At 65.8% G+C, this 57,671-nt stretch carries 47 protein-coding genes (1 of these 47 running past the window's edge); 24 read left to right on the forward strand and 23 right to left on the reverse strand.

The window, feature by feature from the left end:
* From QMX85_RS09895 to QMX85_RS09935, 9 genes are all read right to left on the reverse strand, one after another.
* Positions 1–1,439, reverse strand: a 1,439-nt coding sequence (locus tag QMX85_RS09895; protein ID WP_282340439.1) for an aromatic amino acid ammonia-lyase, incomplete at its 3' end; no start/stop codon positions are given.
* Positions 1,429–2,361: a glycosyl transferase gene (locus QMX85_RS09900; RefSeq protein WP_282340441.1), complete on the reverse strand. Its 933-nt coding sequence runs from the start codon at positions 2,359–2,361 to the stop codon at positions 1,429–1,431. The genes QMX85_RS09895 and QMX85_RS09900, both read right to left, overlap by 11 nt.
* Entirely contained in the window at positions 2,358–3,092 is a 735-nt protein-coding gene (locus QMX85_RS09905; RefSeq protein ID WP_090225714.1) for a glycosyltransferase family 2 protein, read from the reverse strand. The genes QMX85_RS09900 and QMX85_RS09905 overlap by 4 nt, the downstream gene beginning before the upstream one ends.
* The gene (locus QMX85_RS09910) at positions 3,085–4,767 is read right to left on the reverse strand and encodes an acyl-CoA synthetase family protein (protein ID WP_282340445.1); all 1,683 of its coding nucleotides are present in this window, start codon (positions 4,765–4,767) and stop codon (positions 3,085–3,087) included. Before QMX85_RS09910 ends, QMX85_RS09905 begins: the two co-directional genes overlap by 8 nt.
* Positions 4,764–5,309, reverse strand: a complete 546-nt coding sequence (locus QMX85_RS09915; protein ID WP_282340447.1) for a hypothetical protein — start codon at positions 5,307–5,309, stop codon at positions 4,764–4,766. The genes QMX85_RS09910 and QMX85_RS09915 overlap by 4 nt, the downstream gene beginning before the upstream one ends.
* On the reverse strand, positions 5,306–5,557 hold the full coding sequence (locus tag QMX85_RS09920; protein WP_090225720.1) for an acyl carrier protein: 252 nt from the start codon (positions 5,555–5,557) through the stop codon (positions 5,306–5,308). The genes QMX85_RS09915 and QMX85_RS09920 overlap by 4 nt, the downstream gene beginning before the upstream one ends.
* A gap of 11 nt (positions 5,558–5,568) precedes the next feature.
* The gene (locus QMX85_RS09925; RefSeq protein WP_090225722.1) at positions 5,569–5,829 is read right to left on the reverse strand and encodes a phosphopantetheine-binding protein; all 261 of its coding nucleotides are present in this window, start codon (positions 5,827–5,829) and stop codon (positions 5,569–5,571) included.
* Entirely contained in the window at positions 5,810–6,619 is an 810-nt protein-coding gene (locus QMX85_RS09930; protein WP_282340451.1) for a lysophospholipid acyltransferase family protein, read from the reverse strand. The genes QMX85_RS09925 and QMX85_RS09930 overlap by 20 nt, the downstream gene beginning before the upstream one ends.
* Complete coding sequence (locus QMX85_RS09935) at positions 6,595–7,353, reverse strand: beta-ketoacyl synthase chain length factor (protein ID WP_282340453.1); 759 nt, start codon at positions 7,351–7,353, stop codon at positions 6,595–6,597. Before QMX85_RS09935 ends, QMX85_RS09930 begins: the two co-directional genes overlap by 25 nt.
* 286 nt (positions 7,354–7,639) lie before the next feature.
* On the opposite strand from QMX85_RS09935, the gene QMX85_RS09940 reads away from it, so the two are divergent.
* Positions 7,640–8,413, forward strand: a complete 774-nt coding sequence (locus QMX85_RS09940) for a ParA family protein (RefSeq protein ID WP_282340455.1) — start codon at positions 7,640–7,642, stop codon at positions 8,411–8,413.
* Between the two features lie 5 nt (positions 8,414–8,418).
* Here QMX85_RS09940 and QMX85_RS09945 read toward each other — a convergent pair whose 3' ends face one another.
* From QMX85_RS09945 to QMX85_RS09980, 8 genes are all read right to left on the reverse strand, one after another.
* The gene (locus QMX85_RS09945; protein WP_282340456.1) at positions 8,419–8,868 is read right to left on the reverse strand and encodes a YiiD C-terminal domain-containing protein; all 450 of its coding nucleotides are present in this window, start codon (positions 8,866–8,868) and stop codon (positions 8,419–8,421) included.
* Positions 8,869–8,955: 87 nt separating this feature from the next.
* Complete coding sequence (trxC, locus tag QMX85_RS09950) at positions 8,956–9,390, reverse strand: thioredoxin TrxC (protein WP_282340457.1); 435 nt, start codon at positions 9,388–9,390, stop codon at positions 8,956–8,958.
* A 67-nt stretch (positions 9,391–9,457) separates the two neighbouring features.
* Complete coding sequence (locus QMX85_RS09955; RefSeq protein ID WP_282340459.1) at positions 9,458–10,735, reverse strand: bifunctional O-acetylhomoserine aminocarboxypropyltransferase/cysteine synthase; 1,278 nt, start codon at positions 10,733–10,735, stop codon at positions 9,458–9,460.
* A 116-nt stretch (positions 10,736–10,851) separates the two neighbouring features.
* Positions 10,852–11,829 (reverse strand): sulfite exporter TauE/SafE family protein, encoded by a 978-nt coding sequence (locus QMX85_RS09960; protein WP_090225731.1) that lies wholly within the window; start codon positions 11,827–11,829, stop codon positions 10,852–10,854.
* A gap of 140 nt (positions 11,830–11,969) precedes the next feature.
* Positions 11,970–13,430 carry a protein adenylyltransferase SelO gene (selO, locus tag QMX85_RS09965; protein ID WP_282340464.1) on the reverse strand — a complete coding sequence of 487 codons (1,461 nt, stop codon included), beginning with the start codon at positions 13,428–13,430 and terminating at the stop codon, positions 11,970–11,972.
* 108 nt (positions 13,431–13,538) lie between these two features.
* Entirely contained in the window at positions 13,539–16,871 is a 3,333-nt protein-coding gene (gene mscK / locus QMX85_RS09970) for a mechanosensitive channel MscK (RefSeq protein WP_282340466.1), read from the reverse strand.
* Between the two features lie 94 nt (positions 16,872–16,965).
* Positions 16,966–18,711 carry a potassium/proton antiporter gene (locus tag QMX85_RS09975; RefSeq protein ID WP_282340468.1) on the reverse strand — a complete coding sequence of 582 codons (1,746 nt, stop codon included), beginning with the start codon at positions 18,709–18,711 and terminating at the stop codon, positions 16,966–16,968.
* A gap of 222 nt (positions 18,712–18,933) precedes the next feature.
* Positions 18,934–20,736 carry an acyl-CoA dehydrogenase gene (locus QMX85_RS09980; protein ID WP_282340470.1) on the reverse strand — a complete coding sequence of 601 codons (1,803 nt, stop codon included), beginning with the start codon at positions 20,734–20,736 and terminating at the stop codon, positions 18,934–18,936.
* 132 nt (positions 20,737–20,868) lie between these two features.
* Here QMX85_RS09980 and rlmJ point away from each other — a divergent pair, with 132 nt between their 5' ends.
* Positions 20,869–21,702, forward strand: coding sequence for a 23S rRNA (adenine(2030)-N(6))-methyltransferase RlmJ (rlmJ, locus tag QMX85_RS09985; protein WP_282340471.1), 834 nt, complete (start codon positions 20,869–20,871; stop codon positions 21,700–21,702).
* A gap of 9 nt (positions 21,703–21,711) precedes the next feature.
* Here rlmJ and QMX85_RS09990 read toward each other — a convergent pair whose 3' ends face one another.
* From QMX85_RS09990 to aceE, 5 genes are all read right to left on the reverse strand, one after another.
* Positions 21,712–22,959, reverse strand: coding sequence for an HD-GYP domain-containing protein (locus QMX85_RS09990; protein ID WP_282340472.1), 1,248 nt, complete (start codon positions 22,957–22,959; stop codon positions 21,712–21,714).
* 107 nt (positions 22,960–23,066) lie between these two features.
* A complete protein-coding gene (gene msrA, locus QMX85_RS09995; protein ID WP_273229848.1) occupies positions 23,067–23,714 on the reverse strand; it encodes a peptide-methionine (S)-S-oxide reductase MsrA in 648 nt (215 codons plus the stop codon).
* Between the two features lie 132 nt (positions 23,715–23,846).
* The gene (locus QMX85_RS10000) at positions 23,847–26,540 is read right to left on the reverse strand and encodes an EAL domain-containing protein (protein ID WP_282340476.1); all 2,694 of its coding nucleotides are present in this window, start codon (positions 26,538–26,540) and stop codon (positions 23,847–23,849) included.
* Between the two features lie 269 nt (positions 26,541–26,809).
* A complete protein-coding gene (gene aceF, locus QMX85_RS10005; RefSeq protein ID WP_282340478.1) occupies positions 26,810–28,804 on the reverse strand; it encodes a dihydrolipoyllysine-residue acetyltransferase in 1,995 nt (664 codons plus the stop codon).
* Between the two features lie 27 nt (positions 28,805–28,831).
* Positions 28,832–31,477, reverse strand: a complete 2,646-nt coding sequence (gene aceE, locus QMX85_RS10010; RefSeq protein ID WP_090225748.1) for a pyruvate dehydrogenase (acetyl-transferring), homodimeric type — start codon at positions 31,475–31,477, stop codon at positions 28,832–28,834.
* 271 nt (positions 31,478–31,748) lie between these two features.
* Here aceE and glnE point away from each other — a divergent pair, with 271 nt between their 5' ends.
* The 19 genes from glnE to QMX85_RS10105 all read left to right on the forward strand — a co-directional run bounded on the left by glnE (position 31,749) and on the right by QMX85_RS10105 (position 53,535).
* A complete protein-coding gene (gene glnE, locus QMX85_RS10015; RefSeq protein WP_282340480.1) occupies positions 31,749–34,694 on the forward strand; it encodes a bifunctional [glutamate--ammonia ligase]-adenylyl-L-tyrosine phosphorylase/[glutamate--ammonia-ligase] adenylyltransferase in 2,946 nt (981 codons plus the stop codon).
* 61 nt (positions 34,695–34,755) lie between these two features.
* A complete protein-coding gene (locus QMX85_RS10020) occupies positions 34,756–35,679 on the forward strand; it encodes a branched-chain amino acid transaminase (protein WP_282340482.1) in 924 nt (307 codons plus the stop codon).
* A gap of 87 nt (positions 35,680–35,766) precedes the next feature.
* Positions 35,767–36,801, forward strand: a complete 1,035-nt coding sequence (waaF, locus tag QMX85_RS10025) for a lipopolysaccharide heptosyltransferase II (RefSeq protein WP_282340484.1) — start codon at positions 35,767–35,769, stop codon at positions 36,799–36,801.
* Positions 36,802–36,803: 2 nt separating this feature from the next.
* Complete coding sequence (waaC, locus tag QMX85_RS10030) at positions 36,804–37,820, forward strand: lipopolysaccharide heptosyltransferase I (RefSeq protein WP_282340486.1); 1,017 nt, start codon at positions 36,804–36,806, stop codon at positions 37,818–37,820.
* Positions 37,820–38,941, forward strand: a complete 1,122-nt coding sequence (locus QMX85_RS10035; RefSeq protein WP_282340488.1) for a glycosyltransferase family 4 protein — start codon at positions 37,820–37,822, stop codon at positions 38,939–38,941. The genes waaC and QMX85_RS10035 overlap by 1 nt, the downstream gene beginning before the upstream one ends.
* Positions 38,938–39,756 (forward strand): lipopolysaccharide core heptose(I) kinase RfaP, encoded by an 819-nt coding sequence (rfaP, locus tag QMX85_RS10040; protein ID WP_282340490.1) that lies wholly within the window; start codon positions 38,938–38,940, stop codon positions 39,754–39,756. The genes QMX85_RS10035 and rfaP overlap by 4 nt, the downstream gene beginning before the upstream one ends.
* Before the next feature lie 25 nt (positions 39,757–39,781).
* A complete protein-coding gene (locus QMX85_RS10045) occupies positions 39,782–40,738 on the forward strand; it encodes a glycosyltransferase family 9 protein (RefSeq protein WP_282340492.1) in 957 nt (318 codons plus the stop codon).
* Entirely contained in the window at positions 40,738–41,472 is a 735-nt protein-coding gene (locus tag QMX85_RS10050; protein WP_282340495.1) for a lipopolysaccharide kinase InaA family protein, read from the forward strand. Before QMX85_RS10045 ends, QMX85_RS10050 begins: the two co-directional genes overlap by 1 nt.
* Positions 41,469–42,221, forward strand: coding sequence for a lipopolysaccharide kinase InaA family protein (locus tag QMX85_RS10055; protein ID WP_282340497.1), 753 nt, complete (start codon positions 41,469–41,471; stop codon positions 42,219–42,221). The genes QMX85_RS10050 and QMX85_RS10055 overlap by 4 nt, the downstream gene beginning before the upstream one ends.
* Positions 42,218–43,669 (forward strand): lipopolysaccharide kinase InaA family protein, encoded by a 1,452-nt coding sequence (locus tag QMX85_RS10060; RefSeq protein WP_282340499.1) that lies wholly within the window; start codon positions 42,218–42,220, stop codon positions 43,667–43,669. The genes QMX85_RS10055 and QMX85_RS10060 overlap by 4 nt, the downstream gene beginning before the upstream one ends.
* Complete coding sequence (locus QMX85_RS10065; RefSeq protein WP_282340501.1) at positions 43,669–44,616, forward strand: glycosyltransferase family 2 protein; 948 nt, start codon at positions 43,669–43,671, stop codon at positions 44,614–44,616. Before QMX85_RS10060 ends, QMX85_RS10065 begins: the two co-directional genes overlap by 1 nt.
* Positions 44,617–44,633: 17 nt before the next feature.
* Complete coding sequence (locus QMX85_RS10070; protein ID WP_282340503.1) at positions 44,634–45,791, forward strand: hypothetical protein; 1,158 nt, start codon at positions 44,634–44,636, stop codon at positions 45,789–45,791.
* Positions 45,788–46,705 (forward strand): polysaccharide pyruvyl transferase family protein, encoded by a 918-nt coding sequence (locus tag QMX85_RS10075; protein WP_282340505.1) that lies wholly within the window; start codon positions 45,788–45,790, stop codon positions 46,703–46,705. The genes QMX85_RS10070 and QMX85_RS10075 overlap by 4 nt, the downstream gene beginning before the upstream one ends.
* Complete coding sequence (locus QMX85_RS10080; protein WP_282340507.1) at positions 46,702–47,883, forward strand: hypothetical protein; 1,182 nt, start codon at positions 46,702–46,704, stop codon at positions 47,881–47,883. The genes QMX85_RS10075 and QMX85_RS10080 overlap by 4 nt, the downstream gene beginning before the upstream one ends.
* Before the next feature lie 160 nt (positions 47,884–48,043).
* Positions 48,044–49,801 carry a carbamoyltransferase gene (locus QMX85_RS10085; RefSeq protein WP_282340509.1) on the forward strand — a complete coding sequence of 586 codons (1,758 nt, stop codon included), beginning with the start codon at positions 48,044–48,046 and terminating at the stop codon, positions 49,799–49,801.
* Positions 49,785–50,918: a glycosyltransferase gene (locus QMX85_RS10090; protein WP_282340511.1), complete on the forward strand. Its 1,134-nt coding sequence runs from the start codon at positions 49,785–49,787 to the stop codon at positions 50,916–50,918. The genes QMX85_RS10085 and QMX85_RS10090 overlap by 17 nt, the downstream gene beginning before the upstream one ends.
* The gene (locus QMX85_RS10095; protein ID WP_282340513.1) at positions 50,915–51,835 is read left to right on the forward strand and encodes a glycosyltransferase family A protein; all 921 of its coding nucleotides are present in this window, start codon (positions 50,915–50,917) and stop codon (positions 51,833–51,835) included. Before QMX85_RS10090 ends, QMX85_RS10095 begins: the two co-directional genes overlap by 4 nt.
* 33 nt (positions 51,836–51,868) lie before the next feature.
* On the forward strand, positions 51,869–52,630 hold the full coding sequence (locus QMX85_RS10100) for a hypothetical protein (RefSeq protein WP_282340515.1): 762 nt from the start codon (positions 51,869–51,871) through the stop codon (positions 52,628–52,630).
* Between the two features lie 11 nt (positions 52,631–52,641).
* Positions 52,642–53,535, forward strand: coding sequence for a glycosyltransferase family 2 protein (locus tag QMX85_RS10105; RefSeq protein ID WP_282340517.1), 894 nt, complete (start codon positions 52,642–52,644; stop codon positions 53,533–53,535).
* Between the two features lie 4 nt (positions 53,536–53,539).
* Here QMX85_RS10105 and QMX85_RS10110 read toward each other — a convergent pair whose 3' ends face one another.
* Complete coding sequence (locus QMX85_RS10110) at positions 53,540–54,169, reverse strand: phosphotransferase (protein WP_282340519.1); 630 nt, start codon at positions 54,167–54,169, stop codon at positions 53,540–53,542.
* A gap of 130 nt (positions 54,170–54,299) precedes the next feature.
* On the opposite strand from QMX85_RS10110, the gene msbA reads away from it, so the two are divergent.
* From msbA to QMX85_RS10125, 3 genes are all read left to right on the forward strand, one after another.
* Positions 54,300–56,078: a lipid A export permease/ATP-binding protein MsbA gene (gene msbA / locus QMX85_RS10115; protein WP_282340542.1), complete on the forward strand. Its 1,779-nt coding sequence runs from the start codon at positions 54,300–54,302 to the stop codon at positions 56,076–56,078.
* A gap of 78 nt (positions 56,079–56,156) precedes the next feature.
* Entirely contained in the window at positions 56,157–56,948 is a 792-nt protein-coding gene (locus tag QMX85_RS10120; protein WP_282340521.1) for a glycosyltransferase family 2 protein, read from the forward strand.
* 11 nt (positions 56,949–56,959) lie between these two features.
* Positions 56,960–57,671 carry the 5' portion of an O-antigen ligase family protein gene (locus QMX85_RS10125; RefSeq protein WP_282340524.1) on the forward strand. 554 nt of this gene lie beyond the right edge of the window, so the window shows 712 of its 1,266 coding nt (coding positions 1–712); its start codon is at positions 56,960–56,962; its stop codon lies beyond the right edge, outside the window.

Raw genomic sequence — 57,671 nt, forward strand, 5'->3', positions numbered from 1 at the left:
CTGGCGAGCTGCTCGCGCATGCTCGCCAGCGCCGCCGGCAGCGGGCGTGAGTCGGCCTGGCCGGTGCGCAGCCAGACGCCTTGGTTGGCGGCGAGCAGCGCCGCGGCGGCGACCTGCTCGCTCAGCTCCAGGCTGCGCAGGGCGTCGCGGGCGGCGATGGTGCCCATGCTGACCTTGTCCTGGTTGTGGCATTCGGTGGAGCGCGAGAACAGGCTCGCCGGCATGCCGTTCTTCAGCGCTTCGGCGGTCCAGGCGCTGGCGCCGATCTGCACCGCCTTGAAGCCGTGGTTGATCATCGCGGTGTGCGCCGGCGCGCCGGAGAGGTTGCTAGGCAGGCCGTGGTTGTAGCGGGTGTCCACCAGCAGCGCGAGCTGGCGGTCGAGCAGGTCGGCGACGTTGGCGACGAGGTTCTTCAGGCTGTCCATGGCGAAGGCGATATGGCCGCCGTAGAAATGCCCGCCGTGCAACACGCGCTCCTCTTCGGCGTCGATGATCGGGTTGTCGTTGGCGCTGTTCAGCTCGGTCTCGATGAACTGGCGCAGCCAGCCCAGGCTGTCGGCGAGCACGCCGAGCACGTGCGGCGCGCAGCGGATGGAGTAGCGATCCTGCAGCCTATGCAGCGGCGGCGTCGGGCCGTCGATGGCCAGGTCGTCGCGCAGCCAGGCGGCGACCTGGGCCTGGCCGGGGTGCGGCTTGGCGGCGAACAGGCGCTCGTCGAAGTGTTCCGGGTTGCCCTGCAGGGCGATCACGTTGAGCGCGGTGATGCGCGTGGCCAGGCGCAACAGGTAGTCGGCGCGGACGAACGCCTGGCAGGCCAGGCCGGTCATCACCGCGGTGCCGTTCATCAGCGCCAGGGCTTCCTTGGGCCGCAGCACCAGCGGCGTCCAGCCGAGTTCGCGATGGACCTCGGCGGCGCTGCGGCGGGCGCCGCGCCAGAGCACGTCGCGTTCGCCGGCGAGGGCGGCGGCGACGTAGGACAGCGGCGTGAGATCGCCGCTGGCGCCCACCGAGCCTTCTTCGGGAATCAGCGGCAGCACGTCCTCGGCGAGGAACGCCTGCAGCCGTTCGAGCAATTCCAGGCGCACGCCGGACATGCCGTGGGTCAGCGAACGCAGGCGCGCGGCGAGCACGGCGCGGGTGGCCTGGGCGTCGAGCAGCTTGCCCAGGCCACAGCCGTGGAAGGTGAACAGGTGCTGCGGCAGCGCCTCGACGTGCTGCAGCGGCACGGCCACCACGCAGGAGTCGCCGTAGCCGGTGGTGACGCCGTAGATGACCCCTTCGCGGTCGAGGAGAGTGTCGAGGAACTGAGCCCCGCGAGCGATCCGCTCACGGAAGGCGGCGTCGTCCTGCAGGCGCGTCGGTGCGCGGCGCTCGGCCACGGCGACCAGTGCTTCGATGGAAAGATGGCTTTCGCCGAACACCACGGGATCAGTCGTCATGCGATTTCCAGAACGGATAGAAGTTGAACCATTGCAGCGGCGCCTGGGCGCAGTGCTCACCGAGGCGCAGGGCGTAGCGCTGCGTCCACTCGCGGATCACCTGCTGACGGTCGTTGCGCCGCCAGTGGATGCGTTCGGCGAAGGGCTCCAGGTGAATCCGGTAGCGCCCGCGCTGCTTGATGCAGAACAGCAGGCTCGCCGGGCATTGCAGCAGCCCGGCGAGCAGCCACGGGCCCTGCGGAAAATCGGCCGGCTTGCCGAGGAAGTCGACCCGGCTGCGGCGGCCGCCGTGCAACGGCACGCGGTCGCCAGCGATGGCCAGCCATTCGCCGTTGTCCAGCCGCTCCGACAGCTGCAGCATGATCGCCGGGTCCAGCTCGCTGACCTGAATCAGGCGCAGGCGGCTGGCACCGGCGTCACCGAGCAGGCGGTTGAAGCGCTCGGCGTGGCGGGTGTGCACCAGCACGTTCATGCGCACCTGTTCGCCCAGTTCGGCCAGCGCGCGGCATACCTCGAGGTTGCCCAGGTGGGCGCCGACCAGCAGCTGGCCGCGCTGGCCCGAAGAAGTCTTCTGCCGCAGGCCGGCCGGGTCCAGCAGTTCGATGTCGCGCATGTCCAGCTTGCCGTTCCAGACGTCGAGCTTGTCGAGCAGGCTGTCGGCGAAGGCGAGGAACTGGCGGAACACCGAGCGCGTGTTTGGCCGCAGCCCGGCTTTTCCGCTCCACTGGGCGAGGTTGTCCTGGTATTCGCGGGCACTGCGACGCGCCCGGCGGCCGAACAGGAAGAAATAGAAAACGATGCCGTACAGCAGCGGCGCGATCAGCCGGCGGCCCAGGGTGCGCGCGGCCCAGGCGGTGAAGCGCATCAGCAGTAAGCTGCCGCGTTCGCCCTGCGCGGCCCAGTGCTGGCCGGCGTCATTCATGCCCGCCACCGCCGCCAGAGGATAAGCGGCGCGCGGCCGAGCATGCCGAAGAACAGCTTGGCGTGCATTTTCGAGATCAGCGCGTTGTCCTGCCACAGGCGGAAATGCGACAGGCCGTCGAGCGGGTAGTGCACGCGGGTCGGCAGCCAGCGCATCGGCTGGTTGCGCCAGGCCAGGCGCACGAGGATCTCCGGGTCGAAATCCATCCGCCTGCCCAGCCGCGCCGAGTCGATCAGCGCCAGGGTCGGCTCCAGCGGGTATACGCGGAAGCCGCACATGCCGTCGCGGATGCGCAGCGAGAGGCTGTTGATCCAAACCCAGACATGGGTCAGATAGCGCGCGTAGAGGCGGCTCTTCGGCACGCTCGCGTCGTACTGCGGGTAGCCGCAGATCAGCGCCTGCGGCGCCTGCTCCGCGGCGGCGAGGAAGGCGGCGACGTCGCCGAGGTCGTGCTGGCCATCGGCATCCACCTGCAGCGCATGGCTGAAGCCCAGGCGACGGGCCTCGCGCAGGCCGGCCATCACGGCGCCGCCCTTGCCTTGGTTGGTCGCCAGGCGCACCAGGTGGACCTGCTCGGCGTCGGCCAGACGATCCATCGCCGCGGCGCAGGCCGCGCTGGAGGCGTCGTCGACGATCACGCAGGCCAGCCCGGCCTCGCGCAGCGCCTGCAACACCAGCGGCAGGGCGTGTTCGTGGTTGTACACCGGGATCACTGCGCAGGGCCTAAACATGGCCAGGCCCGAGGAGGATGCGCCCGGAGGAGCAGGGCGCATCGCCGTTGCGGTAGGCGAAGTGCAGCTTGCCGCGCTCGGCATCGAAGCGCAGCGTCAGCTGCAGTCGATCGCCGGGACGCGCGAGTTGCTGGAACTTCAGCACCTCCATGCCGCAGAAGCGCGGGGGCAGCTCGAGCAGCTCGCGGGCCAGGCTAAGCGCCCAGTCGATCTGCACCACGCCGGGGAGCACCGGGGTGCGCGGGAAATGCCCGCTGAAGTGCGCCAGGTCCGGCGGCACGTCCAGCAGCAGTCGCCACTCGCCGTCCACTTCGTGTTCCTCGACCCGTTCCGGCTGCCGGGTGCGCGGCGCCTGCAGCAGAGCATCGACCTGCGCCTGCGGCAGCTTGCCCTGCGCGGTCAGCGGCAGTTGCCGCAACAACCGCCAGCGACGCGGCAGCGCCAGCGCCTCGCAATGATCGCCGAGGTGGACACGCAGCGCCTGGGTCAGCGCGCGACGGCCCTCGTTGCGCAAGACGTGCAGCCCGGCATCGCTGAGGGCGACCAGGGCGCCCAGATAGGCGCGGTTTTCGCTGATCACGCCGAGGCGGCAATCGGCGACCCAGGCGTGGCTGGCCAGCGCCCCTTCGAGCATCGGCAGGGAGATGCGTTTTTCTTCCAGCTTGACGATGCGATCGAGGCGACCGAGCAGCTCGAAGCCACCGCTGGCGTCGAGCCTGACGGCATCCGCCGACTGTTCGATATGGCCGGCCGGCAAGTAACGGGAGGCGATGCGCAACGCGCCGCTGTCATCCTGGCTCAGTTCGACTCCGGCGAAGGGCTGCCACAGGCCCTCGCCCTGACGCCAGGCGATGCCGCCGGTTTCCGAGCTGCCGTAGATTTCCGTCGGCCACTGGCCGAGACGCCGTTGCAACTCCTGGGCGGCTTCGGCCGGCAGCGCGCCGCCGGAGGAAAACACCTTGCTGACGCGGCCCAGCGCGGGCCAGTCGAGGTTGTCGCCCATGCGCTTGAGCAGCGCCGGGCTGGCGACCCAGGCGAACCCGCTGGCGTCGGCGAGGCCCAGGCTGGCGAGCTGGATGTCTTCGGGAAATGGCAGCGCGCGGCGCAGGAAGGTGCGCCCCGCGGCCAGCGGCCAGAGCACGCGGAACAGCAGCCCGTAGATGTGTTGCGCGGCGACGCTGCCGATCAGCGTGGCGGCGCCCAGCTCGGCGCCCCACAGCGCTTCGAGCGCGTCGACTTCGTTGGCCAACTGGCGCAGCGACTTGCTGATCAGCTTGGGTTTGCCGCTGGAACCGGAGGTGCTCAGCGTCAGGCGGCAGGCGTCCAGGTCCAGTTCCGCGGCGGCCAGCGGCTCGTCCTGCGGCGCGTCGAGGCGCGTGTCGCCAGGCTGGTCGGTCAGCCGGAGGTCGACCTTCGGCGCCAGGCGCTGGCGATTGCCCGGTTGCAGGTCGGCGGGCAGGACCACCTCGACACCGGCGCGCCAGGCGCCGAACAGCGCGATGGCCAGCTCGGCGGCGTCTTCCAGGTGCAGGGCCAGGCGGCGCACGCCGCGGCGTTGCAGGGCGGCCGCCAGGCACAGGGCGCGCTGGCGGAATTCGGCGTGCTCGAGGGCCGGCGCCAGGCTCAGCGCGCGCGGGCCGGGCGATTCCAGCAACAGGCGGTGCAACGGTGTCATGCGTTCGCCCTCACGCGTTGGCGCAACAGCCATTCGCCGATGAACAGCAGGCCCATGAGCAGGTAGGAGAGCAGCCCGTTGTAGAGCGTCCACCAGCTCAGCGGCGCCCACAGCGTCAGCGCGGCGGCGAGCAGCCCGTTGCAGAGGAAGAAGATCGCCCAGACCACGGTGACCTGGCGCGTGTAGCGGATCGCCACGGCTGGCAGTTCCGGCTCGCGCAGGCGTGCCAGGCGCTCGACCAGCGGCGGGCCGTACCTGAGGCTCAGGCCGAACAGCGCCAGCAGCATCAGGCTGATCAGCACCGGGTACCAGCGCAGTAGGTGCGCGTCGCCGACTACGCCGAGCAGCACGCAGAAGGCCAGCGCGCCAAGCGCCAGCCAGCGGTTGCCCGGGCGTTCGGCGCCGCACAGCATGCGCGCCAGCCAGAGGCTGCCGAGCAGGATGGCGAAGAACTGCGGTGACAGATGCCCGAGGCCGTAATAGACGGCGAACGGATAGGCCAACCCGGCCAGCAGCAATCCCAGCGCGATCAGTCGACTCAAGCGGCGTCCTGCATCTTGTGCATCGCCTCGACCACGTCGGCCACTGTGCGCACCGCCTTGAAGTCCTCGGCGGCAATCTTCTTGCCGGTCTGCCGCTTCAGGTGGTCGATCAGGTCGACCGCATCGATGCTGTCGATTTCCAGGTCCTGATAGAGGTTGGCCTCCGGCGTGATCCGCTCGGGTTCCAGCTCGAACAGCTCGACCAACGCGTCGCGCAGGGTGGCAAAGATTTCATCGCGATTCTGCATGGGTCGTTCCTTCAGGCCGCTTTGCTCGCGCTGACGTAAGCCGCCAGGCGGGCCACGTTGGCGAAATGCGTGCGGGTGTCCTTGGCTTCGGCGTCGATCTTGATGCCGAAACGCTTCTGGATGGCCAGGCCCAGTTCCAGGGCGTCCACCGAGTCGAGGCCGAGGCCGTCGCCGAACAGCGGTTGTTCGCTGTCGATGTCGTCCGGGCCCATGTCTTCGAGGCCAAGGGCCTCGATGATCAGGTTTTTGATGTCAGTTTCCAGTTGGCTCATCTTCGGCGAGCTCCTTCATGAAGTAGTGATGCAGATGATCGTTGAGTTTGCGCGAAGCGATGGGCGCGGAGTCCTGTTCGGCGAAGCGTTGCGGATCGATGTCCGCGCCGACGTGCAGGCGGAAGTGGAAGCGCCGCGAGGGAATGCTGTACCAGGGCTCGGCCTTGGTCAGGGTCGTCGGCGTGACGCTGATCACCACGGGCGTGACGATGCGGGCACCGCGCAGGGCGATCGCCGCGGCGCCACGGTGGAACTCCGGGGCACGACCGGGTGTGGTGCGGGTGCCTTCGGGGAAGACGATCAGCGTCTGACCCGAGCGCAGCGCCCCGGCCGCCTCGTCGAGCATGTCCATGCTGCCGCTGTTGCTGATGTAGCCCGCGGCGCGCACCGGACCGCGGGTGAACGGGTTGTTCCACAGGCTCTGCTTGACGACGCAGTTCGCATCGCGGATGCAGGCGATCAGTACCACCACGTCGATCAGCGACGGGTGATTGGCGATGATCAACTGGCCGGGCTGGCCGAGGCGCTGCACGCCTTCGATCTCGTAGGTGAGCACGCCGCTGCGGTACATGAACTGGACGAACAGCCAGAACAGCCGGCTGACGGTGGCGCGTGCCCGCTGGCGGCGCCGGGCCGCGTCGCCGGGAAGCAGGCTCAGCAGCGGGAAGATCACCAGCCGCAGGCACAGCCCGCCGACTCCGAACAGCACGAAGCTCAGTCCCGTGGCGATCAGCCGCCAGGCATAGGGCGCGCTGCCGTGCGCCTTCACGGATTGCGTCGCCAGGTCCATGCGCGGCTCTTCCAGTGGTTGCTGCACAGGCTTTTGCCTTGCAGCAGGGTGAGCAGGACATTCAGCGCATGCGGCCACCGGCAGGCGGTTGCGTCGGCGCTGGGCGTTTCGCAGGTAAGCGTCCACTGCGCGCCGCGGCGCAGCCTCAGGGCCACGGCATAGGGGAAGGGCACGTCGTCGATCCAAGGGGCGTAGGCCTCCGGCGGGCGGTCCTCGGCGATCACCAGCAGCACCTGCGGCTCGCCCTCGGCAAGCAGCCCGGCGGCTTCGAGCAGGGCATGCTCCAGGCCGTCGCCTTCGGCGGCGATGGCGGTCATCTCGCTGTCGTCGCCGCGCAGGATCGACCACAGGCCGATGATCGCGTTGTGCACCGAGAGGCTGAACTGGGTGGGGGACAGCGGCTGCCGCTCGGCGAGTTCGCTGAGCAGGGCGAAGGTGCGCGGCGTCTCGCCATGCCGGGAGGCGAACACCATCGGCATCGGCGCCTGGCCTTCGGCCAGCGGCCAGGCTACCTGGAAGGTCATTCGCGCCAGCCGGCTCATGCGCCGACGCTGCATCGCGGGCAGGAAATCGACCGCAGGCACGGCCGCCGGGTCGCCGCCGACACAGCCGGGGGCCAGGCTCCAGCGCGTCCAGGCGTCCGCGTCATCCAGGCCGGGGCCCCATGCTCTCCATTGATCGATGCTGAATTGAATCACGTCAAAGCGCTCGTTCCCGCCTGTACGGGTGTCCATTGCGAGGTGCGTCTTCCTGAAACGGGTTGGTGTGAAACTGTCCAGACCACGCGCGGGCGGATTATCCCGGCGCCATCCGCTACAGGCAAACATTGTTACAGAGTCGAATGTGACGCTGCGCAACCTTCCGGGTCACCGGCGTTCTAATCGATCCTTTATACAAAAGGCGGGCGGTAGAGTGATCGCCGCTCATCGAAACGCGGCGATCCGCGGCCCGCGCGCTGTCGTCTTATCGTCATCTTCGCGGCGTAGAGTGGGCGGCGGGTTCCATTTCCGGAGGTTTCGCATGCGGCGCGTGGTGTTCAATCAGAAGGGCGGGGTAGGCAAGTCGAGCATCGCCTGCAACCTGGCGGCGGTCGCCGCGGCCGAGGGTTATCGCACGTTGCTGGTGGACCTCGACACCCAGGGCAACTCCAGCCATTACCTCACCGGGCTGGCCGGCGACGAGATTCCGCTGGGGATCGCCGACTTCTTCACGCAGATCCTCTCGTCCGGGCCGATCGCCAAGAACAGCAAGGTGGACATCTACGAGACGCCGTTCGACAACCTGCACGTGATCACCGCCACCGCGGAGCTTGCCGACCTGCAGCCCAAGCTGGAGGCGAAACACAAGATCAACAAGCTGCGCAAGCTGCTCGATTCACTCGACGAGGACTACGAGCGGATCTACCTGGATACGCCGCCGGCGCTGAATTTCTACACGGTGTCCGCGCTGATCGCCGCCGAGCGCTGCCTGATCCCCTTCGACTGCGACAGCTTCTCGCGCCAGGCGCTGTACGGGTTGCTGCGCGAGATCGAAGAGATTCGCGACGACCACAACCCCGGCCTGACGGTGGAAGGCATCGTGGTCAACCAGTTCCAGGCGCGGGCGGCGCTGCCGCAGCGGGTGCTCGACGAGATGATCGGCGAAGGTCTGCCGGTGCTGCCGGTCTATCTCGGTGCCTCGGTGAAGATGCGCGAGTCGCACGAGGCCTGTACGCCGCTGATCCATCTCGACCCCACGCACAAGCTGACCCGGCAGTTCGTCGAGCTGCACCAGTTGCTCGAAGCCGGCGGCTGAGCGGGTCAGCGCGAGTGGGCGCGCAACTGGTAGAGCGCGCTGCTCTCGGCCACCACGGCGCCCGAGGCGTCGGTGAGCTGCAGCTCCAGCCGGTACTCGGCCTTGCCGGCGCGCGTCGCCTCTTCCTGGATGCGCTGGATCTCGGCGGCGTCCAGACGCGCCTCCACGCGGATGTCGCCGGTGGCCGGGCGGCGGAAACGCAGGTTCATCTCCTTCACCACCGGGTAGAAGCGCTGGCTGTCGAAGCTGGTGAGGAAGAGTGCGCCGCCGGGCATTTCGGCGAGGGTGAAGAGGGCACCGGCGTACAGGCTGCCGATGTGGTTCTGGTTGCCGGCCAGCGGCGCCAGCAGGCGCACGAAGCCGGGCTCCAGCACCTCGGCCTTGAGGCCCATGCGCTGGACGAAGGCGATCTTTTCCTCGGTGAGCTGGCGGGCGATCTCGGCGGGCACGGGCATGGCGGACTCCTTCGGTAAGGTCCCCAGCCTAGCCGGCGGCGCTGACGCGGCAATGATCGCCGCGCTCGGCGCCACTGACCGATGCGCTCAGAGTGCCTGGCCGTTCAGCCAGGCGAGCAGTTGCGGCAGCGGCATGGCGCCGCTCTGGCGCGCGCTCTCGCGGCCGTCGCGGTAGAGGATCAGGCTGGGGATCGAACGGATGCCCAGGCGCGCCGACAGCTCGCGGTTGGCTTCGCTGTCCAGCTTGCCCAGCCGGCAACGCCCACGCAGTTGCGCGGCGGCCTGCTGGAACACCGGGGCGAAGGCCTTGCACGGCCCGCACCAGTCGGCCCAGACGTCCACCAGCAAGGGCAAATCGCCCTTGGTCTGCCGGTCGAAATTGGCCTGGTTCAGTTCGAAGGGGGTGGCGCTGAGCACCTCGGCCTTGCAGTGGCCGCACTTCGGCGTCTCGCCCAGGCGCGCTGCCGGTATGCGGTTGAGCCCGGCGCAGTGCGCGCAGGGAACGAGAAGGGCGTCGGACATGCCGCGGCTCCGTCGAAGGATGGTGATCCTAATGTGGAGCCGCGGGCCGGGAAGTCAAGGCGGCCGGTCAGCCGCGCGCCGCAGCCAGCGCCTGCCCGATGTCGGCGAGGATGTCGTCGATGTGCTCGATGCCGATCGACAGTCGGATCATGTCGCGCGGCACGCCGGCCTTCTCCAGTTCGGCGTCGTCGAGTTGGCGGTGGGTGGTGGACGCGGGGTGGCAGGCCAGCGACTTGGCGTCGCCGATGTTCACCAGGCGCACCACCAGTTGCAGCGCGTCGATGAAGCGCGCGCCGGCGGCCTGGCCGCCCTCGATGCCGAAGGACAGGATGCCCGCCGGTTTGCCTGCGACGTAGCGTTGCGCCAGTTCGTGCTCCGGGTGATCCGCCAGGCCGGCGTACTTCACCCAGCGCACCTGTGGATGATCGCGCAGGTATTCGGCGACCTTCAGCGCGTTCGCGGTGTGCCGTTCCATGCGCAGGCCCAGGGTTTCCAGGCCCTGCAGGATGAGGAAAGCGTTGAACGGCGACAGCGCGGCGCCGGTGTTGCGCAGCGGCACCACGCGGCAACGGCCGATGAAGGCGGCGGGGCCGAAGGCCTCGGTGTAGGTGACGCCGTGGTAGGACGGATCGGGCGTATTGAGCAGCGGGAAACGCTCGCTGTTCTGCGCCCAGGGGAATTTGCCGGAGTCGACGACGATGCCGCCGATGGAGTTGCCATGGCCGCCGATGTACTTGGTCAGCGAGTGCACGACGATGTCGGCGCCGTGCTCGAACGGCCGGCAGAGCACCGGCGTGGCGACGGTGTTGTCGACGATCAGCGGCACGCCATGGCGATGCGCGGCATCGGCCAGTGCCTGCAGGTCGACGATGTTGCCGGCCGGGTTGCCGATGGATTCGCAGAACACCGCCTTGGTGCGCCCGTCGATCAGCGCTTCCAGGGCGGCGATGTCGTCGTGCGGCGCGAAGCGGGTCTCGATGCCGAAACGCGGCAGGGTATGGGCGAACAGGTTGTAGGTGCCGCCATACAGCTTGGCCACCGAGACGATGTTGTCGCCGACCTCGGCGAGGGTCTGGATCGCGTAGGTGATGGCCGCCGCGCCGGACGCCACGGCCAGCGCGCCGACACCGCCCTCCAGCGCCGCCACGCGCTTTTCCAGCACGTCGCTGGTGGGGTTCATGATCCGCGTGTAGATGTTGCCGGCGACCTTCAGGTCGAACAGGTCGGCGCCGTGCTGCGTGTCGTCGAAGGCGTAGGAGCTGGTCTGGTAGATCGGCACGGCCACCGCCTTGGTGGTCGGGTCGGGGCTGTAGCCGGCGTGAATGGCGAGGGTTTCCAGTTTCATGTGCGAGGCGTTCCATCGTGGCAGGGAAGGCCCTGAGCATGTCGACTGGAACGGCGGCGGGTCAATGCGTCCCGCCGCGCCCGGCTAAACCGTTTGCGCCTAAGGTTATGCCGCGATCAACCAACCAGCGCGTTGTAGATGTTGTAGGCGCTGATCAGGGTGATCAGGCTGCCGATCAGCATCAGCAGGGTCTTCGCCGGCAGGCTTTTGCACAGCAGCGCGGCGAAGGGCGCGGCGAACAGGCCGCCGAAGACCAGGCCGGCGACCAGCAGCCAGGTGCTCGGCTGCCCGGCGAGCAGGATGAAGGAGGTGGCGCTGGCGATGGTCAGGAAGAATTCGGCGAAGTTGACCGAGCCGATGGTGGTGCGCGGGTCGCTGCCGGAGCCGATCAGGGTGGTGGTCACCACCGGGCCCCAGCCGCCGCCGCCCGCCGCGTCGACGAAACCGCCGAACAGCGCCAGCTTGGCGATGTGCTTCGGCTGGCGCTTCTGCAGCACGTGGCGGAACGCCTTGGCCAGGATGTACAGGCCCATCAGCAGCAGGTAGGCGGAGATGAAGGGTTTGAGCACCTTGCCGTCGAACTGGGTGATCACCACCGCGCCGAGCACGGCGCCGATCATTCCCGGCACCAGCAGGCGCAGGAACAGCGACTTGTTGACGTTGCCCAGCTTGACGTGAGAGATCCCGGACAGGCCGGTGGTGAAGACCTCGGCGATGTGCACGCTGGCGCTGGCCGCGGCGGGCGAGGCGCCGGCACTCAGCAGGAAGGTGGTCGCGGTGATGCCGTAGGCCATGCCCAGCGCGCCATCGATGGCCTGGGCCAGGAAGCCGACCGCCACCGCGCTCCAGAACAGCGGGCTGTTCAGCGCGCCCTCGATGATCTCCAGGCCGCTGCTCTGGTGTTCGCCGAAGAACAGCCGCCAGGCGAGGAAGCTCAGCAGACCGACCAGAATGGCCACCGCCAGCCACATGGCGACGCGCAGCACGGGATGGTTGATCGGGTTGGAAACGTAGTCCTCGACCGGCGGCAGGCCAAGGGCCTGGTGCTCGCTGTTGATCGGGCTGGCGGTAAGGTCTAGATCGCGGATTTTCATCTAATGCAGAAGCCGTCTGGGCGAGTGGTTAGCCACCCGGTGGCGCCACGATAGTGAGCTTTGCTTAGAGAGTCTAAGAATGATTCGGCAGGGTTATATGCGCTTTTGTTTGGACTCTGGGCTGGTCGAACCGCTGCGGTTCAGGACGAGCAGCTGATTTCCAGATGCTTGCCCCATTCCGGCGGGCGCTCGGCGAAACCTTCCTTGCCGGGTTGTTCGTCGAAGGGCCGGGCGAGTACCGCGTGCAGTTCGCGCACTTCGCGGTAGTCGCCAGCTTCCGCAGCCTCGATGGCGCGCTGCGCCAGGTAGTTGCGCAGGACGTACTTCGGGTTCACCGCATGCATGCGCTGCCGGCGCGCGGCCTGGTCGCCGCCTTCGTTCTCGACGCGGGCGCGGTAGCGCTGCGCCCAGTCATCGAACCCGGCAAGGTCGACGAAATCGTCGCGCAGCCGGGCCAGGGCCATTCCCGGCGCGTCCTCGCCGAGGCGGCGGAAGAACAGGCTGTAGTCGACGGCGCTGCCCTGCATCAGTTGCAGCAGGCGCTCGACCAGTTCGCCATCGGCCTCCTCCGCCTGCTGCAGGCCCAGGCGACGGCGCATCAGGTCGAGGTAGTGCGCCTGGTACAGCGGCAGGAAAAGGGTCAGCGTCTCGCGCAGGATTTCCACGCTGACGAACGGGGTCAGCGCCTGGGCCAGCGCGGAGAGGTTCCAGTGCGCGATGGGCACCTGGTTGCTGAAGGAGTAGCGGCCGCTGTCGTCGGAGTGGTTGCAGATGAAGTGCGCGTCGAAATCGTCGAGAAAGGCGTAGGGGCCGAAGTCGAAGGTGATGCCGAGGATCGACATGTTGTCGGTGTTCATCACCCCGTGGCAGAACCCGTAGGCCTGCCAGCGGGCGATCAGCTCGGCGTTGCGCTCCAGCACCTCGCGGAACAGGGCCGCGTGCGGCTCGGGCGACTCCAGGCAGTGCGGGTAATGCTCGCGCAGGACGTGCTCGGCGAGCTGCCCCAGGGCGTCGTGCTGGCGCGTGTAGTAGAGGTACTCGAAGCTGCCGAAGCGCACGTGGCTGGGCGCCATGCGCAGCAGCATGGCGGCGCGTTCCTCGGTCTCGCGATAGACCGGCGTGCTCGAGCCGGTCACGCACAGCGCCCGCGAGCTGGGGATGCCCAGCGCATGCAGGTGTTCGCTGGCGAGGAATTCTCGGATCGAACTGCGCAGCACCGCGCGGCCGTCGCCGCTGCGTGAATAGGGGGTCTGCCCTGCGCCCTTGAGGTGCAGGTCCCAGTGCTCGCCGGCGGCGTTGACCACCTCGCCCAGCAACAGGCCGCGGCCGTCGCCCAGGCGCGGGTTGTAGGAGCCGAACTGGTGCCCGGAATAAACCATCGCCCGCGGTTCGGCGTCGGACCAGAGCATGTGGCCGGCGAAGATTTCGGCGAATTCGGGACGTTCGCTCTCGGCCGGGTCGAGGTCGAGCAGCGCCATGGCCGACGCGCTGGCCACCACCAGCCGCGGTTCGGCGATGGGTTCGGGCAGCACGGCGGTGGAGAAGCTGTCGCCCAGGCGGGCGAAGCGGTTATCGAACTGCAGTGTGTCTAGGCTTTTCAAGGTGTTCTCCGCATCTCGGACATACTGGGTTTGAACGCTGCCAAGGGGTGCCGTTCGGCCCGTACCAGCGCCCCCGCCCGATTTCGCCGAGATCGCACCGCTGTGCCGTTAGGGCACCACTGGTGGCTTCGGCACGCTGGCATCTGCGCCGGCGGCGGCTGCTCCGGTGACGATCGCGTTGCGTTCGACCTGGGCTTCCTGGCCTTCGCTGTTCTTGACGAACACATCGACCTGACGGAACGCGATCTCGATGCCGTTTTCGTTGAACAGCTGGAAAATCCTCCGGTTGATCTCGTCGGTGGCGCGGCCGCGATCGCCGAGTTCGCGAACGTGGATGATCAGGTCGTGATCCAGGGTGCTTTCGCCGAACACCTGGAACAGCACCAGCGGTTCAGGATCGCGCATCACCCGGGCGTTCTCGTTGGCCGCCTGGTAGAGCAGCCGGCGAACCAGCTCGAGGTCCGAACCGTAGCCGACGCCGACCTTGAGGACCAGGCGCGTCACGGTGTCGGTGAGCGTCCAGTTGATCAGCTGGCTGGTGACGAAAGTCTTGTTCGGCACGATCACCACTTTCTTGTCGGCGTCGGTGATGTGAGTGGCGCGGATCTGGATGCGGTTGACCGAGCCGGTGACGCCGCCGACGGTGACCAGATCGCCGATCCGTACCGGGCGCTCGAAGAGGATGATCAGGCCGGAGATGAAGTTGGCGAAGATTTCCTGCATGCCGAAGCCCAGTCCTACGGACAGCGCCGCAACCAGCCATTGCAGCTTGTCCCAGCTGACCCCGAGGGTCGAGAGCCCGACCACGAGGCCGGCCCCGGTAATCACATAGGACAGTAGCGTGGTCATCGCGTAGGCGCTGCCCTGCGCCAGGCTCAGGCGCGAAAGGACCAGTACCTCCAGCAGGCCCGGCAGGTTGCGCGCCAGCGCCAGGGTGACCGCGACGATGAGCAGGGCGCTGAGCAGATTGAGCAGGCTGATGGGGGTCTGCGTAGCCGTTGCGCCGGTGCCGCTGGTGTAGGTGTACAAGGTGACGTTGTCGAGATACGCGAAGACCCCGATAAGGTCCGCCCAGACCCAGTACAACGCCACCAGGAACAGGCCCAGCAGTGCCAGCCGGATCAAGCGCAGCGACTGCTGGTTGATCTGCTCGATGTCGAGGTTCGGCTCCTCCTGCAGTTCCTGCCCTTCCGGCCCTTCCTTCACCTGCGTCTGGCGCTTCGCGAATGCTCGCTGGTAGGCCAGGCGCCGCGCCGCCACCGACAGCCAGCGCACCGACATGGCTTCCAACAGGATCCAGATCATCACCAGGTAAAGCGTGTCGATCAGGCGGTCGGACAGGCGCAGCGCGGTGTAGTAGTAGCCGAAGCCGACCGCGAGGATCAGCGCGATCGGCAGGGCGATGATGGCCACGCCGATGATCAGGTTGACCGCCTTCTTGCGCGGCCCGCTGAGCAGCGTCTTGCCCAGCAGCCAGGCCATCAGCGCGTAGCAGACCAGCACCACGACGATCCCGATGACGTCCTCGGCGAGGGTCTCGGGCTGCACCTCGGCGATGCTCACCACCGCCAGCAACGCCATCACCACGAAGCCGAGCTTGCGCATCTGCGCCCGCAGGAACGACACCTGGCGGCGCGCCCAGCGGAAATGCAGCTCGGCCAGGCCGCCGCTGTCGAGCACCCGGTAGGCGGTGTAGAACACCAGCCAGGCCTCGGCCATCTGGATCAGCGCCGAGCCCAGGGCGGCGTTCTGGCCGCGCGCGTCATAACGCAGCGCCAGCCCGCAGAGCATCAGGAACAGGCTGCCGGGCAGCGCCAGGAGAATGTAGAGGAACACCGCCAGCGGCGTGTGCAGCTGGCTGTCGTTCTTGTAGTGGCCGATGTCGCCGTGCAGCTTCTGCAGCTTCTGGTGGATGAAACGGCGTCGCCAGAGCAGCACGCCGATGCCCAGCAGCAGCGGAATGAACACCCACGGGCGGCTGCCGAGGCCGGCCAGCAGCTCCTGGGTCAGCGAACTCCACGGCACCCGCGCCACCTGGCTCTCCAGGTAGGACGGCGCCAGGCGCAGCCAGTCCAGCCCCAGCGGCTGGTTGCTGGGAATCCAGAACATTTGCTCTTCGAGCGTGGCGCGCAGGCTCTTGGCGGTGTCCTGCAGCTGCTTCTGGTTGAGCTGCAGGTTGATCGACTCGCTGAGCAGCGAGTTGAGCTCCGTGTTGAGCTGGGCGAGCAGCTCGGCGCGGGTGTCGGCGATGCCCTGCAACGACTGGCGCAGCTCGGGAGTGACCTGCTCCGGCGGCTGCGCGGCGAGCAGCCGGTCGACGTATTCGCTGGGGCGGCCGAGTTTTTCGCGGCGCTGGCTGAGCTCGAACTGGTACAGGCGCAGGTCGGCGATCTCGTCGGCGAGGTTGCTGTCGGTCTTCACCTTCGGCAGCGCCTGCTGCTGCTGGTAAAGAATCTTCGACAGCAGCAGGCTGCCCTTGAGCACGTTGATTTGCTCTTCCAGCGCCTGGTCGGCCTGAGTCAGGTTGTCCAGTTTCTGCCGGGCCTCCAGGTTCAGGCGGTTCAGCTCGCTGAGGCGGTCGGTGGCCTTGAGCAGGTAATCGGAGAGCTGCAGGTTTTCGCTGCTTTCCTGGGCCAGCAGGCTGTCCGGGCTGAGCTTCTGCGCTTCCGCCGACTGGGCCGCGACGGTCTGCTCGGACTGTTCGCGGCGCTTATCGCTGATCAGTTGCTGGAGGTCGAGGATTTCCTTCTCCAGCCGCGCGATGCGCTCCTGCAGGAGGTCGCGCTGGGCGTTGCCGAGGTCCTGCAGCAGGCTGTTGCCGGCCATCTCCTGGCGGCGCAGCTGGGTCTGCACGTCGAGCTGCGCCAGTTCCGCTTCGAGCATGCCGCGGCTTTCGGGGATCAGCGGCTTGCCGTCCAGCTTGCCGGTTTTCAGCGCACTGCTGATTTCCTGGCTGCGCGTCTGGTTGCTGCTGATCTCCGTCTGCGCGCGCTCGGGGCGGGTCTGCGAGGTGATGATCAGGCTGTTGGCGGCGGTGCTCGCCTTCTGCCACTCGTTCAATTGGTTGCTGCGCTCGGCGATCAGTTGCTCGATCTCCGGCACCTTGCTCGCGGCGTAGCGCCTGGCGATGTCCACCGGCGTGCTGGCCTTGAGCTGCGCCAGCTGGTGCTGAGATGTGGCGATCAGGCGTGGCGCTTCGGCGAGCTGCTGCTTGAGGCTGGCCAGGGCCTGCTGGGTCGTGGCGCGCTGGTCGAGCAGACTCAGGGTGCGTTCGAGGGCCTGCTGCACCGCGGCCTGGTCGGCCTCGGCGAGCTTGCGCTGGGCCAGGCCGTCGAGGCTCTGCTGCACGGCATCGCGCGACGGTGGTTCGGCATAAGAGGGTGAAACGCTCAGGCAGAAACCGAGCAGGAGGGCGAAAGGCAGGCAACGCAGAAAGGACATGGCGGCATTCGTGCGGCTGGAAAGACGGCGAGTTTAACAGGCCGTCGCGACCAATAGCCTCAGCCGCTTGCGATGACCCGCGCGCCGCTTCGGGCTAGAGGAACAGCCCCGGCCCCGGTCGGCCGCCCTCGGGAAACCTGACGCCGACCTTGCCGATGCGGTTGCCGTCCATGCTGGCGACGGTCCAGGTCAGGCCCTTCCATTCCACCTGGTCGCCGACGACCGGTTCGCCGCCGATCTGCCGGGCGATGAAGCGGCCCAACGGCTGGCTGCCGTCGAGATCGTCCAGTTGCAGGCCGTAGAGCGCGCCGATGGCGCCCAGCTCGGCGTCGGCCTCGAGCACGAAGTCGCCGAAGAAGCGCAGGTCCTGGCCGCGCTTGGGCGCCTGGCTGAACAGCTTGCCGAGCGCCGGCAGGTCGCGGTCGTGGCCGATCACGCAAAGGATGTCGCCGGCTTCCAGCGTGGTGCTGCCGGACGGGTGAAGCAGGTCGGTGCCGCGGAACAGGGCGGCGATGCGCGTGTCCTCGGGCATCTTCAGCTCGCGCAGGGCGGCGCCGATGCACCATTTCTCCGCGCCGAGGCGATAGACGAACAGCTCCCACTCGCTGGTCGGATGCACTTCCAGCCCGGCGCGGGAGATCGGCGCGGGTGCCGGCGGTACCGTGACGCGCAGCAGCTTGGCGGCCCACGGCAGGCTGGTGCCCTGCACCAGCAGCGACACCAGGACGATGAAGAACGCCAGATTGAAGTACATCTGGGCGTGCGGCAGCCCGGCCATCAGCGGGAACACCGCAAGGATGATCGGCACCGCGCCGCGCAGGCCGACCCAGGCGATGAAGGCTTTCTCGCGGTCGTGGAAGGCGCGGAACGGCCACAGCCCGACCAGCACCGACAGCGGCCGCGCGATCAGGATCATCCACAGCGCCAGGCCCAGCGCCGGGATCGCGATCGGCAGCAGGTCGTGCGGCGTGACCAGCAGGCCGAGGACCAGGAACATGCCGATCTGCGCCAGCCAGGCCATGCCGTCGAGCATGTGCAGGATGCTGTGGCGCGAACGGATCGGGCGGTTGCCGAGCACCAGGCCGCAAAGGTAGACGGCGAGGATGCCGCTGCCGTGCAGGGTATTGGTCAGGGCGAAGATCATCAGCCCGCCGCTGATGACCAGCAGCGGGTAGAGCCCGTGGGCGAGGTGGATACGGTTGATCATCTGCAGCAGCAGCCAGCCGCCGCCGAGGCCGAGCAGCGCGCCGATGCCGAATTCGCTGAGCAGGTGGCCGAGGAAGCCGATGTCGACGCCGGTCTGGCCCTTGGCGAGCATGTCGATCAGGGTCACGGTGAGGAACACCGCCATCGGGTCGTTGCTGCCGGATTCGATCTCCAGGGTGGCGTTGACCCGTTCGTTGAGGCCCTTGCCGCCGAGCAGCGAGAACACCGCGGCAGCATCCGTGGAGCCGACGATGGCGCCGATCAACAGGCCCTGGATCAGGTTCAGGTCGAACAGCCAGGCGGCGGCCATGCCGGTCAGCCCGGTGGTGATCAGCACGCCCACCGTGGCCATCGACAACGCCGGCCAGAGCGCCACGCGGAAGCTGGACACACGGGTGCGCAGGCCGCCGTCGAGGAGGATGATCGCCAGCGCCAGGTTGCCCACCAGGTAGGCCATCGGATAGTTGGAGAAGCCGATGCCGCCGGGACCGTCGATGCCGGCGAGCATGCCGACCGCGAGGATGATCACCAGGATCGGGATGCCCAGGCGCGAGGACAGCGAGCTGACCAGAATGCTCGCACCCACCAGCAACGCGCCGATCAGGAACAGGCTGTTGATGGTGATGGCATCCACGTACGGCTACTCCTCGGGCGGGCGAAAACGACCGCCTCGAACGAGCACGGTCCGACCTATCTATGCAGGTCGCATGCCAGGGATTCTAACCTGAGGTTTTGCGCCGCTGTCAAAAAATGTCCGGCGTTTTCCAGGCGGGCGGCGGAGAGGGGCGAGGTGCATCGCCGAAGGGGGAAAACGTCCCGCCGGGCGGGACGTTCTGGGTGCGCGCGCGCGCGCTGGCTAGAACCAGGTCTCCTGCATGCCCAGGCAGGTGTCGTCGCGGGCTTCGAGGAGCGTCAGCGCCTGGTTGCAGCCCGGCACTTCCCAGGTCAGGAAGTAACGCGCGGCCTGCAGTTTGCCCCGGTAGAAGTCCACATCCGCCGGGTTGCCGCGGGCCAGGCCCTGCTCGGCGCGGATCGCCTGTTCCAGCCAGCGCCAGCCGATCACCGCATGGCCGAACACGTTGAGGTAAAGCGCCGAGTTGGCCAGCGCCTGGTTGACCTTGCCCTGCATCAGGTCGCCGAGCAGCGCCAGGGTGACCGTCGACAGGCGCTGCAGCAGGTGCTCCAGCGGCTGACGCAGCGCGTTGAGCGATTCGTACTCGGCGGCGCGCTGGCAGCAGTCGCCGATCAGCCGGGTCAGTTGCTTGAGGCCGGCGCCGTTGTTCTGCGCCACCTTGCGCCCCAGCAGGTCGAGCGACTGGATGCCGTGGGTGCCTTCATGGATGGGGTTGAGGCGGTTGTCGCGGTAGTACTGCTCCACCGGGTAATCGCGGGTGTAGCCGTGGCCGCCGAGGATCTGCACCGCCAGCTCGTTGGCCTTCAGGCAGAACTCTGAAGGCCAGGACTTGACGATGGGGGTGAGCAGGTCGAGCAGCTCGTGGGCCTGCTTGCGCTCTTCCTCGGTGGCGAGGGTCTGGGTGTCGTCGAACAGGCGCGCGGCGTACAGGCCGAGGTCGAAGGCGCCCTCGACGTAGGCCTTCTGGGTCAGCAGCATGCGCCGCACGTCGGCGTGCTCGATGATCGCCACCTGGGCGCTGCTCGGGTCCTTGCCGTCGGGCAGGCGGCCCTGGGGGCGCTCGCGGGCGTAGTCCAGCGAATACAGGTAGCCGGCGTAGCCGAGCATCACCGCGCCCATGCCGACGCCGATGCGCGCCTCGTTCATCATCTGGAACATGTAGGACAGCCCGGCGTGCGGCTTGCCGACCAGGTAGCCGACGCAGGCGCCGTTGTCGCCGAAGTTCAGCGCCGTCGAGGTGGTGCCGCGCCAGCCCATCTTGTGGAACAGCCCGGCCAGCGCCACGTCGTTGCGCGCGCCCAGCGAGCCGTCGTCCTCGACGAGGAACTTCGGCACGATGAACAGCGAGATGCCCTTCACCCCCGGTGGCGCGTCCGGCAGCTTGGCCAGCACCATGTGCACGATGTTTTCCGAAAGCGGATGGTCGCCACCGGAAATGAAGATCTTGTTGCCCTTGATCCGGTAGCTGCCGTCGCCGGCCGGCTCCGCGCGGGTGCGGATGTCCGACAGCGACGAGCCGGCATGTGGCTCGGTAAGCGCCATGGTGCCGAAGAAGCGCCCCTCGATCATTGGCTCCAGGAAGCGCCGCTTCTGCTCCTCGCTGCCAAAGCTCTCGATCAGGTTGGCCGCGCCCATGGTCAGGAACGGATAGGACGTGGTCGCCGCGTTGGCGGCCTGGAAATGCGCGAAGCAGGCCTGGGACAGCAGCGTCGGCAACTGCATGCCGCCCTGCTCGAAGCTGCGCGCGGCGTTCAGGAAGCCAGCCTCGAGGAAGGCATCGACCGCCGGCTTGACCTCGGGAATCAGCTTCGCCGCGCCGTCGATGTATTCCGGCTCGTTCTCGTCGCCCTTGCGGTTGTGCGGGGCGAAGAACTTCTCGGCGATGTTGCGCGCGGTGCCGATGGCGGCGTCGAAGGTCTCGCGGCTGTGCTCGGCGAAGCGCTCGCGCTGGGTCAGGGCTTCGGCATCGAGCACTTCGTAGAGCTCGAAAGCCAGGTTGCGGGAACTGAGCAGGGTCTCGGACATGGGTACCTCCGGTTGGATCGGGCCAGTCTGGGCCCGCGGATGCGCCTCGACCAGCACCATGCATAAGCGTGATGGAGGCGCAAAAGCCACTGCCGGGGCGGTAGAATTCGCCGCCTGATCCGAGGACCTCCGATGAACTACCGCCACGCCTTCCATGCCGGCAACCATGCCGACGTGCTCAAGCACCTGATCCTGGCCAGGATCATCGCCGCTCTGTCGCGCAAGGAAGCGCCCTTCGCCTACGTTGACAGCCACGCCGGCATCGGCCTGTACGACCTGCAGGGCGACGCCGCCAGTCGGACCGGCGAGTGGTTGGCCGGCATCGGTCGCCTGTGGGACACGCCGATGCCGGCGGCGATGGCCGACTATCGCGCCACCATCGCCGCGCTGAACCCGGCGGGCACGCTGCGCTACTACCCGGGCTCGCCGGAGCTGGCGCGGCGCCTGAGCCGCCCGCAGGATCGCCTGCAACTGAACGAAAAGCACCCCGAAGACGGGCGCCTGCTCAAGGAAAACATGGCCGGCGACCGCCGCGTGGCGGTGCACCTGGGCGAGGGCTGGCACGTGCCGCGGGCGCTGCTGCCGACCCGCGAGAAGCGTGTGCTGATGCTGATCGATCCACCGTTCGAGAAGGCCGACGAACTGCAGCGTTGCGCCCAGGCGCTGCAGGAAGCCATTGCGCGCATGCGCCAGGCCATCGTCGCGATCTGGTATCCGATCAAGGACGAGCGCCAGCTCAAGCGCTTCTACCGCGACCTGCAGCAGAGCGGCGCGCCCAAGCTGCTGCGCGTCGAGCTGCTGGTGCACCCGGCCGACGAGGCGCAACGCCTCAACGGTTCCGGCCTGGCTATCGCCAACCCGCCGTGGGGACTGGAAGAGGAATTGCGCGAGCTGCTTCCGTGGCTCGCCGAGCACCTGGCGCAGAGCGAGGGCGGCTGGCGGCTGGACTGGCTGATCGAGGAGTGAGGCCGCGGCTCAACCGCGCTGACGTGCATCCACGTGATAGGACAGCTGCTGGCGCGGGTTGAGGTACTCCAGCACCTCGACCGGCAATTGCGCCGGACGCAGCGCGCGGGCGATCGCCAGCTGCGGCTCCTGTTCCAGGTCGACGATCAGCGCTTCGTTCTTCGGCACCGTGGCGTCGTAAAGAATCAGCGTCGGCTTCAGCGGCAGGCTCGGGTGCATGGCCAGCACCAGGGCGTAGGCATCATTGTCGAGCTGCACCAGGCTCCCCGGCGGATAGACCCCCATGACGCGGATGAACGCCTTCAGCGCGACGTCGTCGAAGCGCGCGCGCACGGTGAACATCTTCGCCAGCGCCTCGTGCGGGCTCAGGCCGTCGCGCGGGTTGAGCGGGTTGCACAGGTTGTCGAAGTAGTTGGTGATGCAGACCACCCGGCTCAGCCGGCTGATCGACGCCTCGCTCAGCTGGCGCGGATAGCCGCTGCCGTCGCAGTACTCGTGGTGCTCGTGGATGATCCGCAGGATGTCGTCGTCGAACATCAGCCCCTGACCGAGGCGCAGGCCGTAGTCGGTGTGCATCTGCAGCAACTGCTGCTCGGGGCGGGTCAGCGGCGGCGGCTTTAGCAGGACCTTGCTGGGGATGTCCAGCTTGCCGATGTCGTGCAGGACCGCGCCCATGCCCAGGCTGTGGCAAACCTCGGAATCGAAGCCGAGCTGCCGACCCAGCAGCAGCGACAGCACGGTCACGTTCAGCGGATGGTAATAGGCATCGTCCGAGGCTTTGCCGTTGATGCTGTGCAGCACCACGCCGTCTTCGACGAGCAGTACCTCGACCATGTCGGCCACCAGCGCGCCGGCCTCCTTGGTCAGGTCTTCCGGCTGCCGGCGCAGGGTCTGGATCAAGCCCTTGGCGCGCTGGCTGGTCTGCACGAACTTGCGATCGACTTCCGCCAGGCGCTTGCGCAGGACGCTGAGCTTGCGCACGCGCTTCTCGCGGGCGATCTCCTCGGCGCTGGGCGGCGGCGCTTGCACCACCGGCGGGGCTTCGGGCTCGGGCAGTTCCAGCGGGGCGCAATCGCTGCGCGCGGGGTCGTAACGCAGCCGTTTGAGGCCCAGGTCGCGGAGCGCCTTGATCTGCCCCTCGTCCTTGATCTTGAACTTGCTGAACGCGAAGGAATGCTCCCACCAGCCCAGCTCGAGCTGGACATAGAGACCGACGCAGAGCTGGTCGGGAGTGATGTAGACGGGTGTTTCGGGCATGCCTGGCTCGCAAGGCTGATCGGCTGCTGGCTATTTACTGGCATTTTGCACCGTAGTCTAGACCTCGGCGTGTGCCGCGCTCGCGCCGGCGGACCAGGCGCCGCGCTTCACGCTGGCAGGCAGACGCCCGTGCCGCCCAGGCCGCAGTAACCGTTGGGGTTCTTCGCCAGGTATTGCTGGTGATAGGCCTCGGCGTAGTAGAACGTCGGCGCCTGGATGATCTCGGTGGTGATGCCGGCGAATCCAGCCTTCTCCAGTTCGACCTCGAACGCCGCGCGACTGGCTTCGGCGGCCGCGGCCTGCTCGTCGTTCAGCACATGGATCGCCGAGCGGTACTGGGTGCCGACGTCGTTGCCCTGGCGCATGCCCTGGGTCGGGTTGTGCGCTTCCCAGAACACCTTGAGCAGCGTCTCGTAGGAGGTCAGCTGCGGATCGAACACCACCAGCACCATCTCGGTGTGGCCGGTAAGCCCGGAGCAGACCTCGTCGTAGGTGGGGTTCGGCGTGTAACCGCCGGCATAGCCGACCGCGGTGCTCCACACGCCCGGCTGCTGCCAGAAGCGCCGCTCGGCACCCCAGAAGCAACCCAGCCCGAACAGGGCCTGCTGCATGCCGGCGGGGAAGGGCGGCTGCAGCCGGTTGCCGTTCACGTAGTGCGCTTCGGGGACCGGCAGCGGTGTTTCCCGGCCGGGCAGCGCCTGTTCGGGCTGCGGCAGTTCGAGTTTGTGAGCGAGGATTTGCGAGCGCAGAGCCATGGTTGCCTCCGGGACTGAAAAGGGCGCGATTGCCGTTGGATGTCGACGCCTGGACGGACAAGCATGCCGGCAAAGCCGTGGAAAAGTCACCTGCAGGGTTGGACCGGGCGGCGCGACTAAGGTGCGTGCGGGTCAGTTCTGCTGGCGATAGCGGCGCAGCCGCTCGACCAGTTCGGGGCCGGGGATCGGTCGGTCGAACAGGTAGCCCTGGCCGATATCGCAGCGCTGCTTGCGCAGGAAGGCGAGCTGCTCGACGGTCTCGATACCTTCGGCGACGACGGTCAGCTTGAGGTTGTGCGCCATGGCGATCACCGCCGAGGTGATTTCCATGTCGTCCTGGCTGGTGGGGATGTCGTTGATGAAGCTGCGGTCGATCTTCAGCACGTCGATGGGGAATTTCTTCAGGTAGCTCAGCGACGAGTAGCCGGTGCCGAAGTCGTCCATCGCCAGGGTCAGGCCGAGGTCCTTGAGGCGGTTGAGCTGGTCGCGGGTGTCCTCGGTGGCTTCCAGCAGCAGGCCTTCGGTGAGTTCCAGCTCGAGCAGCGAGGCGGGCAGGCGCTCTTCCTCGAGGATGCTGGTGATGGAGCCGACCAGGTCGGGATCGGAGAACTGCTTGGGCGACAGGTTGATGGCGATCTTCAGGTTGCCGAAGCCCTGCGCGGTGAGTTCCTGGCTGGTGCGGCAGGCCTGGCGAACCAGCCACTTGCCGATCGGGATGATCAGCCCGGTTTCCTCGGCCACGCCGATGAACTGGTCGGGGCGGATCATCCCGCGCTCCGGGTGGTTCCAGCGCAGCAGCGCTTCCATGCCCAGCAGCTTGCCGGTGCGCAGGCAGAGCTTGGGCTGGTAGAAGACTTCCAGCTCGTTCTGGGTCAGCGCGCGACGCAGGTTGTTCTCGACGAACAGCTTGTAGCTGGCCTCGGCATTCATCGCCTCGGTGAACACCTGCAACTGGTGCTTGCCGTTGGCCTTGGCCTTGTGCAGCGCCAGGCCGGCGTGCTTCATCAGCGTCTGCGGGTCGCGCCCGTGGTCGGGCGAGCAGGCCAGGCCGACCGATCCGGTGACGCTGATCAGCTGGTTGTCGACGAACAGCGGCTTGTCCAGCAGGTGCAGTACCTGGTTGGCATGGCGCTGGCCGGTCTCCAGGTCGGTCTTGGTCAGCAGCACGGCGAACTCGTTGCTGGCGAAGCGCGCCAGGGTGCCGTTCGGCGCCAGGCTGTTGCGCAGGCGCCGCGCCAGGTTGACCAGCAGCTTGTCGCCGGTCTGGTGGCCGAGGCTGTCGTTGATTCGCTTGAAGTTGTCGATGTCCACCAGCAGCAGGCTGACCGGCACGTCGGCGTCGCGCTCGAAATGTTCCTCGAGGCTGCGGATGAAGTGCGGGCGATTGCCCAGGCCGGTGAGGTTGTCGGTGTAGGCCAGGCGCTCGATGCGCTGGTGCGCCAGCTTGTTCTCGGTGACGTCTTCGTAGATGCCGATGTAGTGGGTCAGCTCGCCTTCGGTGCCGTAGACCTTGGAGATCGACAGCTGGCCCCAGTAGGGCTCCAGGTTCTTCCGCCGGCTGCGGAATTCGCCTTGCCAGCTGTTGGTGGTGGCCAGGCTGGAGTTGTCGTCGAAGAGCAGTTCGCTGAGGTTTTCCAGCGCCGGCAGCTCCGACAGGCGTCGGTTCTGCACTTCCTCGACGCTGTACTGGGTGATCGAGGTGAAGCTCGGGTTGACGTATTCCACCAGACCGTCGCAGTCGACCAGCAGGAAGGCGCTTGCACTCTGTTCGACGGCGCGCTGGAACAGGTGCAGTGCGCTGGCGGCGTTGCGTCTCTGGTGGTTGGCCAGGACCTGCGCGTACTGGTCGGCCAGTTCGCCAGCGAAGGCCACCTCGTCGGTCTGCCATTCGCGCTGGCCGCCGGTGTGCTCCAGGCACAGCACGCCGACCAGCTCGCCGCCGACACGGATGCCGGCGGCGAGCAGCGCGGCGATCCCCACGGGCTGCAGGTAGGTTTCGCCCAGTTCGCGGGTGCGCGGATCCTGCTGGGCATTGCTGGCTTCGATCGCACGGCCGCCGTTGAGCGCTTCCAGGTAGCGCTTGAAGGGCCGCGCATCCAGGGCGAGCGGCTGTTCGTGCCGGTCGATGTCGCGGCGATACAGCGCCACCGGCTCAAGCCGCTCGTTGGCCAGGTTCCAGATGCTGGCGCGGGCCACGGCGTAGGTCTCGCAGGCGGCTTGGGTGATCAGCTCGGCGGCTTCGCGCAGGGGGTCGCTGGAGTTGTAGCGGTGCCGCGCCAGACGCAGGATCAGGCTCTGCTGCGCGCGCGAGCGGACCAGGTGCTGCAGGTGGTCGTCCTGGGTCTGCTGGTAAAGCTGCAGCGACGCGCGCAGGCGCGCGTTCTGCGCCTCCAGTTCGCTCTCCAGCTCGCTCTCGCCGGCCACTGCGGCGGCATCGTCGATGATCATCAGGTAGCCGCGCAGCAGTTGGCGCTTGTGCTGCTGGAAGCCTTCGCCGATCTCGATCACCTGCAGCGGTCGCTCCGGCGTGTGCAGGGTGTAGCGCACCGTGTAGTGCGGCGCCTGCTGGAGTTGTTGCTGGATGACATCGTGCAGCCGGTAGCGGGCTTCGGGCTCCATCAGGCTGGCGAAGGGGCTGCCTATCAGGGCGCAGAGCTCGCTGGCGGGCAGTCCCAGGCGTTGCTCGCAGGCCGGATCGAGGAACAGCAAAGCCCAGCTGGCCTCGTTCAGCCGCTCGAAACGCAGCATTCCCAACCGAGAGGGCACGGGGAGTTGCGTAACTACCTCGACCGCCGGACGGCTGGCGGGATCGGGATGGTTCTTCATTCGGGCGGCTGCTTCCGGTTTTAGGACCTGGGTAGGGGCGTCGGCCCGTCAATGTGTCGGGCAAGGGTGCATCAAAGTCTCTGCCGCTGACAAGCGTAGAGGCACTTTGGCAGCACTCTGCGGGAAGTACCTGTTTTAACAGACATTCGGTAGGGTTTTTTTGCGGACTGCCCAGTCAAAAAAAAGCCCCGCTGGGAGGCGGGGCCGAGGAACGAGCGTGGCGTGCTCGAGCAAGGGGCCGGCAGGCCGCGTGGCTCGCCGGAAAACCGTTACAGCAACAGCGTGCGGATATCGCCGAGCAGTTCGCCGAGACGCTTGGTATAGCGCGCGGCGGCGGCACCGTTGATCACCCGGTGGTCGTAGGAAAGCGACAACGGCAGCATCAGGCGCGGCTGGAAGGTCTTGCCGTCCCAGACCGGCTGGATGGTTGCCTTGGAGACACCCAGGATCGCCACTTCCGGCGCGTTGACGATCGGCGTGAAGCCGGTGCCGCCAATGTGCCCAAGGCTGGAGATGGTGAAGCAGGCGCCCTGCATGTCGTCGGCGGCGAGCTTCTTGGTGCGTGCCTTTTCCGCCAGTGCGGCGGCTTCGGCGGCCAGTTGCAGCAGGCTCTTCTGGTCGACGTTCTTGATCACCGGGACCAGCAGGCCGTCCGGTGTGTCAACGGCGAAGCCGATGTTCACGTACTTCTTGCGGATCAGCGCCTTGCCGCTGGGGGCCAGCGCACTGTTGAAGTCCGGCAGTTCCTTCTGCAGGTGCGCGCAGGCCTTGAGCAGCAGCGGCAGCACGGTCAGCTTGACGCCGGCTTTTTCGGCGACGGCTTTCTGCGCAACGCGGAAGGCCTCCAGCTCGGTGATGTCGGCCGAGTCGAACTGGGTCACGTGCGGCACGTTCAGCCAGCTGCGGTGCAGGTTGGCGGCGCCGACCTGCATCAGGCGGGTCATCGGCACTTCTTCGACTTCGCCGAACTTGCTGAAGTCGATTTCCGGCACTGGCGGAATGCCCGCGCCGCCGGTTGCGCCCGCGGCGGCGGCTGGCGCGCTCTTGGCTTTCTGCAGCTGCGCCTTGACGAAGGCCTGCACGTCTTCCTTGACGATCCGGTCGCGCGGACCGCTGGCGGTGACGTCGGCGAGATCGACGCCGAATTCGCGCGCCAGCATGCGGACCGCCGGGCCGGCGTGGACTTTCTTGCCGGCCTTGCTCGGTGCAGCCGCGGCCGGCGCAGGCGCTGCCGATGCCTGGGGCTCGGTGACGCCCTGCTTGTTCGGTGCGACGGCCTGTTGCGGCGTGGCCGCTTCGGTCTTCGCCGCGGCCTTGGCCGGAGCGGCGCCCGCGACCTTGAGCACGAGGATCAGATCGCCGGTCTTGGCCTGGTCACCGACCTTGACCGCCAGGCTTTCCACCACGCCGGCTTTCGGCGAAGGGATTTCCATGCTGGCCTTGTCGGATTCCAGGGTGATCAGCGACTGGTCGGCTTCGACGGTGTCGCCGACCTTGACCAGCACTTCGATGATGTTGGCTTCACCGCTGGAACCGATGTCCGGAACCTTGACCTCTTCGCTGCTTTCGCCCGCGGGCTCGGCGGCCGCTTCGGGGTCGGCAGGCTTGGCGTCGCTCTTCGGTGCGGCAGCGGGGGCGCTGGCGGCCTTGGCGGGTTTGGCCTTGGCGGCGCCTTTCAGGACCAGGATCAGGTCGCCGGTGCCGACTTCGTCGCCGACCTTGACCGACAGGCTTTCCACCACGCCGGCGGCCGGCGAGGGGATTTCCATGCTGGCCTTGTCGGATTCCAGGGTGATCAGCGACTGCTCGGCTTCGATGGTGTCGCCCGGCTTGACCGACACTTCGATGACGCTGGCCTTGGCGCTGGAGCCGATATCCGGAACCTTGATCTCCTGCGCTTCGCCTTCGCCGGCGGATGCCGAGGCATCGTCGTCGCCCGGCGGCGTCGGCGCTTCGGACTCTTCCGGAGCCTCCTGGGTCTCGCCCACGGCGGCCTTGGGTTCGGCGGATGCCTGCTCGCTGGCGGCGCCGTCGGCGCTTTCCAGGTCGATCAGCAGGTCACCGGTCTTCAGGTTGTCGCCCATCTTGAAATGCAGCGCGACGACCTTGCCCGCTTTGGGCGCCGGGATTTCCATGCTGGCTTTGTCGGACTCGAGGGTGACCAGGCCCTGTTCGGCTTCGACGACGTCGCCGACCTTGACCAGTACCTCGATGACCTCGCCTTCGCCGCTGCCGATATCGGGTACGCGAATGGTTTCACTCACAATATGTTCTCCTGTTCGCTCGCGTTATCAGCAATCAAGCGGGTTGCGTTTCTCGGGATCGATGCCGAACTTGGCGATGGCTTCGGCCACCACTTTGCGTTCGACCGAACCGCGATCGGCAAGTGCTTGCAGCGCGGCGAGGCTGACCCAGCGGCGGTCGACTTCGAAGAAGTCGCGCAATTTCTTGCGGCTGTCGCTGCGGCCGAAACCGTCGGTGCCCAGGACCTGGTATTCCTTGCTCGGAACCCATTGGCGAATCTGGTCGGCGAACAGCTTCATGTAGTCGGTCGATGCGACGACCGGGCCATGACGTCCTTCCAGGCAGGTTTCGACGTAGGTCTTGCGCGGCTCTTCGGCCGGGTGCAGGCGGTTCCAGCGGTCCACCGCCAGGCCGTCGCGACGCAGTTCGTTGAAGCTGGTGACGCTCCAGATGTCGGCGCCGACGCCGAATTCGGCGAGCAGCTCGGCTGCAGCGCGGACTTCGGTGAGGATGGTGCCGCAACCCAGCAACTGGACGCGGTGGGCGAAGTCGCCCTTGGCTTCCTCTAGCAGGTACATGCCGCGGATGATGCCCTCTTCCACGCCTTCCGGCATGGCCGGCTGCTGGTAGTTCTCGTTCATCACGGTGATGTAGTAGTAGACGCTTTCCTGCTTCTCCATCATCTGATAAACGCCGTGGCGCATGATCACGGCCAGCTCGTAGGCGTAGGTCGGGTCGTAGCTGCGGCAGTTCGGGATGGTGCTAGCGAGGATGTGGCTGTGGCCGTCCTCGTGCTGCAGGCCTTCGCCGTTTAGCGTGGTGCGCCCGGAGGTGCCGCCGAGCAGGAAGCCGCGGGTCTGCGCGTCGCCGGCGGCCCAGGCGAGGTCGCCGATACGCTGGAAGCCGAACATCGAATAGAAGATGTAGACCGGCAGCATCGGCGTGTTGTAGTTGCTGTAGGCGGTGCCGGCAGCGACGAAGGAGGAGAACGCGCCGGCCTCGTTGAGGCCTTCCTGGAGGATTTGGCCGTCCTTCTCTTCGCGGTAGTACATCACCTGATCGCGGTCGACCGGCTCGTACAGCTGACCTACCGGGGAATAGATGCCAAGCTGGCGGAACATCCCTTCCATGCCGAAGGTGCGCGCTTCGTCAGCCAGGATCGGCACGATGCGCTTGCCCAGTTCCTTGTCCTTGACCAGCGAAGCGAGGATCCGGCCGAAGGCCATGGTGGTGGAGATTTCGCGATCGCCGGAACCGTCGAGCACGGCTTTCAGGGTTTCCAGCGGCGGGGTCGGGATGCTCACGCTGGTGTGGCGGCGTTGCGGCAGGTGGCCGCCGAGCTTCTCGCGGCACTTGCGCAGGTACTTCATCTCCGCGCTGTCTTCTTCCGGACGATAGAAGGGCAGGTCATGGAGCTGCGAGTCATTGAGCGGGATGTCGAAGCGGTCGCGGAATTTCTTCAGGCTCTCGATATCGACTTTCTTGGTGTTGTGCGCGGTGTTCTTCGCTTCACCGGCGCCGGTGCCGTAGCCCTTGATGGTCTTGGCCAGGATGACCGTCGGCTGACCCTTGTGGTTGACCGCCTGGTGGTAGGCCGCATAGACCTTGTAGGGGTCGTGGCCGCCGCGGTTGAGCTTCCAGATCTCGTCGTCGGTGAGTTTCTCGACGCGCTTGAGCAGTTCCGGATCGGCACCGAAGAAGTGCTTGCGCACGAAGGCGCCGTCCTTGGCCTTGTAGTTCTGGTAGTCGCCGTCGATCACCTCGTCCATGCGGCGCTGCATGCGGCCGTCTTCGTCCTCGGCGAACAGCGGGTCCCACATGCGGCCCCAGATGACCTTGTTGACGTTCCAGTTGGCGCCGCGGAAGTTGCCTTCCAGTTCCTGGATGATCTTGCCGTTGCCGCGAACTGGGCCGTCGAGGCGCTGCAGGTTGCAGTTGATGACGAAGATCAGGTTGTCCAGGTTCTCGCGACCGGCCAGGGAAATGGCACCGAGGGTTTCCGGCTCGTCGGTCTCGCCGTCGCCGATGAAGCACCAGACCTTCTGTTTGCCGGCGGGGATGAAGCCGCGGTTTTCCAGGTACTTCATGAAGCGCGCCTGGTAGATCGCCTGGATCGGGCCGAGGCCCATGGAGACGGTCGGGAACTGCCAGAAGTCCGGCATCAGGTGCGGGTGCGGGTAGGACGAGAGGCCGCCGCCATCGACTTCCTGGCGGAAGTTGTTCATCTGGTCTTCGGACAGGCGGCCCTCGAGGAAGGCGCGGGCATAGATGCCCGGCGACGCGTGGCCCTGGTAGTAGATCAGGTCGCCGCCGTGTTCTTCGGTCGGGGCCTGGAAGAAGTAGTTGAAGCCGATGTCGTACAGCGTCGCGCTGGAGGCGAAGGTGGAGATGTGGCCACCCAGGTCCGGGTCCTTCATATTCGCGCGCATCACCATCGCCAGGGCGTTCCAGCGAACCAGCGAGCGGATGCGGCGTTCCATGAACAGGTCGCCAGGCATGCGTGCTTCGTGGGTGACGGGGATGGTATTGCGATACGGCGTGGTGATCGCGTAGGGCAGCTGAGTACCGCTGCGAGTAGCGAGTTCACCCATGCGGGTCATCAGGTAGTGGGCGCGGTCTTCGCCTTCGCGGTCCAGGACCGACTCAAGGGCGTCCAGCCATTCCTGGGTTTCGACGGGATCGAGATCTTGCATGGCTTGCTCCAGGGCGGAAAGGCAACCAAAATCGGCCGCCTGTAACACCACCGGCCTTGTGGGCCGGAAGTGGCTAAATTCTTGGATGTGCCGGTCATTCGGCCTTGTAGTTTTACTACATTCCGGCGCCGGTTTCACCCATTCGGGCACATTGCCCAGTAGTAAAACTACAATAACAACGGCTTCTTCATTGCCAGCGTGGGCTTTCGGTAGGGGCGGAAAACCTCTTTCGCATCCCCCGGCGGCAATCCGCAGCCGACAAGGATAGACCATGAACCTGCCCCCACTCGTCGCCGTGCCGGATGTCCTGCAAAGCGGCGCCGAACGCGCGGAACAGGCCTTGCGCACTGCCGCAGCGACCCTCGGCGACAGCGCCGAGCAGCGCCTTTCCAGCTGGCCCGCACCGCGCCACGCGGACTTCCTGAGGGTGGCCGCCGCCAGCGATTTCGTCGCCGAGCAGGCCACGCGCAGCCCAGAAGCCTTTCTCGATCTGGCCGATTCCGGCGAGCTGGAGCGTTCTCTGCAGACCGGCGAACTGCGCGATCAGTTGCACCGCCTGCTTGCCGAATGCACAGACGAGGACGACCTCGCGCGGCGCCTGCGACGTTTTCGCAACCGCCAGCAGGTGCGCATCATCTGGCGCGACCTGACGCGCCAGGCCGACCTGATCGAAACCTGCCGCGACCTCTCCGAGCTGGCCGACGTGTGCATCGACGAGGCCTACCGCTGGCTTTACCCGCGCCTCTGCGCACAGTTCGGCACGCCGATCGGCAAGCGCTCCGGCGAGGCCCAGCAGCTGGTCGTGCTGGGCATGGGCAAGCTCGGCGCCGGTGAATTGAACCTGTCCTCGGACATCGACCTGATCTTCGGCTTCCCGGAGGGTGGCGAAACCCAGGGCGTGAAGCGCGCGCTGGATAACCAGGAATTCTTCGTGCGCCTCGGCCAGCGGCTGATCAAGGCGCTCGACAGCATCACCGTCGACGGCTTCGTGTTCCGCGTCGACATGCGCCTGCGTCCCTACGGTTCCGCCGGTGCCCTAGTGTTCAGTTTCAGCGCGCTGGAGCAGTACTACCAGGACCAGGGGCGCGACTGGGAACGCTACGCGATGATCAAGGCGCGGGTGGTCGGCGGCGACCGCCAGGCCGGGGAGCAACTGCTCGACCACCTGCGCCCGTTCGTCTACCGGCGTTACCTGGATTTCTCGGCGATCGAGGCGCTGCGCCTGCTCAAGCAGATGATCCAGCAGGAAGTCCGGCGCAAGGGGATGGACGAGAACATCAAGCTCGGCGCCGGCGGGATTCGCGAGGTCGAGTTCATCGCCCAGGTGTTCCAGCTGATCCACGGCGGCCGCGACCTGAGCCTGCAGCAGCGCTCCCTGTTCAAGGTGCTGGCAACCCTCGAAGGGCAGGGCTACCTGCCGGCGGCGGTGATCGCCGAGCTGCGCGACGGCTACGCCTTCCTGCGCTACACCGAACACGCCTTGCAGGCGATCGCCGACCGCCAGACGCAGATGCTCCCCGACGGCACGCTGGAGCGCGCGCGGGTCGCCTTCATCATGGGTTTCCCGGACTGGGCCGCGTTCCACGAGCGCCTCAGCCACTGGCGCGAGCGCATCGACTGGCACTTCCGCCAGGTGATCGCCGACCCCAACGAGGAAGAGAACCTGCCGAGCCAGGCCAGCGTCGGCGGCGAGTGGCTGCCGCTGTGGGAAGACCGCATGGAAGAGGAGGCCATCGACCGGCAACTGCTGGATGCCGGCTTCGTCGATCCCTTCGCCGCGCGCAAGCGCCTCGCCGAACTGCGCAACGGGCCGCAGGCGCGCGCCATGCAGCGCCTGGGTCGCGAGCGGCTGGACGCCTTCATCCCGCGGCTGCTGAGCATGGCCGCCGAACACCAGGACCCGGACCGGGTGCTGGAGCGCGTGCTGCCGCTGGTCGAAGCCGTGGTGCGGCGCTCCGCCTACCTGGTGCTGCTGACGGAAAACCCCGGAGCCTTGCAGCGGCTGATCGCCCTCTGCGTCGCCAGTCCATGGATCGCCGGGCACATCGCGCGCTACCCGATCCTGCTCGACGAGCTGCTCAACGAAGGACGGCTGTTCAACCCGCCGAACGCGCCGGAGCTGGCCGCCGAACTGCAGGAGCGACTGCTGCGGATTCCCGAGGACGACCTCGAGCAGCAGATGGAAGCGCTGCGCCACTTCAAGCTGGCCCACGGGCTGCGCGTGGCGGCCTCGGAAATCAGCGGCTCGCTGCCGTTGATGAAGGTCAGCGATTACCTGACCTGGCTCGCCGAGGCGATTCTCGACCAGGTGCTGGCGCTGGCCTGGCGCCATACGGTGGCGCGCCACGGCGCGCCGAAACGTGCCGATGGCAGCCCTTGCGATCCGGATTTCGTCATCGTCGGCTACGGCAAGGTCGGCGGCATCGAGCTGGGCCACGGTTCCGATCTCGACTTGGTGTTCATCCACGACGGCGATCCGCAGGCGGAAACCGACGGGCCCAAGCCGATCGACGGCGCGCAGTTCTTCACCCGCCTCGGTCAGCGGATCATTCACCTGCTCACCGCGCACACCAACTCCGGCCAGCTCTACGAGGTCGACATGCGCCTGCGTCCGTCCGGCGCGGCCGGGCTGCTGGTGAGTTCGCTGGGCGCCTTCGCCCGCTACCAGGAAACCGAGGCCTGGACCTGGGAACACCAGGCGCTGGTGCGCGCCCGCGTGCTGGTGGGCAATCGCCGGGTCGGCGAAGGCTTCGAACAGGTGCGCGCCCGCGTGCTCGGCCGCGAGCGCGATCTGCCGACCCTGCGCCAGGAGGTCAGCGAGATGCGCGCCAAGATGCGCAGCAACCTCGGCACCCCGATAACCGCCGCCGGCACCGCGGCGAACGCCTTCGCCGCCACCGTCGGCTACGACCTCAAGCAGGACGCCGGAGGTATCGTCGATATCGAATTTATGGTGCAATACGCGGCCTTGGCCTGGTCGCACGGGCATCCCGAGCTGCTGCGCTACACCGATAACATCCGCATTCTGGACGGCCTGGCTGATGCCGGACTGCTCCCGGCCGAAGACGTCGCCCTGCTACAGGAAGCCTACAAGACCTACCGCTCCGTGGCGCATCGTCAGGCGCTGGAAAAGCTTCCGGGCGTGGTCCCAGGCGATCAGTTGCAGGCCGAGCGGCGCGCCGTGATGCGCATCTGGCGGACGCTGGGGCTGAGCTGAATCCCGGCGCGTCGCCAACCCGTATTAGTTGTACGAACCGAACCTTGAGGAGCTGGCAGTTATGTCGATGTCCGACCGCGATGGCGTGATCTGGTATGACGGCGAAATGGTGCAGTGGCGCGACGCTACCACCCATGTGCTGACCCACACCCTGCACTACGGCATGGGCGTGTTCGAAGGCGTGCGTGCCTACGAAACCCCGCAGGGCACGGCGATCTTCCGCCTGCAGGCGCACACCGACCGGCTGTTCGATTCGGCGCACATCATGAACATGAAGATCCCGTTCACCAAGGACGAGATCAACGAGGCGACCCGCGCCGCCGTGCGCGAGAACAACCTGGCTTCGGCATACATCCGTCCGATGGTGTTCTACGGATCGGAAGGCATGGGCATCCGCGCCGACAACCTGAAGGTCCACGTCATCGTCGCTGCCTGGCACTGGGGCGCGTACATGGGTGAAGAAGCGCTGAAGAGCGGCATCAAGGTGCGCACCAGTTCCTTCACCCGCCACCACGTGAACATCTCGATGACCCGCGCCAAGTCCAACGGCGCCTACATCAACTCCATGCTGGCCCTGCAGGAAGCGGTTTCCGGCGGCGCCGACGAGGCGCTGATGCTGGACCCGGAAGGCTACGTCGCCGAAGGCTCCGGCGAGAACATCTTCCTGATCCGCGAAGGCCGCCTGTACACCCCCGAGGTGACCGCCTGCCTGAACGGCATCACCCGCGGTACCGTGCTGATCCTGGCCAAGGAACTCGGCCTGGAAATCGTCGAGAAGCGCATCACCCGCGACGAGGTGTACATCGCCGATGAAGCCTTCTTCACCGGTACCGCCGCCGAAGTCACGCCGATCCGTGAAGTCGATGGCCGGCAGATCGGCGGCGGCAGCCGTGGTCCGATCACCGAGAAGCTGCAGAAAGCCTACTTCGACCTGGTCAGCGGCAAGACCGACGGCCACGCCGACTGGCGTACCCTGGTCAAGTAAGTCGCCGGACCTTCCCGGCGAAGCCCGGCGCGAGGCGGCCCTGCGCCGCGTCCGTCGGGCTCGGGCGGTCCGCGCCTCGAGTCCCTTATGAATATTCTGATCATCGGCCCGAGCTGGGTAGGCGACATGGTGATGGCGCAGACGCTGTTCGCCTGCCTGAAACAGCGCCATCCCGGCTGCGCCATCGATGTGCTGGCGCCTGAGTGGAGCCGGCCGATCCTCGAACGGATGCCCGAAGTGCGCGAGGCGCTGAGCTTCCCGCTCGGCCACGGCGTACTCGATCTCGCCGCTCGCCGGCGCATCGGTGCCGGCCTCAAGGGGCGCTACCAGCAGGCGATCCTGTTGCCGAACTCGCTGAAGTCGGCGCTGGTGCCGTTCTTTGCCGGGATTCCCAAGCGCACCGGCTGGCGCGGTGAGATGCGCCTGGGCCTGCTCAACGACATCCGCAAGCTGGACAAGGACCGTTATCCGCTGATGATCGAGCGCTTCATGGCGCTCGCCTACGAGCCTGGCGCCGCGTTGCCGCAACCCTATCCGCGGCCGGCGCTGGCAATCGACCCGGGCAGCCGCGACGCCGCGCTGGCCACGTTCGGCCTGCAACTGGATCGTCCGGTGCTGGCGATGTGTCCCGGCGCCGAGTTCGGCGAAGCCAAGCGCTGGCCGGTGGAGCACTACGCCAAGGTCGCCGAGCTGAAGATTCGCGAAGGCTGGCAGGTCTGGCTGTTCGGCTCGAAGAACGATCACCCGGTGGGCGAGGAAATCCGCGCGCGGCTGATCCCCGGCCTGCGCGAGGAAGCGCTGAACCTGGCGGGCGACACCTCGCTGGCCGAGGCCATCGACCTGCTCTCCTGCGCCGCCGCCGTGGTCTCCAACGACTCCGGCCTGATGCACGTGGCCGCGGCGCTGAACCGCCCGCTGGTGGCGGTGTACGGCTCCACCTCGCCGCAGTTCACCCCGCCGCTGGCGGACCAGGTGGAGGTGGTGCGCCTGGGGCTGGAATGCAGCCCGTGTTTCGAGCGCACCTGCCGCTTCGGTCACTACAACTGCCTGCGCCAGCTCGAGCCGCGCCCGGTGCTGGATGCCCTCGGCCGGCTGGTCGGCGACCCGCTCGAGGTGAGCTGACGTTGCGCGTCCTGCTGATCAAGACGTCCTCCCTCGGGGATGTGATCCACACCCTGCCGGCCCTCACCGATGCGGCGCGGGCGATCCCCGGCATCCGTTTCGACTGGGTGGTGGAAGAGGGCTTCGCCGAAATTCCGGCCTGGCATCCGGCGGTGGCGCAGGTGATCCCGGTGGCGATCCGGCGCTGGCGCAAGCACCCGTTGCAGACCTGGAGGAGCGGCGAATGGCGGCGCTTCAAGGCGCGCCTGCGCGAGACCCGCTACGACCTGGTGATCGACGCCCAGGGCCTGCTGAAGAGCGCCTGGTTGACCCGCTACGTGAAGGCGCCGGTGGCCGGGCTCGACCGCGACTCCGCCCGCGAGCCGATCGCGGCACGCTTCTACGACCGGCGCTACGCCGTGGCCCGCGAGCAGCACGCGCTGCAACGCACCCGCGCGCTGTTCGCCGAGGCGCTGGATTACCCGCTGCCGACCGGCATCGGCGATTACGGACTGGACCGCGCGCAACTGGCCGATCCGGCCGGCGAGCCTTACGTGCTGTTCCTGCACGGCACCACCTGGGCCAGCAAGCACTGGCCCGAAGCCGACTGGCGCGCCCTGGCCGAGCGCATCGCCGAGCGCGGCTGGGCGATTCGCCTGCCGTGGGGCAACCCGACCGAGAAAGCCCGCGCCGAGCGCATCGCCGCCGGCCTTGAAAAGGTCGCCGTGCTGCCCAAACTGAACCTTGCCGGAGTCGCCAAGGTGATCGCCGGCGCGCGTGCCTGCGTGGCGGTGGACACCGGCCTCGGTCACCTCGCCGCCGCGCTGGACGTGCCGTGCATCTCGCTCTACGGCCCGACCCGCCCGGACCGCGTCGGCGCCTATGGCCGCTCGCAGATCCACCTGTGCGCGAACGGGCCGGGCGCCGGCCTTGGCGACCGCGACACGCCGTGCTTCGACGGCCTCGATGCCGAGCGCGTCGGCACCGAACTGGAGGCGTTGCTGCTGGCGCCGGAAAGCGTTTTCGAGGATCGCGCCTGATGCAACTGGCTTTTGCCCTCTACAAGTACTTCCCCTTCGGCGGCCTGCAGCGCGACTTCATGCGCATCGCCCTGGAGTGCCAGCGCCGTGGCCACGCCATCCGCGTCTATACGCCGATCTGGGAAGGCGAAGTACCGTCGGGTTTCGACGTGCGCGTGGCGCCGGTCAAGGCGCTTTTCAACCACAGGCGCAACGAGAAATTCAGCGCCTGGATCGCCGCCGACCTGGCCCGCGATCCGGTCGACCGGCTGATCGGCTTCAACAAGATGCCGAACCTGGACGTCTACTACGCCGCCGACGGCTGCTACGAAGACAAGGCGCAGACCCTGCGCAACCCGCTGTACCGCAAATGGGGCCGCTACCGGCACTTCGCCGACTACGAGCGTGCGGTGTTCGGCGGCGACGCGCAGGCCGAGATACTGATGATCTCCGAGGTCCAGCAGCCGCTGTTCGTCAAGCACTACGGCACCCCGGCCGAGCGCTTCCACCTGTTGCCGCCGGGCATCGCCGCCGACCGCCGGGCGCCGTCCAACGCCGCCGACATCCGCGCCGAATTCCGCCGCGAGTTCAAGCTGGCCGACGACGACCTGCTGCTGGTGCAGATCGGTTCCGGCTTCAAGACCAAGGGCCTGGACCGCACCCTGAAAGCCGTCGCCGCGCTGCCCCGCGAGCTGAAGAAGCGCACCCGCCTGATCGCCATCGGCCAGGATGATCCCAAGCCGTTCCAGCTGCAGATGGGCGCGCTGGGCATTTCCGAACAGGTGCAGATTCTCAAGGGGCGCAGCGACATTCCGCGCTTCCTGCTCGGTGCCGACCTGCTGATCCATCCGGCCTACAACGAGAACACCGGCACCGTGCTGCTCGAGGCGCTGGTCGCCGGGCTGCCGGTGCTGGTCAGCGCGGTCTGCGGCTATGCCCATTACATCGCCGATGCCGATGCCGGCCGCGTGCTCGCCGAGCCGTTCGAGCAGGCGCAACTGAACGCTACCCTGGCGAGCATGCTCGCCGACGACGCGGCGCGTGCCGGCTGGTCGCGCAACGGCCTGGCCTTCGCCGATTCGGCGGACCTGTACTCGATGCCGGAGCGCGCGGCCGACGTGATTCTCGGAGAACGGCCATGAGCAAGCTGGAGCTGCAGGAACCCTTCAGGAGCCTCTGGCAGGGCCGCGATCCCTTCGTCGAAGTGGAGAAGCTGCAGGGCGAGGTTTACCGCGAGCTGGAGGCCCGCCGCACGCTGCGCACCGAAGTCGACGGCCGTGGCTATTTCGTGAAGATTCACCGTGGCGTCGGCTGGGGCGAGATCGTCAAGAACTGGCTGACGGCCAAGGCGCCGGTGCTGGGCGCCGGTCAGGAATGGGCGGCGATCCAGCGGCTGACCGAGGTTGGCGTGCCGACCATGACCTCCGTGGCGTTCGGCGAGCGCGGTGCCAACCCGGCGATGCAGCATTCCTTCATCGTCACCGAAGAGCTGGCGCCGACCGTCAGCCTGGAGGATTTCTGCCGCGACTGGCCGAGCGATCCGCCGCCACCGGCGCTGAAACGGGCGCTGATCGCCGAAGTGGCGCGGATGACCGGCGCCATGCACCGCGCCGGCGTCAACCACCGCGACTGCTACATCTGCCATTTCCTCCTGCACACCGACGCACCGCCGGCAGCCGGGGCCTTCAGGCTGTCGGTGATCGACCTGCACCGCGCCCAGGTGCGCACGCAGACGCCGACCCGCTGGCGCAACAAGGACATCGCTGGGCTGTACTTCTCGGCGCTGGACATCGGCCTGACGCGGCGTGACAAGCTGCGCTTCCTCAAGACCTATTTCGGCAAGCCGCTGCGCGAGATTCTGCGCGACGAAGCCGCGCTGCTGGCCTGGCTGGAACGCAAGGCCGAGCGCCTGCTGCAGCGCTACCGGCGCAAATACGAGCCGGGGGCCGCGGCATGAGCGGCGCCTGCACACAAGGGGCAACATGAATTTCAACGGACTGCGTGTCGGCATCGTCTCGTTTCCGGCACTGGGTGACGCCACCCTCTACCTGCGTCTGGCCTGGCTGTTCCATCGCGCCGGCGCGCAGGTCAGCTTCTTCAGCAAGACCCTCTACCCGGCGCGCGAGTACTTCGACTGGCTCGACGTGCAGCGCGATGACAGCGAGTCGCTGGAGGTGCTATCGCCCCGCTTCGACCTGCTGATCGCCTGCTTCGAGAAGTGCTACGAGCCGGGCGCGGGTGCCCAGGCCTACGCGGCGCTGACCAACGTGGCCTTCGTCACCGCCAAGAAGATTTCCCGGGAGTCCGGCCTGCACGGGCGCGAGGTAATCGTGCGCGGCGAGCGCCTGCCGGGCGCGAGCATTCCGTTCTGCCTCGATTCGCGTGCCGGGCAGACCATGGTCGACTGGGTCGACTCCTACGCCAGCCAGGTGTACGGGATCTCCCTGGGGCCGGGTGAGCGGGTCATGGGGCGCGAGAAAGAGCCGGCACCGAGCCGCCGCGTGGTGGTTTTCCCGACCACGCCCAAGGAGAGCAAGAATTACTGGCTGGCCGGTTTCCGCCTGCTGGCTCATGCCATCAAGGCGCGCGGCTGGGACGTCGAGTTCGTCTGCATGCCGGACGAACGCGAGCGGATCGGCGCGGCCATAGGCGATTTCCCGCTGCATGCCTTTCCCGACGTCAAGGCGCTGATGGATTACGTCGCCGGCGCCGCCGTGGTCGTAAGCAACGATTCCGGCGGTGGTCACCTGGCCTCGATGATGGACATTCCCACCTTCACCATCACCCGCCGGCGCAAGAACTTCGTCTGGCGCCCCGGCTTCAACCACAAGAACACCGTGCTGTATCCACTGTGGCGCTTCAAATGGCTCGGCAACTACGTCTGGCGGCCATTCGTGCCAGTCTGGCGGATCGCCCGCGACCTCGGTCAGGCGCGCTGATGGCGGGCTGGAAGCTCGATTCGTCGTATGCCGATCTGTCGGCGCACTTCGGCAGCCTGGACGCGGTGTTCGCGCTCGAGGGCGAGCGCCTGACCCGCGACCCGCTGTCCGAGGTGATCCGCGTCGAGGTCGACGGCGTGCGCTATTACGTCAAGCGCTACTGGGGCGCAGGCAAGGGCGTGCGGCGCTACCTGGGCCGGCCGCGGGTCAAGGCCGAGTGGCAGAACCTCAAGCATTTTGCCCGCTGGGGCATCCCCACCGCGACGGTGGTCGGCTGGGGGCTGGAACGTAGCGGCGGGGCCTTCCTGCGCGGTGCGCTGATCACCCGGGAGTTGCCCAACACCCACGACCTGGCGTGGCTCGCGAACAACCACGATCCCCGCCTGCGCGATCGTCGCTGGGTCGATGGCGTCAGTCGGCAACTGGCTGCGGCGACTCGAATCCTGCACGACCATTCGTTCGCCCATAACGACCTGAAGTGGCGAAACCTGCTGGTCGACGACCGCGGCGAGCTGTTCTTCATCGACTGCCCAGGCGGCACCTTCTGGCGCGGCGCGCTGCTGCGCCGGCGCATCGTCAAGGACCTCGCCTGCCTGGACAAGGTGGCGAAGTACACCCTGTCGCGTACGCAGCGGCTACATTTCTATCTGCAATACGCCGGCGCGACGCGGCTCGAGGCGGGCGACAAGCAGCGCATCCGCCAGGTGCTGGGCTATTTCGAGGGCCGCGAGTGAGCGATTACCTGTGTGGCGATGACCGCGACCTGCTCGAGCGCCATGCGCTGGCGAGCTTCGACGCACTCTGGGCCTTGCAACTCGACGCGGTGGACGCGCCGAACCGGGCGGGAAAGGGCTGGAGCCAGGTCTTCCGCCTGGATCTGGAGGGCCGCGGTTACTACCTCAAGCGCCAGTCCGACTACCTGATGCGCAGCCTGCTCCATCCCTTCGGCGAGCCGAGCTTCGCCCGCGAGTTCCGCAACATCCGGCGCTACCGTGAGCTGGGCATTCCCGCGTTGCAGGCGGCCTTCTTCGGCCAGCGAAAGGTACGCGGCGAGCGTCACGCGATCCTCCTGACCCGGGCGCTGGACGACCGCCGGGACCTGCAGCACTGGCTGGACGGCTGGGAGCAGTGTCCGGCGGAGCAACGCCAGGCGCTGCTGGTTGCGGTGGGACGGCTGGCGCGCCGGCTGCACGAGGCCGGGCAGAGCCACGGCTGCTTCTACCCCAAGCACATCTTCCTGCGCGAGGCCGCCGGCTTCGACGCCTGCCTGATCGACCTGGAGAAGACCCGCCCGCTGCGCCGGGGCGAGGCCGACCGGGTGCGTGATCTGGAACCGCTGCTGCGCCGCGCGCGCGTCTGGCAGGAGACGGACGTGCGCGTATTTCTCGCCGCCTACCTGGATCGGCCGGCGACGAGCGCCGAGGTAGAGCACTGGTTGCCGCTGCTCGCCGCGCGTCAGCGCCGCAAGGAGGCACGCACGTGAAGCTGGCCGAGTTGCAGCATGCCGGTCGCGCGCCGGCCCTGCCGCTGAGCGTCGACCTCGGTGCGCACGGCCTGGGCGTCAGCGCCTGGCTGCGCGTGCTGCCGGGGCAGCGCTACGTCGGCCTGGCGCAGTGGCAGGGGCGAGCGGTGCTCGCCAAATTGCTGGTCGGCGCGAAGGCCGAGCGGCATTTCGCCCGCGAGCGCGACGGCGCGGCGCTGTTGGCCGCCTCCGGCCTGGATACCCCGGCGCTGCTCGGCGAAGGCTTCGATGCCGGCCAGGGCGGCTGGCTGCTGTTCGAGTTCCTCGACGGCGCGCAGAGCCTGTGGGACGCCTGGCGCGCAGTGGAGCATGAACCGCCGCTGTCGGACTCCCAACAGACCGTGCTGGGCGAGGCCCTCGCCGCCATCGGCCGCCTGCATGCCCAGGGCCTATGGCAGAGCGATCTGCACCTGGACAATCTGCTGCGGCACGACGGTCGCCTGTTCCTGATCGATGGCGGCGGCGTGCAGGCGGAAACCCCTGGCCAGCCGCTGTCCCGCGCGCGGGCGCTGGAAAACCTCGGGGTGTTCTTCGCCCAATTGCCGGCGCGTCTGGAACCCTTTTTCGAAGAGCTGCTGGTGCACTACCTGCTGGCCAATGGCGAGCACGCCCTGCCGCTGGAGGCGCTGCTGAAGAATGTCGCCCGGGTCCGTCGCTGGCGGCTGCGCGATTACCTGCAGAAGGCGGGGCGCGATTGCAGCCTGTTCAGCGTGCGTACCGAGCCGCGCGGCCTGTGCGCCGTGCGCCGTGACGAGCAGGATGCCCTGGCGCCGCTGCTGGCCGACCCCGACGCGTTCATCCGCGCCGGGCAGTTGCTGAAGGACGGAGGCAGCGCGACGGTCGCGAAGGTCGAGGTGGCGACGCGCCAACTGCTGGTGAAGCGCTACAACGTCAAGGGGCTCGGCCACTGGCTCCGACGCTGCCTGCGCCCGAGCCGGGCCTGGCACAGCTGGATCGAGGGCAATCGGCTGGAGTTCCTCGGCATCGCAACGCCACGGCCGCTGGCCTGTATCGAACGGCGCTTTCTCGGGCTGCGTCGCGGGGGCTGGCTGATCAACGCCTTCTGCGAGGCGGGCGACCTGTTCGCGCTGTTCGGGCGCGAGGGCGATCGTCTGCCGTCTCCGGGGGAGGCCGGCGCGATTCAGAGCCTCTTCGCCGACCTGGCGCGCGAGCGCATCAGCCACTGCGACCTCAAGGCGACCAACCTGCTGTGGGACGCCGGGCGTCTGCTGCTCATCGACCTCGACGCGCTGCGCGCGCACCCACCGGGTGCCGGATGGCAGCGCGCCCAGGCGGCGGACCGCGCCCGCTTCATTCGCAACTGGCCGGCGGATAGCCCCCTGGCGCGTTGGCTGGAGGAAAACCTGCCCAGCGCCGAAGCGCCGCCATCCGCCGTGGGGCATGACTGATGCAGGTGGCCGATGCCCGCTGGAAACAGCACGCACCGGTCGATCTGCTATTGAGCGTGATCATTCCCGCCTACAACTACGCCTCGGTGTTGTCGCGCTGCCTGGATTCGGTGCTGATGCAGCTCACCGGCGAGTGCGAGCTGATCGTCGTCGACGACGGTTCGCAAGACACTACGCTCGATCTGTTGCGCGGACGGCATTGCGGGGCGCAGCGTGCCGCTTATCTGCGCCAGGACAACCGCGGCCCTTCCGCGGCCCGCAATGCCGGGCTGGCGATATCCTCCGGGCGTTGGGTGTTGTTTCTCGATGCCGACGATGTCATGGCTTCGGGGGCGATAGCGGCGATCCTGCACCGGCTGCGCACCTGCCCCGGTATCGATCTGTTGCTCGGCGGGCATCTGGATTGCGCGGAGGACGGCAGTAGCCGCTACCACCCTCCCGGACGGATCGCCGACGCGGTTTTTTCCCGGCTCGACGATTTCCTGCTGAAGAAACGCTTCGGCATGGGGCATGGCAGCACCGTGTTCCGCCGCGCACGGGCGACCTGCTGTCCCTATCCCGAGGATCTGAAGCAGGGCGAAGACCTGGCGGTTTTCGCCTTCATGCTCTCGTCCCCGGTAATTTCGGTGCTGGATGTTCCGCTCGTCTGGATCTACAAGCACGCGGATTCCCTGCGCAATCAGCTGCAGCTGGATGCCGCCCACGGCGACCGGGTCGCGGCGGCGGTCTTCGAGCGTCTGCCAGGCGAGTTCCAGCACCGCCTGCGCGCCTACCGGGCACAGCGCCAGCTGTCCCTGTTTCGCGGTTGCTACCTCGCCGGGCTGCGCAGCGAGGCGTTGGCTTGCTATCGTCGGGCCTGGCGGCTCGATCCCTGGATAGCGTGCCGCTGGGACTATCTTTCGAAATGGCTACGGCTGGTACTTGGCTGGCGAGGGACGCGACCTTGAGCGTGCAGGATGTGCACATGACGGACACCCGGCAGGTCGCTTCGCTGGCGCCGGGCACTTCGAGCGGCAACCGGATCGACTATCAGCTGCAGCTCGGCGAGCGGCGCTACCCGGTCTATTTCGCCGCCGCGGGTATTCCGCTGTCCGGCGATGGCGAAGCGCTGCTGGCCATGGCCGCGCTGGGGGCGATGGCCACCGATAAGGACCTGCGCTTGCCGGGCATGCTCTCGCCGCAGTTCCTCGCCAACCAGCGCCAGCTCATGCAGACGTTCACCGGTTGGTTTGCACGCTATCGGCCGGTGTCGATCACCGCGCAAGCCCTGGTTTCCCGCCCGAAAGCGGCCACCGGGCGTGTCGGCAGTTTCTTCACCGGCGGCGTCGACTCGTTCTACACCTTCCTCAAGCACCGCGAGGAAATCACCGATCTGATCTTCGTGCACGGCTACGACGTCGCGCTGGACGACCTGCCGCGGCGCCAGGCGATCAGCGATATGGGCCGCGCGATAGAGCAGGCGACCGGTGTGCGCTTCATCGAGCTGGAGACCAACGCCATCCGCCTGTTCAAGGACTTCGGGCGCTGGGGACTGCATGGCCACGGCTATGGGCTGGGCAGCGCGGCGCGCCACCTGGCCGACTATCTGGACCGCATCTACATTCCGTCCTCGTTCGCCGAAGCCGACCTGATGCCCTGGGCATCCCATCCGCAGACCGATCCGCTGTTCTCCGACGAGCGTCTGGAGGTCATCCACGACGGGTGCGAGGCCGGACGGATCGACAAGGTCGAGGCGCTGGCCGCGGACCCTTTGGCGCTGGCTCATCTGCGGGTCTGCTGGGAGCGGGTCGAGGGCAGCTACAACTGCGGGCGCTGCGAGAAGTGCCTGCGCACCATGACATCCCTGGCTGCCCTGGGCGCTCTCAAAGACAGCGCGACCTTTCCGCCACAGGTGGCCCTGGAGCGCGTCCGCGCCCTGGTGATGTACGACGATTCCCTGATCAAGTTCGCCCGTGAGAACGTCCGCCTGCTGTCGGCCCGCGGGTTGGGCGACAGCCCTCTGGCGCGGGCCTGGCAACAGGTGCTGGAGCGACCGCAGTGGCGCAACAGGCTGATCCTGCGCGGCAGGAAAATACGCGGCAAATGGCGGCGGGTTATCAGGAAAATAAGGAACGCCACGTGAGGCCGATCTGTTTGCTGGAATACACCGGCGCGATATTCGAGCGATTCGTCAACCTGGGTGACGATATCCAGACACTGGCCGTCAGCCGCCTGGTGCCGCGCGTCGATGGCTATGTGTCGCGTGAGGCCCTGAACCAGGTCGCGGAGCCCTGCACCGTGCCGATGAATGGCTTCTTCATGAACACCGGGAACTGGCCGCCCTCCGCCCAGGTGAGCCCGGTGTTCTTCGCGTTCCATATCTCGGCCCCCGCGCAGGCGGTGATCTGCTCCCCCGAAGGCATCGATTACCTGCGCCGCTGGCAGCCCATCGGCTGCAGGGATCGCGGCACGCAGGCACTGCTCGAACGGCATGGCGTGCAGGCGTATTACAGCCGTTGCGTGACCCTGACCCTGCCACGGCGCGAGCGGTCGCCCGAAGGCGAGGGCGAGGTGTTTCTAGTCGGTCTCAGCCCGGCGGCTCGGCGGACGGTGCCGGCTTCGATTCGCAAACGTGCGGTCGTCGTCGACCAGGCCAAGCTGCGCCTGCCGATTGGCAACACGCGTTTGCGCCTGGAGCTTGCCGGCGAACTGCTGGACCAGTACCGCCGACGCGCGCGTCTGGTCATCACCTCGAAGATCCATTGCGCGATGCCCTGCATCGCCATGGGCATTCCCGTCGTGTTTCTCTACGACGCGGCGCGGCGCGATGATTATCGGGTGAAGATCATCGAGGACCTGGTGGGTATCCATTACGTGCACAATTCCGGGCCCCTGGCCGCGTTGCGCAACCTGCATCTGGCGCGCGGGATCGACTGGAATCCGCCGCCGCTGGATATCGAGTCGCTGAAACTCGAGATCGCCGCCGAGTTCGGCCGGGCGTTCAGTCGCGTCCACGCTGGCGAACCAGGCATCGCCGAAGCGGAGTCCACAACGTGAGCATCATCGTTTCAGAGCTTTCCTCGGACTGGTCGCGCGAGCCGTCGGAGAAATCGACGGTGACCTACCGCGTCGACCTCGGCGATCGGCACTACGACGTCTTCATCCGCAGCAACGGCTTGCAACGGCAGCCCGGACTCGATGCGGCGCTGCCGCTGGCATTGCTGGCGGCGATGAAGCTGCGTCGGCCGATTCGGGTCAAGGGGGCGCTGTCGGCGACTTACCTGGCGGGTGTCAGACAGGTAATGGCGCTGTTCGAGGCAAGCTTCGACGAATATTTCGCGGTGCCGATCGAGGCCGATTCGATGTACCAGCCGGCCCCGCAGGCCGGGCCGCGCAAGGCGGCCTTCTTTTCCGGCGGCGTCGACTCCTTCTTCACCCTGATCAAAGGGCGGGAAGAGCTTACCGACATCCTGTACATCCACGGCTTCGACGTGCGCCTGGACGACCTGCCGCGACGTGCGGCGGTGAGCGCGATGGGAGCCGCCGTGGCCGAGGGCACCGGGACGCGCTTCATCGAGGTGGAAAGCAACCTCGGCAAGGTGATCCAGGACTTCGGCTCCTGGCCTATTCACGGGCACGGCTTCGCCCTGATGAGTGTCGCCCGCGCGCTGGCCGGCGATATCGGCGAAGTGCGCGTTCCCGGGACCCACAGCCTGCGGCACCAGAAGCCCTGGGGCTCCTGGCTGGATACCGATCCGCTGTTTTCCGATGAACGTCTCGCCATCGTCCACGATGCCTGCGAGGCCGAGCGGATCGACAAGATCAAGCGCATCTCCAGCGAGCCGCTGGCGCAGACGTATCTGCGGGTCTGCTGGGGCAAGGTCGACGGGATGTACAACTGCTGCCGCTGTGAAAAATGCCTGCGGACCATGGTTTCCCTGCATGCGCTGAATCGCCTGGAACAGTTCACCAGCTTCCCGCTGCCGCTGGAGACCCGGGACGTTGCGCGCACTCTTCTCCCGCGCGACGGCTTGCGCATCTACCTAGAGGAGAATATCGAGCTGCTTAGGCAGAATCGGCCGGAAGAGCGCGCATTGATCGCCGCCTTGCAGCGGCAATTGCGCCGGCCCATATGGCTGGCCGTGCTGCGCCTGAAGTGGCGCAAGCGATTTGCCCGGCTCAAGGGGCATTTTCGCCGCTTGACGCGGCGAGGTGCCGGACGCGACCTTGAGTGACGGGCTGAATTACCGATTTCGACGGGCGCCGCGATATAATCCCTGTTTTTTGCTGCTCGGTGCCGCCCCGCTTCCCCCTTCCGGATGAAGGTCGCCGCGGCCGGCCTCGCGCCGGGCACGACCCACTTGACGTGGTCATCCAAACTCAAGAGGCAACGCTGTGTCACTCACGATTCTCGGCCTTTCCGGCGCGCTCAGTCATGATCCCTCCGCCGCGCTGTACATCGACGGCAAGTTGATCGCGGCAGTGGAAGAGGAGCGCTTCGTTCGCGACAAGCACGCGAAGAACCGCATGCCCTACGAGTCGGCGAAGTTCTGCCTGGAGCAGGCCGGCATCCAGCCGGCGGATGTCGACGTGGTGGCGATTCCGTTCGCGCCCATCAGCATTTTCGGCAAGGCGCGCTGGCACTACGCGAAGCGCTACTGGTACGCGCCTGAGCGCGCGCTGGACGCCATCCTGCTCGGTAACCGCCGCTACAAGCGCTATCACAAGCGCATCGAATGGTGCCTGCAGCAACTCGGCTTCGACCTGAAGAAGGTCCGCATCGAGCCGGTCGAGCACCACCTGGCACACGCCTCCAGCGCCTACCATTGCTCGGGTTTCACCGAGAAGACCGCGATCATGGGTATCGACGGCAAGGGCGAGTACGCCACCACCTTCTTCGGCTACGGCGAGAACGGCAAGATCCACAAGATCAAGGAGTTCTTCGACCCGGATTCGCTGGGCGGCCTGTACGGTGCGATCACCGAGTACCTGGGCTTCGAGATGCTCGATGGCGAGTTCAAGGTGATGGGCATGGCGCCCTACGGCGACGCGGCCAAGTACGATTTCTCGCGGCTGGCCAGCTTCGAGAACGGCGAGCTGACCATCAACACCGACTACGCCAACGTCATCGGCTTCCGCCGCTACAAGGAGAAGGGCAAGGGCTTCTACTTCTCGCCCAAGCTGATCGAGTGGCTGGGGCCCAAGCGCGAAGGCGACATCGCCGACGACCCTTACATCCACTACGCGGCGAGCATGCAGGCGCTGTTCGAGAAGCTTGCGCTGCAGATGATGGATCACTACCTGGGCGACATCATCAGGCAGACCGGCAAGATCGCCTTCGCTGGCGGCTGCGCGCTGAACGTCAAGCTGAACCAGAAGATCATCGCGCGGCCCGAGGTGAAGGAACTGTTCGTCCAGCCGGCCTCCGGCGACGCCGGCACCGCGGTGGGCGCTGCTGCCTACGTCTCGCATCAGCGCGGCGTGCCGGTGGAGAAGATGGAACACGTCTATCTCGGCCCGGCCTACTCTAACGAGGACATCATCGCTGCCTGCGCGCGTCACCCGAGCCAGCCGGTATGGAAGCGCATCGACGACATGCCGCAGCGCATCGCCCAGATCATGGTGGCCGGCAATCCGGTCGCCTGGTTCCAGGGGCGCATGGAGTTCGGCCCGCGTGCGCTGGGCGGACGTTCGATCATCGGTTGCCCGAGCGTGGCCGGCGTCGCCGACCGGATCAACGCGCAGATCAAGTTCCGCGAGCGCTGGCGCCCGTTCTGCCCGTCGATGCTCGATACCGTCGCCCCGCAGATGCTCAAGGTCGACCATCCGTCGCCGTTCATGACCTTCACCTTCGAGGTCAACGACGAGTGGAAGAACCGCGTCGGAGAGGTCGTCCACGAGGACGGCACCTCCCGCGCCCAGGTACTCAAGCGCGAGTACAACCCGCGCTACTACGACATGATGAAGGCGCTGGAAGACCTCACCGGCAACGGTGTCTCGCTGAACACGTCGCTGAACCGCCGCGGTGAGCCGATGGTGTGCTCGCCGACCGATGCGTTGAACATGTTCTACGGGTCCGATCTGCCGTACCTGATCATGGAAGACATCCTGGTTGCCAAAGACGGGATGGACTGGCATGACCCCATCGGCTGAGCCGCGCGTTCTGCAGATTTGCCATGGCTATGACGGGCCCTTCCTTGATTGCGCCCGTCAGTACGCGGTGCTGTTCGCCGGGACGCCCTACAAGGTGACCACGGTGTTCCTGACCGGCGCGCCCGATCCGGCGGTGGCGGCCGGTTGCGCGTCCGACGAGGTGCTGTTCCTCGATTACAGCTCCCGGGACATCCGCGGCCTGAAGCTGCGCGCCATCCGCGAGATTCGCCAGATCGCCCGCCTGCGCAGCGTGCAGCTGTGCATCGCCCACCGTTTCAAGCCGATCTACATCGCCTGCCTGGCCACCCGGTTGCCGGTGATTGGCGTGCACCACGCATTCGGCATCTACACGCGGCTGATGCGCCGCGCGTTCGTCGGCCTCTTTCGCCGTCGCCTGACGCTGCTCGGCGTTTCCGACGCCGTGCGCGACGACATGCGCCGCTGTCTCACCGAATGGCCTGCCGAGCGCATCCAGACGCTCTACAACCGTATCGACGTGGCCGCCGTGCAGGCTTTCCAGATCGACCGCGCCGCCGCCCGCGCGGAGCTGGGTCTGCCGGATGGGGCCTGGATCGTCGGCAACGTCGGCCGCCTCCATCCGGACAAGGACCAGGCGACACTGCTGCGTGGCTTCGCCGCCGCGCTGCCGGAGCTGCCGTCCAACAGCCTGCTGACGATCATCGGAACCGGTCGCCTGGAGAGCGAACTCAAGGCTCTTGCCCACGAGCTGGGCATCGCACCGAAGGTCGCGTTCCTCGGCCAGGTGCCCGATGCACGTCGCTACTTCAAGGCCTTCGACGTCTTCGCGCTGAGCTCCGACCACGAGCCTTTCGGCATGGTGCTGCTGGAAGCCATGGCCGCGGGTGTGCCGATCATCTGCAGCGACTGCGGAGGAGGGCGCGAGGTGGTCAAAGGGGTGGGGATGTTGTTCCCGCTCCGTGATGCCGGCGTACTGGCGAAGCACTTGCTGAGCTTGGCGCGTTCCGATGCACCTCAGGCCGCCGACAGGCGCCAGGCTATGGCCGAGCGGCTGGATAGCTGCTTTTCCGACAGGGCGGCGCAGGCTCGATTCACGGAACTGATGTCGCGTATGGAGCGGCTGGAGGCATACCGATGAGCGAACCCGTGGTGCCGTTGGTCTCGGTACTGGTCCCTTGCTACAACTACGCCAATTTCGTTGGCGAGGCGCTAACCAGTGTTCTGGAGCAGGACTATCGCAACTTCGAACTGATCGTCGTCGACGATGGCTCCACTGATGACAGTGCCAGCGTCATCGAGCGCACCATCGAGGCCTCGGAGCCAGGTTCGCGGGCACGCCGTGTCCTGTTCGTGAGGCAGGAGAACCAGGGCGTGAGCGCCGCGCTCAACACGGCCTTGGCGCTCGCGGAGGGTGAATTCGTAGCGACCTTCGACGCCGACGACATCATGCCCCAGGGGCGGTTGGCGGTGCAGGCGGCCTATCTGAGCGAACATCCCGAAGTGGGGTGCCTGGGAGGCGTGGCGATCCGCATTGATGAGCAGGGAACGCTTCTACCCAAGAAAGACAAGAAGCGCGAAGTACGGCGCTACGATTTTGATCGGGCGCTCGCGGAGGCCCTGGTGGTCGGCGGCAACATCGCCGTCTATCGCCGCGACGCGATGATCGCGGTGGGCGGGTACGATCCGGCGATCAAGGTGCAGGACTTTCAGATGACCCTGAAGATTGCCCATGAGGGTTACTTCGTCGATATTTTGCCGGAGATAGTTACGCTGTACAGGAAGCACCCCGATAGCTTGTCCAAGCAATACAAGTCTGAATACTTATATGGTCTACAAGTGATTCAAGACTATAAGGGGTGTGCCGCTTATTCTTCTTCAAAGTCAAAGCTGATAACGAAGGCGTTGCGCATCGCAGTAACGGATGACAAGGCTTACGCCTGGAGATTGCTTTTCCAGGTCCCGTTGGCTCATTGGGATGGCCAGTTGTTCAAGAGGTTTCGTCATCTCCTGTTCAAGCCCAGCTACAGGGGCTGCAGACGTGGGATGGGTGATTGATTTATTTCGTGTATATTTTTAAAGAGAAGTTGTATGCCTTGCGATAAGGTTCGTATCGTTTCGCTGTACTGGAATAATGTCAGGCCGGATCTGGTTTCGGCCCAGGCTCGTGTTTTCAACCTTTTTGGCTACCCAGTAGAACAGCAAAATCTTCATGGGGTCGATCATGGCGCCTGGATGGAGAAGATGCTCGATTCGGCAGCCGATGATGAGGTAGTCATTATCGTTGATATTGACTGTATTCCCTTGTCAGCTGAGGCCGTAGGGCGCGCCGTGAGAGTGGCGCAGGATGGGGCGATATTCGGGTGCGCTCAATCGGCGAATCATATCGATCATCGATTCATCTATGCGGCACCAATGTTTCTGGCGCTTACCGGGCGAACCTGGCGCTTACTGGATGCACCCTCTCTAAAAGCCAGTGAGCAGTATGACGTTGCGGGAAGATTGTCCGCAGTTGCCCGCCAACGAGGTGTCCCGGTAGAGTTGGCCTATCCAACGTGCTCTGCCGTACCTCTGTGGTTGCTGGGTGATACGTTGACTTACGGCCTGTTCACCATCTTCGAAGGGCAGTACCTGCATTTGTTTGAGTCTCGAAATACGGTCGTGGTGCAGTCCTTCGTTGCTTTGGCGAATTCTCTGGTGGCTGATGGCGAGTTGTTCGACTATCGCCCCTTTGTTCTTCGTTGCAACCAGGAAAGCCACGAGCAATATGCCAAAAGATACTTCCTCAAACACAGCTTGTCCGGGAAGCTCAAGCGAGAGTGGGCGCGTTTGAAGAAGCGACTTGGATGCTAGGCGGGCATGACGTGAGCGATCTGCCTTTGGTGACCGTCATCATCCCCTGTTACAACCATGGGCGCTATTTAAGTTCCTCGATAGCATCGGTGCTTGCTCAGGATTATCCTCGCATCGAGTTGATTGTGGTCAACGACGGTTCCCAGGACGACAGTCTTGAGGTCATGCGTAATCTTCAAGCGAGCCACGGGTTTCTGGTGATAGACCAACCCAATGGAGGCGTTACCGTGGCCTCTGAAGCGGGTTGTAAGGTTGCCAGTGGCGAGTACGTGGTGATATTCGATGCTGACGATGTGATGCCTCCTTATCGGATCAGCAAACAAGTTGATTTTTTAAAGAGGAATCCTAATGTCGGCTGTTGCGGAGGAAACTTCGTTTATATTGATAGTAATGGTCGAGAGATTGCAGGTGCTCCTGTAAAGAGCTTTGGTGTTTATGGTTTCCACGAGCTATTCAGTGTTGAAGATCTTTGGGTAGGTGGGCCCACGTCGATGTATCGTCGTAAGGCAATGCTCGAGATAGGTGGTTTCGATTTATCCCTGGATATTCAGGATTTGCAGATGGAGTTGAAAATAGCGCATGCGGGATACGATGTTGCCATTCTAGGCGATATGCTTTCTTACTATAGAAGGCACTCGGAGAACAAATCTTCTAAATACAAGGAAAATTTTTATATTTGTTTGCGGTTGATTGATGCTTATCGGCAGGAGTCGGGGTATCGGCTGGCGTATCAGGCGTTGGTCAATAGCGCATTGAAGCGGGCAGTCAAGGAAGATTTGGTGTTTGCTGCAGCCTTATTCAGAATGTTGCCGCTGCGGGACTGGAATCGAAAGACGTTCAAACGATTCCGTAAGTACGTATGGGTTAGCTGTGCCTCACGATTGACGGGTAGGCGGTCCGCCTAAGACGTCACTCGTTAAAAAACTCTTCCTGATCAGATATTTCCTTATATCCTCTCTTCAGGTCGTCGATGTTCTCTTCAAACAGCCATCGGCGATCCTCCTCATAGCGCTGCATGTGTTTGAGGTTTCTTCTTCGCTTCCAGAGCGAAAGCCGTTTTCGCTCGAGGCGCATGTCCGCGAAATCGATGAGCCCTAGTCGTAGGTCTGGCAACAACAATACGTTGCCCAGATGCAGTGATCGAAAGTAGACCCCGGCTTCATGGAGTTGCGCCAGTAATTGACCGAAGCGGTTGGCGAGGTCCCGCCTTTGGGGCGGGGCAACACTGTTCATCGCCTGCCTTAGCGTTATGCCGGGAAGCCCCTTGTAACGAACGGCTGTGCGTTTGGGGCTGGACAGGCGGTACACCCCGACGATCTCCGGCACGGGAACGCCAAGCGCGCTGAGGGCGTAGGCATTGTCAGCGAAGCGCTGAGCGTAAGGCCTGAAAGCCTCTGAGGAAATCAGGTGTTTACGCCTGAAAAGCTTGAGGAAATCTCCGGTAGCCAACCTCATCACCTTGGGCCCGTGGCCGTCAGCTTCGAGTACCTCAGCGCCTGACGTGAGGGTTTGATAGGCGATGGCGCTCATGGGCAGCATGGTGTGTTCCGACGAGATCATGTCCGCGGATTCTAACGAGTGTTTAGGCCCGTGTCCTTCGATGGTATAGTCTCTTTTTCCTTTCCGTCAGCAGTGGCCAATGACCGATTCAACAAGCAAATCTAATACAATGTCCAGTTTCAGGCTGTATATGCGCCTGCTGAGTTATGTGCGTCGTTATTGGGTGATGTTTGCTGTAAGTATGCTGGGTTACATTATTTTTGCGTCCACTCAGCCCATGATGGCCGGGCTGTTGAAGTACTTCGTGGATGGAATTGCCCATCCTGAAAAAAATATTACGCAGTTGCCCATTCTTGGCGAGATGCAGCTGCTGTATGCAGTTCCGCTTGCATTGTTGCTCATTACGGTATGGCAGGGCATAGGTTCTTTTTTGGGGGGGTATTATCTGGCTCGAGTTGCGCTTGGGCTTGTTCAGGATCTGCGCGTAGCACTGTTCAATAACCTGCTTACATTGCCCAATCGATATTTCGACAACCATGCATCCGGGCACCTGATCTCGCGGATTACCTATAACGTCAGCATGGTTACCGGTGCGGCGACAGACGCGCTGAAAGTGATGGTCAGGGAAGGTCTTACCGTTATTTTCCTGTTCGGCTATCTGGTGTGGATGAACTGGAAACTGACATTGGTCATGGTCGCCATCCTTCCGGTCATTGCGCTGATGGTACGCACGTCCAGCCGCAAGTTTCGCAGCCAGAGTCGAAAAATCCAGGGGGCAATGGGCGAGGTGACGCATGTCACGTCTGAAACCATTCAGGGCTACCGGGTGGTCCGCAGCTTTGGCGGCGAACGCTATGAGAGCGAGCGATTCCTCGCCGCCAGCGAAGACAACATGCGCAAGCAGTTGCGGATGACGCGGACTTCGGCGATCTACACTCCGAGCCTCCAGTTCGTCACCTACAGCGCTATGGCGTTGCTCATGTTCCTGGTGTTGTTCCTTCGCGGAGACTCCACGGTCGGTGACCTAGTGGCCTACATCACCGCGGCAGGCCTGCTTCCCAAACCGATTCGCCAGCTTTCGGAGGTCAGCTCGACCATCCAGAAGGGTCTCGCAGGCGCGGAGAGCATCTTCGATCAACTCGACGAGGCGCCAGAGAAGGACGAGGGGACGGTAGAGAAGGAGCGCGTCAGCGGTGCGCTGGAGGTTCGTAATCTCAGTTTCACATATCCGGGTACGGAAAAACTGATCCTCGACGACATCAGCTTTCACGTCGAGCCGGGGCAGATGGTTGCTCTGGTAGGGCGCTCCGGGAGCGGTAAGTCCACGCTCGCCAACCTGATTCCGCGCTTCTACCAGGGCGAGCCGGGCGCGATCCTGCTCGACGATGTGCCCGTCGAAGCGTATCGCTTGCGCAACCTGCGCAAGCATATCGCGCTGGTTACCCAGAACGTCACGCTGTTCAACGACACCGTTGCCAACAATATCGCCTACGGCGATCTGTCCACGGCGCCGCGGGAGGCTGTCGTGCGTGCAGCGGAAGATGCCTACGCCAAGGAGTTCATCGATCAGCTTCCTCAGGGCTTCGATACCCTGGTCGGTGAGAACGGTGTGCTGTTGTCGGGTGGTCAGCGTCAGCGCCTCGCCATCGCCCGCGCCTTGCTCAAGGATGCCCCGGTGCTGATTCTCGACGAGGCGACCTCCGCGCTGGATACGGAGTCCGAGCGGCATATCCAGGCCGCTCTGGATGAAGTGATGAAGGGGCGCACCACCTTGGTTATCGCGCATCGCCTGTCGACCATCGAGAAGGCCGATACCATTCTGGTTATGGATGCGGGACGCATCGTTGAGCGCGGCTCGCACCAGCAGTTGCTGGATGCCAATGGCTACTACGCCAAGTTGCATGACAAGTTCGAAGAGCTCGCTCGGGATGAGCAGTCCTCCCACTGATGGTTTCTTGCGTGTTTCTGCCGTATCAGCTTCGGGTTCGATAATCATGTTACCGCGCCTTAATCGGACTTTTGCCCCATGAAATTTAGCGGTGACAGCGATATCACCCTGGTAGTGACCAGCTGCGGACGTTTCGATCTGCTCGCCAGGACGCTGGAAACCTTCGATGCGTTCAACACCGCGCCAATTAACCAGGTCATCATCACGGAGGACTCGGGAAGTGATGCGGTAGCCGACGCATTACCTGCTCAATGGAAGGAGCACACGAAAATTTTCGTCAATCGACCGAAGATTGGTCAGCTTGCATCCATCGATCTGGCCTATGGGGCGGTGAAAACACCCTTCATTTTCCATTGTGAGGACGATTGGGAGTTCTATCGCCGTGGCTTCGTCGAGGCATCCAGGGCAATTCTCGAACAGATGCCTTCCGTGCTCGTCGTCTGGTTGCGAAGCTTTGCCCATGACGTCCGCATCAGTTACCCCTTTCATTCGCTGGGCGAGCGCTACGTCATCGAGCGCGAGGCGTGTTCACGGCTGCTGTCGAGCAATCCTTCGTGGCAGGGGTTCACCTTCAATCCAGGCTTGCGTCGTCTGCAGGACTATCGTCCCCTGGCTCCCTTCGCCCGTTTCGAGTCCTCGGCGGCGGGTGAGTCGGGCCTGTCCAGGGCTTATGCCGAGCGACAGTTTTTCGCGGTCATACTGGAGTCGGACGCCGTCCTGCATATCGGCGGAGAAAATCACGTCTGGAACCCCCAGGACGCGCTCAAGAAAAAGAGGAAGGCGCTGCGTCGGGCGATGCGCGTGCTGGCGGCCCTGGCGGTCCTCGGCGTCGGCGCCTTGATTGGCGCTGCCCTCTGCGGGTTCGATTGAGGGCTATTGTCTTGAGCTCCCGGCTATTCGATGCTGCACAACGCTGCCGGCTACTGCTCATCCTGTTGTCGTTCTTCGCATTGCTGGTCGGCCGTTTCTACTGGTACGGAGAGACCACCTCCTGGGCCGCCTTCATCCGCGCCTCCCTGTTCGCTGCCCTGCTATTGGCGCTGGCGGAATGGAAAAGCATCCGCCCTTTTTTGCAGGGCAATGCCTTTGCATTTGTTCTGCTGGGCTTCATGGCCTACTTGGCGGCCAACAGCATTTGTCTGGGCGATGGCAAGACGGCCCGCAGGGTGGCATTGCTGATTGCATTGCTGGTTGCGGTGAGGTGCGTCGTAAGCAAGGCCCCCGGAGCGATGAGGGGGCTGTTGATGCTGATGGTGGTGGTGTCAGCCGGGGTGGCACTCTTCAGCATCTTCAACCTGCACGCGGCGGGCATGCTCAATTTCCAGTATCGAAAGGGAAGTATCGAAGGCTCCGGCGTTCCGGGTTTCGCAGAATTCGAAAACAGCATTCTGGCGGCCCTCGAGCTCGGCTTTTCCTGCGTGACGGCCTGCTGGCTTCTGCTGCAGGCAAGAGGCCGTTGGCTGCAGATGTTGCTCCTGTGCTGTGCGCTAGCCGTCGCCGCCTACATCTACCTGACCTATGGCCGGACGGGCTGGCTGGCCACCCTGGTGGGCTGCGGCATCGTGATGCTTTTCGGCGTCGAACCCCGGCAGA

This window comes from Pseudomonas sp. PS02288, from assembly GCF_029959715.1.
Classification (GTDB): Bacteria; Pseudomonadota; Gammaproteobacteria; order Pseudomonadales; family Pseudomonadaceae; genus Pseudomonas_O; species Pseudomonas_O kuykendallii.

Bases quoted from the DNA above. Each gene is read 5' to 3' on its own strand.
- QMX85_RS09900 (WP_282340441.1), bottom strand. From the start codon at position 2,361: ATGAATGACGCCGGCCAGCACTGGGCCGCGCAGGGCGAACGCGGCAGC.
- QMX85_RS09905 (WP_090225714.1), bottom strand. From the start codon at position 3,092: ATGTTTAGGCCCTGCGCAGTGATCCCGGTGTACAACCACGAACACGCC.
- QMX85_RS09910 (WP_282340445.1), bottom strand. From the start codon at position 4,767: ATGACACCGTTGCACCGCCTGTTGCTGGAATCGCCCGGCCCGCGCGCG.
- QMX85_RS09920 (WP_090225720.1), bottom strand. From the start codon at position 5,557: ATGCAGAATCGCGATGAAATCTTTGCCACCCTGCGCGACGCGTTGGTC.
- QMX85_RS09925 (WP_090225722.1), bottom strand. From the start codon at position 5,829: ATGAGCCAACTGGAAACTGACATCAAAAACCTGATCATCGAGGCCCTT.
- QMX85_RS09930 (WP_282340451.1), bottom strand. From the start codon at position 6,619: ATGGACCTGGCGACGCAATCCGTGAAGGCGCACGGCAGCGCGCCCTAT.
- QMX85_RS09935 (WP_282340453.1), bottom strand. From the start codon at position 7,353: ATGGACACCCGTACAGGCGGGAACGAGCGCTTTGACGTGATTCAATTC.
- QMX85_RS09940 (WP_282340455.1), top strand. From the start codon at position 7,640: ATGCGGCGCGTGGTGTTCAATCAGAAGGGCGGGGTAGGCAAGTCGAGC.
- QMX85_RS09945 (WP_282340456.1), bottom strand. From the start codon at position 8,868: ATGCCCGTGCCCGCCGAGATCGCCCGCCAGCTCACCGAGGAAAAGATC.
- trxC (WP_282340457.1), bottom strand. From the start codon at position 9,390: ATGTCCGACGCCCTTCTCGTTCCCTGCGCGCACTGCGCCGGGCTCAAC.
- QMX85_RS09955 (WP_282340459.1), bottom strand. From the start codon at position 10,735: ATGAAACTGGAAACCCTCGCCATTCACGCCGGCTACAGCCCCGACCCG.
- QMX85_RS09960 (WP_090225731.1), bottom strand. From the start codon at position 11,829: ATGAAAATCCGCGATCTAGACCTTACCGCCAGCCCGATCAACAGCGAG.
- mscK (WP_282340466.1), bottom strand. From the start codon at position 16,871: ATGTCCTTTCTGCGTTGCCTGCCTTTCGCCCTCCTGCTCGGTTTCTGC.
- QMX85_RS09980 (WP_282340470.1), bottom strand. From the start codon at position 20,736: ATGTCCGAGACCCTGCTCAGTTCCCGCAACCTGGCTTTCGAGCTCTAC.
- rlmJ (WP_282340471.1), top strand. From the start codon at position 20,869: ATGAACTACCGCCACGCCTTCCATGCCGGCAACCATGCCGACGTGCTC.
- QMX85_RS09990 (WP_282340472.1), bottom strand. From the start codon at position 22,959: ATGCCCGAAACACCCGTCTACATCACTCCCGACCAGCTCTGCGTCGGT.
- msrA (WP_273229848.1), bottom strand. From the start codon at position 23,714: ATGGCTCTGCGCTCGCAAATCCTCGCTCACAAACTCGAACTGCCGCAG.
- QMX85_RS10000 (WP_282340476.1), bottom strand. From the start codon at position 26,540: ATGAAGAACCATCCCGATCCCGCCAGCCGTCCGGCGGTCGAGGTAGTT.
- aceE (WP_090225748.1), bottom strand. From the start codon at position 31,477: ATGCAAGATCTCGATCCCGTCGAAACCCAGGAATGGCTGGACGCCCTT.
- glnE (WP_282340480.1), top strand. From the start codon at position 31,749: ATGAACCTGCCCCCACTCGTCGCCGTGCCGGATGTCCTGCAAAGCGGC.
- QMX85_RS10020 (WP_282340482.1), top strand. From the start codon at position 34,756: ATGTCGATGTCCGACCGCGATGGCGTGATCTGGTATGACGGCGAAATG.
- waaF (WP_282340484.1), top strand. From the start codon at position 35,767: ATGAATATTCTGATCATCGGCCCGAGCTGGGTAGGCGACATGGTGATG.
- QMX85_RS10035 (WP_282340488.1), top strand. From the start codon at position 37,820: ATGCAACTGGCTTTTGCCCTCTACAAGTACTTCCCCTTCGGCGGCCTG.
- rfaP (WP_282340490.1), top strand. From the start codon at position 38,938: ATGAGCAAGCTGGAGCTGCAGGAACCCTTCAGGAGCCTCTGGCAGGGC.
- QMX85_RS10045 (WP_282340492.1), top strand. From the start codon at position 39,782: ATGAATTTCAACGGACTGCGTGTCGGCATCGTCTCGTTTCCGGCACTG.
- QMX85_RS10050 (WP_282340495.1), top strand. From the start codon at position 40,738: ATGGCGGGCTGGAAGCTCGATTCGTCGTATGCCGATCTGTCGGCGCAC.
- QMX85_RS10065 (WP_282340501.1), top strand. From the start codon at position 43,669: ATGCAGGTGGCCGATGCCCGCTGGAAACAGCACGCACCGGTCGATCTG.
- QMX85_RS10070 (WP_282340503.1), top strand. From the start codon at position 44,634: ATGACGGACACCCGGCAGGTCGCTTCGCTGGCGCCGGGCACTTCGAGC.
- QMX85_RS10090 (WP_282340511.1), top strand. From the start codon at position 49,785: ATGACCCCATCGGCTGAGCCGCGCGTTCTGCAGATTTGCCATGGCTAT.
- QMX85_RS10095 (WP_282340513.1), top strand. From the start codon at position 50,915: ATGAGCGAACCCGTGGTGCCGTTGGTCTCGGTACTGGTCCCTTGCTAC.
- QMX85_RS10100 (WP_282340515.1), top strand. From the start codon at position 51,869: ATGCCTTGCGATAAGGTTCGTATCGTTTCGCTGTACTGGAATAATGTC.
- QMX85_RS10110 (WP_282340519.1), bottom strand. From the start codon at position 54,169: ATGCTGCCCATGAGCGCCATCGCCTATCAAACCCTCACGTCAGGCGCT.
- msbA (WP_282340542.1), top strand. From the start codon at position 54,300: ATGTCCAGTTTCAGGCTGTATATGCGCCTGCTGAGTTATGTGCGTCGT.
- QMX85_RS10120 (WP_282340521.1), top strand. From the start codon at position 56,157: ATGAAATTTAGCGGTGACAGCGATATCACCCTGGTAGTGACCAGCTGC.